Here is a 56,951-nt window from a genome sequence, read left to right on the forward strand (position 1 = left end):
GTTGTCGGATAAACGCGCAAACGAACTAAGGATATCTTCTATGCAGACTGGAACCGTGAAGTGGTTCAACAGCCAAAAAGGCTTCGGCTTCATCCAACCGGATGAAGGCGGCAACGACGTTTTCGTGCACATCAGCGCCGTTGAGCGCGCTGGCATGCGCAGCCTGAACGAGGGCCAGAAGGTCTCGTTCGACATCGTTGCGGATCGCCGTAGCGGCAAGTCCTCGGCTGACAATCTGCGAGCTGCTTAATCTCGCGATTGGATCGAGATGAGCCGGCTCACCGCTGGCTACAGACTGGATCGACGAACCCGCGTCTGCTCCGCCAGCCGCGGGTTTTTGTTTGAGTATCAAATCAAGGAGCGCTCGCATGGCGATGCCCCCAAAAGATCCGTTGACCGCCGCCGGGATCAAACAGCGCCGCGCGCAGGAAGCCTCCCAGGCCATGAAAGATCACGAGAGCGAGCGCCAAGCTGTTCGCGCCAAGACCGAACGCCTCCGCGCTGAGCGTCTCGCGCGCGAAGCCGCCGCTCCGCCCCCGCCGCCGAAAAAGAAGCGTAGCAGCTGAGAGCGATTGATTAGAGCTGACAGTTAGACCTCACCGCTCTTCTTAGGGATGGAGCCGTCCCCGCCCCGCGACACACTTTTCGGCGAAGCTCCGGTCGCGGCTGAACCGTCATTGCCAGAGGCACTCGGCCTGAAAGGACGGCTAAGTCCTTTCGAAATTTGAACCCATATTTTTTTGCATCACCGCTCCAATAAAGGAATCTGAGGCGCGGCGGTTCGCGGCAGCAGGCCAGCGAGGCGTGGATCGTTCTCCACCTCGACCATAAAGGCATAGGGCCGAAAGCCGGACCGCCGATAGAACGCCACCGCATCCGGATGATCAAAGCTGCAGGTGTGCAGCCACAGCCTGCGAATGGGATGCGCCCACGCCGTATCGATTGCGAAATCCATCATGAACCGGCCCGCGCCTTTGCCAATCGCATCTCTGACAACGCCGAACCACGTAATCTCGCACTCCTGATCTTCGCGAAAATCCAATTCGAGCAGACCGATACGCGCGTCGCCGTCGTGCAGGACAAAAAGCTCGATGCCCGGATCGCTGAGGACGGCCGTCAATTCTTCGTCGGTCAGCCCGAGCCGCGAACACCACAACCAATCTTCACCGACGGCCCGGAACAACGCCCGATAATCATCGAGATCAGGGGATCTCCAGCGCGATATCGCAAACGCCGACGTGCCAATCACGGCGCGCGACGTCGCCGGCCGCTCGCACATCTCGACGAACGTCACGGCATTGACGAGCTTCCCCGCCGGTATCGGCGAATAGCCGTCTGGAAGTAGAGGGTTGTCGGTTTTCATCGCAGGAGGGTATGGCGGCACGCGAAGGCGCAGGCAACGCGTCTACCGGTCTCGGCAGGTGGGGGTGCAGGCCATCGAAGTGGTGGCCGGATGAGAGGGGGCGACACACGGATCAAGCGGACGGCGCGGTTCACCCGGCTTCTTTTACGCCGATGCACCGGGTGCGCTTAAATTGGAATTTGTTCAAAGCGCAAAGCAACATAAGACATAATCCATCCTACATAAATCGTCCGTATAGCACGCAATTAACTTTAGTGCGACGATCCCGGTGCGCTACGGTGGCGTACCACGCGGGAAGTCCGACATGCGTACACACATTTATCCCCTCGATGCCGTGCGCTTTTTTTCAGCGCTCTGCGTGATGGTTTTTCATCTCGCATTTTACGATTGGGCCTCGCCGTCATCGACCGTTGGACAGATGCTCGCGCATGCAACATCGTATCCTGAGGCGACTCCCTTTGCCTCGTTCGGATGGATAGGCGTTGAAATCTTCTTCGTGATCTCGGGATTTGTGATCGCGAATTCGGCGAGCGGAGCCTCTCCGATTGCATTTGCGAAAAGCCGTGTTCTTCGTCTCTATCCGGCGGTGTGGATATGCCTGCTCTTCACGCTCTCAGCTTGGTTACTCGCGGGCGGCCAGACCACACGTCATCTCGCGAACGAATTTGCACGAACATTTACGCTCTGGATATCCGGGCCGTGGCTCGACGGCGTATACTGGTCGCTTGCGGTCGAAATCGTGTTTTATGCCATCGTCTTCGTGGTGCTCGTATCAAGCCGCTTCGAGCAGATCAGAAACGCCGCCAGAATATTGAGCCTGATGTCGGCAACCTACCTTTTGCTTCATACTTTCGTGCCGCACATTTTTACGTCGCCCGAGGGACAATGGATCGTCGCTCATGCTGATGTGCTGCAGCTACGTTATGGCTGCTTTTTCGCGCTCGGCATTTGGATGTGGCTTTCTACGATACGTGCGCTGAAAACCATTGATTGGCTCGGCATGTTGATGGCCACGGCGACGTGCATGCTAGAAATCGCGCTACGCGCGCAGGAAATGACAAAATTCGAGGTACCGTCGGGCATTGTCATTCCGATTGTCACGCCGGTTGTTCTGTGGGTCGCCGTCGTCCTGTTCATCTTCATAATTGCGCATGCTCCTGAGAGCTTTGCGCCAACGTCCAAACCAAGCAGGGACGCTATGAAGCACCTGGGACAAATGACCTACCCACTCTATCTGACACACTCGGTCGTCGGTGCATTTCTTATACGCACGCTCGTGAATCACGGTGTCAATCCATGGCCAGCGCTAGCGATGGCAATGTTATCGGCACTGATGCTCAGTCACCTCGTAGCCGGGTATGCCGAACCGGCGGTCCGCCGAAGGCTGCGCAGCCTATGGGAGAGGGCCGAGGCCGGACTTGTCCAAGCGCGGGGACTGGAGTTTCTCTTCAAGCGGCAAGCCGGATAACTGAACCGGGCGACGATCTGGCCCGAACTAGATCGGCGAAGGATGACGCAATCCCCACCACAGTCCCCCACTCCAAACCCCCACCTCTTCCCCGCCGTCATCACCCGCGACAGCCAACTCCACCAACTCCGAATACACCGCCCTCGTACACAGCGCCTCAAGCCTCCCGCGCACGAGAACGTAAGGCTTCAGCCCACCATCCGGCTCGCTCGCCTCGAACCGCAGCGGATGCTCCGCATCGACCGTCACCACATCATCGACGTTCGTGCGAAACGTCAGACGCTGCGCGCGGCCCTCACCCACCACCGCCATTTCGACGGCGAGGAACGGCGCATCCTCGACGCGAACGTCCACCTTCTCCGCTGGCGTCACGAGGTACGTGCGCCCGTCTGCATCCTTCCTGAGGATCGAGGCAAAGAGCTTGACGAGCGCCGCCCGGCCAATCGGACTTCCTTGGTACATCCACGTACCATCGCGCCGGATCTCCATGCCGATGTCGCCACAGTATGGCGGGTCCCACTTTTCCACCGGCCTGAGCGCGGTTCCTCCGGCGTCCGATGCGGCACGCAAAATGCCCTCCAATGACGATGTCCGTGCGTCAGATTTTCCGTTCATTGAAGCAACTTGCCGTTTTTCAATCGTCATTTGTGACGCCGCGTTCAGGGCGTCTCCGGACGCAAAACATCCTAACGTAACATTCACTTGACCCTATGAGGCCCGGGCAGGATCGTCTAGGCTTACCCCAATGCCGGGAATGCCGCTGCTCGGACATTGTTTTGCAAGGCGATTTTCGCCGAGATTTCGAACCACCACGGCTCCGCGCGAGGCCCCCCTTATGAGCACTGTCGTCGAAACCCATACCGATATCGTGCCCCGGCTTGAAGCCGCTGCCGAGCGCGTCCAACGCGCACACAAAGCGGCAGCGAGCGTCATCTTCGGACAGGATCTCGTGATCGAGCGCACCTTGATCACGATTTTATCCGGCGGACACGGATTGCTCATCGGCGTGCCGGGTCTCGCAAAGACATTGCTCGTCGAAACGCTCGGCAAGGTACTGGGCCTTGACGCCAAGCGCATTCAGTTCACGCCTGACTTGATGCCGTCCGACATCATCGGCTCGGAAGTGCTGGAAGACGAACCTGGACGCGGCCGCGCGTTCCGCTTCATCAAAGGCCCGATCTTCACGCAGCTTCTGATGGCCGACGAAATCAACCGTGCGTCGCCCAAGACGCAGTCGGCGCTCTTGCAGGCGATGCAGGAGCATCACGTCACCGTCGCGGGCCAGCGGCACGACACGCCCGCGCCCTTCCACGTGCTGGCCACCCAGAACCCGCTCGAGCAGGAAGGCACGTATCCGCTGCCCGAAGCCCAGCTCGACCGCTTCCTGTTGCAGATCGACGTGACCTATCCCGATCTCATCGCCGAGCGTCGCATGCTCTACGCCACGACGGGAACCGAGACGCCGAAGCTCGATACCGTCATCTCCGCGCAGGAGCTGATGGCGACGCAGCGTCTCGTTCGTCAGATCCCCGTGCCCGACAAAGTTGTCGAGGCGATCCTCAACCTCGTCCGCTCAGCCCGTCCCGGCACCGGCGCCAACGCCGATACCGATAAGTTCGTCGCCTGGGGGCCGGGGCCGCGCGCCAGCCAGGCGCTGATGCTCGCCGTTCGCGCCAAGGCGTTGATCGACGGCCGCCTCGCGCCATCGGTCGATGATGTCGTCGCGCTGGCCGAACCGATCCTGAAACACCGCATGGCGCTCACGTTCGCGGCGCGCGCCGAGGGCGAAGATCTCAATCACATCATCGCGCGTCTCGCGGCGGCCGTGGAGTAGGTGCGGGATGGCAGGCCCTCTCGGGCGGACATCGGCGGCAGGTGAAGGCCGAAGCTCTGAAACGAAGCGCGTTCTGTCATTGGAGCGCGAAGCGATTTCGCTTGTCGACCGCATGCCGGAGCTGCTGATGGAAGCGGCCCGCATCGCCTCGACCGTCGCGCAGGGAATTCACGGTCGCCGCCGCGCCGGTCCGGGCGAAACCTTCTGGCAATTCCGCCAGTACCAGTCGGGCGAAAACGCCGCCCTCGTCGATTGGCGCCGCTCGGCGAGCTCCGATCATCTTTTCGTTCGCGAGCGCGAATGGGAAGCCGCGCACACGCTTTATCTTTGGCCCGATGTTTCCCCGTCGATGGATTTCAAGAGTCATCTGGCTCCGGTGACGAAGCGCGACCGCGCGCTCGTGTTGACGCTTGCAGCTGCCGAGCTTCTTGTTCGCGGTGGCGAGCGCGTTGCCCTGCTCGCGCAGATGCTGCCGACGGCCAACCGCAACGCGGCCACACGCATCGCCGAGACGATCGCCACCAACGCCAATTCCGATCTTGTCCAGAAAAGCCTGCCCCCAAATGCCGGGCTCAATCGGTTTTCCGGACTGATCCTGTTCAGCGACTTCCTTGCCCCCGTGCATGCCATTCGCGAACGCCTCGAAGGCTATGCGGGCGTCGGTGTCGGCGGTCACCTCGTTCAGGTCATCGACCCCGCGGAAGAAACGTTGCCCTATCACGGCCGCACCGAGTTCCTGACGCCGTCGGGAAGCCAACGCTGGGTCGCCGATCGCGTCGAGTCTCTTAGGCCGAAATATCAGGCGCGCTTTGCCGCCCATCGTGCCGAACTCGCCGAGATGGCCAAGCGGCTTGGATGGTCGCTGCTCACGCATCACACCGACCGTCCGGCGTCCGAACCTTTGCTGTCGCTTCTGATGCGCCTGAACGGCTCAGCTCAGGGCTATCGCTGGCTGTCGGCAAGCTCTGATGCCGTTCAATCTGAAGGCAAGGAGCGCGCTCGATGAGCTTCGGCCCGCTCGCCTTTCTAAATCCCTGGCTGCTCGCCGCGTTGGTGACCTTGCCCGTCATCTACTGGCTGCTTCGCGCCGTCCCGCCGCGGCCAACGCAGGTCGAGTTTCCGCCGACGCGCATTCTCGTCGGGATCGAGAACGACGAGAAAACCGCCGAGAAGACGCCCTGGTGGCTGACTCTTCTGCGGCTCATCGCGGCGACCCTCGTAATCCTCGCGCTCGCGGATCCGATCCTGAACCCGTCGAAGGATAAGGGCCTCGCCGGCACGGGACCTGTGGTCATCTTCACGGACAACGGCTGGGCTGCGGCCTCGCGCTGGCCCGAACGCGCGAACATGATCCAACGCATCATCAGCGAGGCTGAAAGCGGCGGCCGCCCGGTCGTCATCGTGCCAACCGCTGCTGCAAGCAAGCTACCGACCGTCAAGATCGAACCGCCCGGCGAAGCGCGCAGCACCGCGGCCGCGCTCAGCCCGCAGCCGTTCGAACCGGATCGCGAAGCGGCGTTCTCAGCGCTTCACACCGCTCTCACGTCCGCCGGCATCAAGAATCTCTCTGTCGTGTGGATTCACGACGGCATCGATCACAAAGGCAAAACGGCTGATGTCGCGACGAAGCTCCAAGACCTTGCCGGTGGCAACCTGGCAGTGATCGATGAGACGCGCGGTCACGAGCCGCTCGGTCTCGTCGCCAACCTCGCCGAACGCGGCAAACTCGAAGCCACCGTTCTCTCGGTAGGTGGCCCGGAACGCGAAGGCACCGTCTTCGCATTTTCAAGCCGTGGCGAACGTCTTGGCGAAGCACACTTCAACTTGGGGGCCGGCGCCTCTTCCGCGAAGACGACGTTCGACATTCCGCTCGAGCTACGCAACCAGGTCGCACGCATCGAAATCGCCGGCGAGCGGTCAGCAGGCGCCGTCAGCCTTATCGATGCGATGACGCAATGGCATCGCGTCGGATTGATCTCCGGCGAGAGCCGCGAGGAAGCGCAGCCTTTGCTCGCGCCGCTCTATTACATCGAAAAGGCGCTGAAGCCCTACGCCGACGTCGTCTCGAGCAAGGATTCCAATCTGGCCCAGGGCCTCGATTCCATCCTGAGGCAAAACGTTTCGGTGCTCATGCTCGCGGATATCGGCACGCTCAGCGGCGCTGCCGCAGAAAAGGTCGATGAATTCGTCAAGCGTGGCGGGTTCCTCGTTCGCTTCGCCGGCCCGCGCCTTGAAAAGGCGGGCGATGATCTCCTCCCCGTCGTTTTGCGCAGCGGCGGCCGTTCGCTCGGCGGCGCGCTCTCGTGGTCATCTCCGCAGACGCTCGCGTCGTTCGATGAGGCAAGCCCGTTCGCCGGCCTTTCGGTTCCCAAGGACGTGACCGTCACGCGCCAAGTGCTCGCCGATCCCGCCGAACTGACGCCCGACGTCGAAATCTGGGCGCGATTGCAGGATGGCACCCCGCTCGTGACGTCGGCAAAACACGGCAATGGCCGCCTCGTCCTATTCCACGTGACGGCAAATTCGGATTGGTCGAACTTGCCGATCTCAGGGCTCTTCGTCGAAATGCTTCGGCGGCTCTCGACCATGGGAGCGATCGGCGCCGCAGGATCAGGTGACGGCCAGACCGAGGCGTCGTCCGGTGACAGCGCATCGAAACCGAACAACGCAAGTGCCGCTGTCTTGCCGCCTTTGAAGACGCTTGCAGGCAACGGCACGCTGGTCTCGCCGCCGCCGACCGCCGAGCCTTTGAAAGCGTCGGATCTGGAAAAGCTTCGCCCCGATATCGAGCATCCTCCAGGCTACTACGGACAGGCAGCTGCACCGCGCGCGCTCAACGTGCTGAATGCAAAGAGCGCGCTTGTTCCCTTCCCTGCCCTCCCTCAGGGCGTGACGCGGCTCAGTTATGAAGACGCGTCGAGCACGGCATTGAAGCCCGCGATGCTGGCACTGGCCCTCGCCCTTCTGCTGATCGACATTCTCGCCGTGACGCTTCTGCAGGCGGGCGGACTAGCCGGTCTCTTTGCGCGCCGTCCAGGTTCACATCGTCGAGCCACCGGCGCTGTGATGATTGCCTTCGGCATTCTCGCGTTCGGCGCGACGGTCGCCGGCACCAAGCCCGCATCAGCTCAGCAGTTGCCGCCCGAATTTCGCGATGCCATTCCGCAATTCGACGGCTTCTCCGGTATGTCGCCGACGCAATCGGGTCCCGATGTCGTTCGCCCGCCAGCCTCGCCCACTGATAATGCCGCGATAAACGCCACGAGCAAAGTCACGCTGGCCTACGTGGTCAGCGGCGACCGCGAAACCGACGAGACGAGTCGTGCCGGCCTTCGCGGGCTGGGGCGCGTGCTGCAGACGCGCACGGCGGTTGAACCAGGCGAGCCCGCCGCCGTCGATATCGCCAAGGACGAAATCGCTTTCTACCCGGTCCTTTACTGGCCGGTCCTTGAATCGGCCAAGCCGCTTCCCGATGCGACGATCGCCAAGATCGACGCCTACATGAAGGAAGGCGGCCTGATCATCTTCGATACGCGCGATTATGGCCAAGGCGGCGCCAACCTTTTGCCTCTCGCCGGCAATGGCGGCACCGCATTGCAGCGCCTCTTGAGCAAGCTTGATGTGCCCCCGCTCGAACCCGTGCCCGAGACGCACGTCGTTACCAAATCGTTCTACCTCCTGCGCTCGTTTCCGGGACGATGGGACGGCGGTCAGCTCTGGGTCGAAGCGACGCCAAAGAACGACAATGACACGCACAAGGCGCGCGTATCCGACGGCGTGACGTCGATCATGATCACATCCAACGATTTCGCGGCGGCTTGGGCGCTCGATGATCGCGGCCGCCCGCTCTACCCGGTCGTGCCGGGTGGCGAGATGCAGCGCGAAATGGCATTCCGCGGCGGCATCAACATCGTGATGCACGCACTCACCGGCAACTACAAAGCCGATCAGGTTCACGTACCCGCTCTCCTCGAGAGATTGGGTCAGTAAGGACGCAGTATTTTGAACTGGTCGATTACGTTTGCGCCTCTTCTGCCGACGCCGATCCTGATCGGATTGTCGGTGGTCGCGCTCGCGCTCGTTCTTTTGCTGCTGTTCCGCCGGTCGCGTGGCGCGCTGATCCGTGCCGCTGCGCTGGCCGCCCTCATCGCCGCGCTCTTCAATCCGATCCTGAAGGAAGAGCAGCGCGAGAACCTCGCCAATGTCGCGATCGTCGTTCTGGACGACAGCCCCAGCCAGAAGCTCGCCGATCGTACCAAGCAAATGGAACAGATCCGCGCCAATCTGGAATCGAAATTCGCGAAGATTCCGAACCTCGATATCAAGTGGGTGACGGGCGGCGTTCCTTCCGATTCCGCCCCGCCGGGAACCAACCTGTTCTCCGACCTCAATGCCGCACTCAACGACACCGCTCCCGACCGCATCGCGGGCGTGCTCTTCGTGACCGACGGCCAGGTGCACGACGTCCCGAAATCGGCAGCGACCCTCGGCTTCGATGCGCCCGTGCACACGCTCCTGACTGGCAAGCGCGATGAATTCGACCGTCGCATCGAAGTTATCGAAGCTCCGCGTTACGGCCTCGTCGGCCAATCGCGCGAGATCGAGGTCGCCGTGCGTGAGACAGGCAGCGCGCCGTCGGCAAATTCCGGCGCGGCGACACTGAAGGTTCGTCGCGAGGGCCAACCGGACGAGACGATCCGGACCGAGATCAACCGCAACGTCAAAATCGACATGCCGATCCCACACACGGGAACGAATATTGTCGAAATCGAGCTGCAGCCCGTCGATGGCGAACTTACAACGGCCAACAATCGGGCCGTCGTCGCCGCTGAAGGCGTTCGCGAGAACTTGCGCGTTTTGCTCGTCTCGGGCGAACCGCATCCCGGTGAGCGCACATGGCGGAACCTTCTGAAGTCCGATGCCGCCGTCGACCTCGTGCATTTCACGATCTTGCGGCCACCGGAGAAGCAGGACGGCACGCCGATCAACCAGCTGTCGCTCATCGCCTTCCCGACACGCGAGCTCTTTTCGGAAAAGATCAACGAGTTCGATCTCATTATCTTTGACCGCTACGAGCATCGCGGCATCCTGCAGCTGCTCTACTACGACAACATCGCCCGTTACGTGAACGAGCATGGCGGTGCGCTGCTTGTGGCAGCGGGCGACGATTACGCGAGCCCCTACAGCGTCTACAAGACGCCGCTTGCGCCGGTCCTCCCGGCTGCGCCTACGGGCCGCGTGCTCGAAATGCCGTTCAAGGCGAAAGTCACGGCTGAAGGACAAAAGCATCCCGTGACGCGCGACCTGCCGGGTTGGAATGGCGCACAGGTGGCCGACAACTCTCCGCAGCCGTCCTGGGGCAAATGGTTCCGCCAGGCCGAGGTGACGCCGCTTCACGGCCGCGTCCTGATGAACGGCGCCGAAGAAAAGCCGCTGCTCATTCTCGACCGCAAGGGCAAAGGCCGCGTCGCGCTCCTGACATCCGACCACGCGTGGCTCTGGGCGCGTGGCTACGACGGCGGCGGCCCGCATACCGACCTGCTCCGTCGCCTGTCGCATTGGCTGATGAAAGAGCCCGACCTTGAAGAGGAACGGCTGACGGCTTCGGCAAAGGGCCTGAAGCTCACCGTCGAGCGCCGCTCCATGGAAGACAAAGTCGGTCCGGTGAAAGTGTTGGGTCCAGGCGGCGACAGCTCTACGATCACGCTCGAGTCGGTGCCGGTCGAATCCGGCGTGTGGCGCGCGGCTGTCGATGTGAAGATCCCCGGACTCTACAAACTCGAAACCGAAGGCCCCGATGGCATGCTCACGGCCGTCGCGAACGCCGGCGTCGAAGATCCGCGAGAGATGAGCGAAGTCACGGCTACAGACCAAAAAATGAAACCCATCGCCGATGCGACGGGAGGCGGCGTCTTCTGGACCAAGCCTTCCGGCCTTCTCGCGTCTGCAACCGAAATCGATGTGCCGCGTATCTCTATGATGTCGGCGGCGAAGGTGATGGCGGGTTCCGATTGGCTCGGTCTGAAGGATCGGCAGGCATATTTGACCCGCGGCGTGAAGCTGACACCGATGTTCACGGGCTTCGCGGCCTTGTCCGCCCTGCTCGCCCTCATTGCCTTGGCTTGGTGGCGCGAGGGACGATAATAACAACAACAAAGGCGCACGAACGAAATGGGCATCTCGGCGAACAATCGGCCCGTCGGAGTCGTGGGCAATGACCGCTTGGGCGTAGCGGTAGCGGAGCGTTTCGCCTCCTGCCATCTACCAACCCGTTACGCAGCGCTACTTGGCTCGCCCGCCGTGGTATTTGGCGGGCATCTCTCTCCGATGGAGTTGTCGTCGAAGGCGGAGCCTGACTGCGCCGTCGTGCTCGCCGCCATCGAGGACACCGAAACGTTTCGAAACTTGCTGCTGGGCACCAACGCGGCCGGCCGCCTGGCTCTCAAAACTGGAAGCGTCATCGTCGATCTGGGTGCGCGAACCCCGCGTGAACTCGACGCGCTGCTCACAATTCTGGAACCGCTCGACGTCGCGTTGGTTGACGCCACCCTGCTTGGCGGAGCCGAATCGACTGCCCAGGGCCATGCCAAAGTGCTGCTCGGCGGCGCGGAGCGCGGCGTCGAAATCGCCGAGAGTGTCCTCTCGCTCCTTGGTCAAGTTGAGCGGACCGGTCCGCTTGGAAGCGCCCATGCCGCGGCTGCCTTGATGGGCTACATCGAAGCCGCCCACGCCGTTGCGCGGGAGGAAGCGGTTGCACTTGGCGCCGCGTGCGGCCTGACCCCGGACATGATCGCGCGTGTATTGTCCGAACGCGTACCCCCGCACGGGCTCAACGTCGTCCAACTCGCCCGTCGTGCCGACCTCGCCCGCCGCATTGCCCGCGACCGTATTGGCGGCGCCGACATCATCGACCTCGCAGCCGAGAAAAACGCGCGGGCTCAACGCGAAAACCGTTGATGACCCGCCGATCCTTCCTTGCACGGATCGAGCCTAGGCCGCGACTCGCGTAAGCATCGGACCACTTTACCGCGATAACCCGCATGACCAGGGGCCGTCCGATGTCGCCGCTCTATCGAATTGTGTATGCCACGCACGCCAACGGCACGCACCACAAGCTCGCGCTGGACGCCCTTGAGGCTATGACGCGGCCTGATAGTGCCGACTGGACACGTCTCTTCCTCAAGCACGTCGAGCGCTATCTGGAGGGCTCCAAAGCCCCTGACGTAACTTTCAAGGACTTCAAGAACCACGTCCTGCACGTGTCCGAAAACTATTGGGGCGGCGCGCCCGAAAAAACCCAGGAATGGTACAACCGCACGGTCTTCGAACTGAAGGCAGGGAACTGGCCGGACGCAGTCTACGCCGCCGGCGTGCTCAGCCATTATTTCACCGATCCGGTGATGCCCTACCACACGGGGCAGACGGAAGCGGAAAATGCCGTCCATCGCGCCACGGAGTGGAGCATCAACCGCTCCTATAACGCCCTGCGCGAGCTTGGGGAGAAACGCTTCGGCCGCTTGAGCATCGCTGTCCCTTCGGGACAGAAGTGGCTCGCGGAGTTCGTGTGCGATGGCGCGGAGTTCTCGCATCGCTACTACGAGAAGCTGATTTCTCATTACGACATTCACAAGGGAGCGACGCGGCCCGAAGAAGGTCTCGACGACATCGCCAAAGGGATCGTCGCCGAACTTCTCATCTACGCCTCAACAAGCTTCGGGAAGGTGCTCGACCGCGCGATCAGTGAAGCGGGCGTTGCAGCGCCGGAGGTGACGCTGACGGCCGAGACGTTCCTGGCGATGACTCAGATTCCCCGCAAGTTCATCGAGAAGCGTCTCTCCAATGAGGCGGACCGCAAGCTCGTCGCCGCCATCTACGATGAATTGAAAACGACGGGACGCGTCGATCGCGCATTGCCGGAAGATGACCGCGTCATCCGCGACCTGCATCAGGCCGAAGTCCTTGCCCCCAAGCTCGCCGAACGCGACGCCGCCCGCGCCGCCCGTATCAGAGGCGCCGACAATACCGCGCTTGAACTCGCTGTTGCGAAGTCGGCCGTCGCCGCGACCGCGATCTCCGAAAAGCCACCTGAAATTCCGCCGGCCAGGATCCCGCCACCCGTGCCTCGCGCTCCCGAAGCCGTCAGCATCGCGTCGCGCATGCTGCCAATCCGTCCCGCGGAGATCCGCCCCGCGCCGCCCCGCCGGATGGAGGAGCCCGCATCAGGCGTTCAGGTCTATCTCCACGAAGGCGACGATCTGGAAGCCGCACCTTCGATCGGACCTAAGATGGCCGATCGCTTCGCCGGCCTCGGCGTCCACACTGTTGCCGACTTCCTGAAACAGAACCCGGAGCAGCTCGCCGAGAAGCTCGCCGATCCGCACTTCGACGCAGAGACCCTGCTCGAATGGCAGGAGCAGGCCATCCTCGTCATGGCCGTCCCGGGACTTCGCGGTACGCACGCGCAATTGCTCGTCGGAGCAGGATTTAAAACGGCGCAGGCCGTCGCAGAAGCCGATCCGCTCGCGCTTTCGGCAAGCGTGCTCAAATTCGCCACGACATCGGCCGGCAAGCGCATCCTGCGAGAAGGCCGTCCGCCCGACATCGAGAAGATCAAAACCTGGGTTGAATTCGCGAAACAAGCTGCTGCGGCTTAGTTTCCTATTTTACCCTGGCCTCATACGAAGGCCAGAAGCGCACGGGACTTTATCCAACGCCGAGCTTGCCATCGGCGGCTATCGGCGCGACAATGCCATCGTTATTCCGAGGGGCGCCGGTTGTCCGGCTGAGATCGCGTAATGAGCGCGAGCACCCTTCGAACCTGATCCGGGTTATGCCGGCGAAGGGACGGATACGTTGTGGATCACGCCACATCCGCACCTTTCCCGGACAACGCTGTCTAGCGCCTTCGCGCGCGTCGTCGTCGCTGTACGCCTTGAAAGGCGGCAGCCGAGAGGAGCCATCGCTATGAACAAGCCCACGCGCGCCGCCGATATTCAAGCACCGAAAGTCACGGTCGGACCTTTGAGCGCGTCGACGAAAGTTTTCTCATCGCCCGAAGGCCACGACGATGTTCGCGTTCCTTTCCGCGAGATCGCCCTCACCGATGTCAACGAACCCGCGTTCCGCGTGTACGACCCTTCCGGCCCCTACACCGATCCGGCCGCCGCGATCGACGTAGCGAAGGGCTTGCCCCGCATCCGTGACACCTGGATCGCCGAACGCGGCGGCACCGAAGCCTACGATGGCCGGGACGTAAAGCCCGAAGACAACGGCAACGTTTCCGGAGCCCACGCCGCGCGCGTCTTCCCGATCGCGCATCAGCCGCTAAGAGCGGTTTCAATGTCGCCGCTGACGCAATTCGAATATGCCCGCGCCGGCGTCATCACCAAGGAAATGGTCTACGTCGCGCATCGCGAAAATCTCGGCCGCGCAGAAGCATTGGCCCGAGCCAAAGATGCATTAGCCGACGGCGAAAGCTTCGGGGCCGAGATCCCCGAACACATCACGCCGGAATTCGTGCGCTCGGAAATCGCGCGCGGTCGCGCCATCATTCCGGCCAACATCAATCACGGCGAATTGGAGCCGATGATCATCGGCCGCAACTTCCTCGTGAAGATCAACGCCAACATCGGCAACTCGGCCGTGACGTCGTCGGTAGAAGAGGAAGTCGAGAAGATGGTGTGGGCGATCCGCTGGGGCGCCGACACCGTGATGGACCTCTCGACCGGCCGCAACATCCACACCACGCGCGAATGGATCATTCGCAATTCGCCCGTGCCGATCGGCACCGTTCCGATCTACCAAGCCCTGGAAAAATGCGGCGGCGATCCGGTCAAACTGACGTGGGAACTTTATCGCGACACGCTGATCGAGCAGTGCGAGCAAGGCGTCGATTACTTCACCATTCACGCCGGTGTGCGCCTGCCGTTCGTGCCGCTCACCGCCAACCGCGTGACGGGCATCGTTTCTCGCGGCGGCTCGATCATGGCGAAGTGGTGCCTGGCGCATCACAAGGAAAGCTTCCTTTATGAGCGCTTCGATGAAATTTGCGATCTGATGCGCAAGTACGACGTGTCGTTCTCGCTCGGCGATGGTCTTCGTCCCGGCTCGATCGCCGACGCCAACGATCGCGCCCAGTTCGCCGAACTCGAAACGCTGGGCGAGTTGACGAAGATCGCCTGGGACAAGGGCTGCCAAGTCATGATCGAAGGCCCCGGCCACGTGCCGATGCACAAGATCAAGGCCAACATGGACAAGCAGCTCAAAGCCTGCGGCGAAGCTCCGTTCTATACCCTTGGACCGCTGACGACGGACATCGCGCCGGGCTACGACCACATTACGTCGGGCATCGGGGCTGCGATGATCGGCTGGTTCGGAACCTCGATGCTTTGCTACGTTACGCCGAAAGAGCACCTCGGGCTTCCCAACCGCGACGACGTGAAGGTTGGCGTCATCACCTACAAGATCGCGGCCCACGCCGCTGACCTGGCGAAGGGGCACCCCGCTGCGCAGCTTCGCGATGACGCTCTCTCACGCGCGCGGTTTGAATTCCGCTGGCAGGACCAGTTCAATCTGTCGCTCGATCCCGACACGGCGATGTCGTTCCACGACGAGACGCTGCCGAAGGACGCCCACAAGGTCGCGCACTTCTGCTCGATGTGCGGCCCGAAATTCTGCTCGATGAAGATCACCCAGGACGTCCGCGACTATGCCGCAACCCTGAACGATCCGGCGTTGCGATCCATTGCTGGCCCCGACATCGCATCGGCAGACGCCGGAATGGCGCAAATGAGCGCCAAATTTCGCGAGATGGGAGGCGCCCTATACATCGATCAGGCCCCTTCTCTGCTTACCAACGATAAAGAAACCGCGCCTAAGTAGCCCGTTTCTTAATATCGCTGGCTTATAGTCGCCCTCGGGATTCGACTGTCTCGGAGGGGCGTCTTTGAATTTTGCGGTTCTTTTGGCGAAGGGCAAGTTCGTCGACGAATTGGCCGGCTTTCGCCGCGAAGATGGCCCACGAAAAGAGTTCGTGGAGATCGCGACGGCGCTGAACGCCGACGTGTCGTCCTATACCTCGGCCGCCGCGCGTCGCGGCAGCTGGTTCACTCGCATTTTTCAAAGCCGTCCGGCCTGGGGATCGGCCGCCGACATGGCGCTGCGCATCGGCCGTTACAAGCGGGTCTACGTCACCGGCGAAGAAGTGGGATTCAGGCTCGCGTTGTTTCTGGCGCTCAGATTTTCCCGCGAGCGCATTGTCTGCGTCGTTCACAACTTCACGCCGATGTGGTCGCGCGTGCTTCGCGTGATGGGCCATCGCCCCTTCGCTGCTCTCATAACGGTGTGCTCGACCCAACGCCAAGCGCTGATCGACGCCGGCATTCCGCCCGATAAAGTGATAAACGTCGCGAACTGGATCGATGACAAATACTTCTCACCCACATTTAGTGCGGATGGAAAATCGTTCGTCGCCTCAGGGGCAGAAAACAGAGACTACGCCACCCTCGAAAAAGCCGCTGCGCAAGTCGAGAGCGACGTCTTCGTCTTCGGTCATGGCTTCCATGTAAGCGGTATCGCGGGCGAAGCTGCCGATCGCAACCGCCCGAAGAACTACCACTTGATGCCTCGCGTGCCGTTCGATGAGCTCCGGCGCTACTATGCCGAGGCGCGCGCGATCGTGGTCCCGGTCAATGATGTTTCGTATGCGGCCGGTGTCACCGGCCTCGTCGAGGCGATGGCCATGGGCAAACCGGTCATCGTCAGCCGCTCACGCGGGATCTCGGACTACCTCGACGGTCCCCTCGGTTACGTCGTCGACGTCGCCGATCCGCAGGGGCTCGCGAAAGCCATGCGCGAAACCGAACAGCGTGCTGACCTCAAGCAAATCGGTGAACGAAATCGCGAATGGGCCGTACAGAACTGCTCTCTCGATGGATATGTAGCGCGAATTGCGGATATCATGCGGAAATAGCACCGCGATAACGGCAGTCGAAAACATGGAATCGCGGGCAATTGAGGGGGATTGCCATGGGATTGAAGATTTATCAGCTCGGCGAATTGTTCGGGATCTTCCTGCTTCTCGGATCGACCGCGATGCAGATGTTCTACCTCGATCCCTTGAAGCGCGAGATCGAATGGCGGCTCGCGGCGTTCAGCACCCAGCAATCGGCCCAAGTCCAGATCAAAGCCATTTACGATAATCGCATCGAGGTGCTGCAAGCCGTCAATGCGCCGCCGGAAAAGATCGCTGGGGCGCAGGCCGCGCGCGACGAGACCCTAAGCCGTTTCAAGACGTCGGACGCAGATATCTCCGACTTCATGATCGCGAAGGAAGGCGTCGAGGACAATCTCCAATACATCGTGCTGGCGTTATTTGCTTTCGGCACATTGCTGGCCGGTTTCGGCCGGGCCATGGAAATGCGTTCGCATCGGAGTTGAGCGACTGGAGCCTCGAGATAATGCTGACGCTATATTCTTATCCGACGCTGTTCGGTGTCGCCGATAACAACGGATACGGCCTCAAGGTCTATGCGTTTCTGAAGCTCGCGGGCGTCGCGTTCCGACAAGAACACATATTCGATGCGTCTTCTGCGCCGCGTGGACAGCTCCCTTATATCGTCGACGGCAGCGATACGGTCGGAGACAGCAGCGCCATCATCGCATTCGTCGAACGCAAGTACGGCGTTGTCTTAGACGCGGCGCTGACGCCGGACCAACGCGACACAGATCTTCTCGTCTCCCGCCTGCTCGACGATCTCTATTGGGTGATGTCTTATTCGCGTTGGAAGGACGGGCGCTACTGGGAGCAATTTCGCGATGCGCTCTTACGCGAACACCCGCAATTGACGGCAGAAGGCCTGATGGCGGCCAAAGAATTCAATGCCAAGCGCTACTATTATCAGGGAATAGGCCGCTATGAACCGGACGATGCCATGGGGCGCGGCCTGGAAGACCTTCAGGTGCTGGCCAATCTGGTCCCCGAGAGCGTATTCGTCCATGGCCCATCGCCGTCCAGCATAGACGCAGCCATCTATGGCTTCGTCGCCAACATTTATTTCTACGATATCGACACCCCGCTGAAAAAATTCGTCGTTGCGCACGAGAACCTCGTTCGTCATTGCCGCGCGATCCACGAGGCCATCAGCCAAGCTTAAGGGCCACAGTCCGACTGTGGTCACAACGACAGGATAGGCCTTCTCGAAAACAGGAAGGTGTTGCATGCGATCGCTGCTGACCCTATTCGCTCTCCTTTGCGCACTGCCCGCACTGGCAAATGCTCAAAATCCTGGACAAGGCGATGCCGCCCCAGCGCCGACCGTCATCTCGCCCATCTTCGGGCAGCTCGTGATGTTTACGCTGCCCTCCGACTTCGTGACCGTCTTCGAGCAGCCCACCGCGGGCAGCTACATTCGCGAAGCCGTCTTGAAAGGTGAGACCGTCGACAAGTGGTCTCAGATGATCACCGTAACTGGCGCGAAAGGTCTCGCGGAAAAGCCGGGCATGGCTGCACAGTATTTCGCGGCTCAGCTAGCAGCCGGCTTCCAGAAGGCCTGCCCTACCACGTTCGCGGTAAAGCCGCTTGGACCAACAAGCATCAGCGGAGAGGACGCGTTCGTAGCGATCGCGAGTTGCGGCAAAGTCGGTGCGAGCGCTGAACAGCACAGCGAGACTGCACTCATCGTTGCCATCAAGGGCAAGACCGACGTCTACACCGTCCAATGGGCGGAACGCACGCCGTCGAACGCGGAGAACCTCACCATCGACGAGAGCAAATGGAAATCGCGCCTCGACCGGCTCGCACCGATACGCCTGTGCCCGATCGTACCAAACGAGAAACCGCCGTATCCAAGTTGCGTCAGCAAATAAGCTGACGCTGGGCTTAACAAATCGTCATGAAACGACGGCTTTTCAAATCGGCCGAACAATGCGAGCCTCTATCTATCTTTCAACAACAGAGAGGAGGTGATCCGATGTCGAGTGGGATCTTGAGGCGGACGATGTCGTGGTCGCTCAGGCTTGCATCCGGAACTCTCCTGGAGTGCGCCTAAGACCTAAGCGGCAGGTTTGCACTCCGCTTTCAGAACGATGATCTCACGGGGCCGCTTTCACGAGCGGCCCTTTCTTTTTTCCGGAGTGCACGTCAATCCACAGCTCAATCATCCGGGGACTGAGTATTCCCTTCGTTGTATCCGGAACGCAACAGGCAGGCGGATTCAACCCGCTTTGATTCGTTTTCGGTGGATCAACTCCGGAAGCTCACATAGCCTCGCGAGCGTGGGCAGTCGATCGGGGGGTCGGCTGAGGGGAACAAGCCCACGTGATGCCGGAAACGCCATGCGCTGATTATCAGCGTCAGCATGTGGCGAGCGCCCAAGAAATGCGTCACTGCGCTGTCATGCGCTCGGACAAAAAACTTGGTTTGCGGCGGGCCCGGGGGGGCCTTACAGGGCGTCCAAAAAGAAATGGGCGGCACTTCAGTGCCGTCCATTTCTTTTTACCAGAATGGCGAAACGTCTATTCGCCGAACCAGAATTTCCAGGTTTCCTTCAGCTTCTCCGAGATCGATTTCGGCGGCTGCGTCGCGTGCGCTGCGCTGGCGACGTCGACGGTGCTCACAGGAGAGCTCGCCGGGGTCTCAGAAATAGTCGCGTGCGACCCACCCACGGTTTTGACCGGTGAATCAACCGCGGCAACGCTGACGACGGGCGATGGCGCAGGCGAAGCTTGAGCCGCCGAAGCAGGAGCCGGTGATGGAACAGGCTTGCTGTCTGCCGATTTACTCGCGGTTATCGTTGCCGGCACGGCCTCGACAGCGGACTGCTTGCCCGGCGTCGCCGGAGCCGCGGAGGGTTCCGAAGATTTCGGCGCAACGGGGAACGAAGGAACGGACGGCACCGGTGGAGCTGCAGATGCCGCATCTGGAGTCGGCGCTGACGGCAATCCTTCCGGCTCTCCTCCCGCAGATGAAGCCTCGCTGGTCGGCGGAGTGCCTCCAACCGTTTTTACGATGCTCGATACCGGGCGCTCGGCGCCGACCTGAGGCAGGCCCTTGGCTTCCTTTTCGATCGCCTGATCGTATTCGGCCAGCGTCGTGACCTGACCTTTGGCCGTCATATGCACGATCTTGTAGCCCTTGGCCTTCAACTCGGCGAGCAGCATCGGGACGGCCTTCGCGGTCGTCTTATGGATGTCGTGCATCAGGATGATGCCCTTGCCTCGCTTGTCGAGCTTTTGCATCACCGACTTCACGAGGTGATCAGCCGTTTGCGGCTTGAAATCGAAGCTGTCGATGTCGGTCGAGAAGATCGCGATGTTGCGTTTTCCCAGATAAGCGACTGCCTCTGGCGTATCGACGAGCGTCGGAAAGCGGAAAAATGGTGCCACGGCGCCGCCGACGGCACGATGCACGCCGCTGACGCCGCGCTCGATCTCGTCCTTGGCATCATCGAACGATTTGAGCTTCGCGAGGGCCTTATGGCTCCAGGTGTGGGTGCCGACCGTATTCCCGGCCTTGGCCACCTCGCGAATGATCTCCGGATAGCCGAGCGCCATCTTGCCGATGGAGAAGAACGTCCCCTTCACACACTCGTCGTTGAGCGCCTTGAGGACGGCTTCAGTGGTGTACTTCTGGGGACCATCATCGAACGTCAGGACCACTTCCTTGTCCTGCAGGAAGTCATAGGCCTTGTAGTGCTCCATTCCGAAGCCGGGGCCGCCGGTCGTATCGATCTCGACCGTCCGCGACACACCGAGCGTTCCGGCGCGCGGGCAAGTCGCGACCTCCTCTGCGAACGCGGGGGGCAACCCGAGAAGCGCTATCCAGCAAATGGCAAGCCCCGCCCGGCGAATGACCATGTCGTCCTCCCGTTTTTTGTTAACTGAAGGTAGCAGACTCCCTCCCGCTCGAAAGCCCAGCGTTGAAAATTCTGGGATCCGTCGCATTACGGCGTCACTGATTGGATCAAAACGAGCATATTAGGCATTGTCCGGGCTTTTGCCGCATGGAACATTGCGAACCAAAAGTGCATTCCGGCGTTTCGACGCCGTAAGAACAGGAACAGGAACCGTATTGTCATGACGGCATTTTCTCGTAGCCTCGCCGCTGCAATTGCAGCCTCTGCAGCTGTCTTCTGCGGTTCGGCCGCAAACGCGTTGCCGGTCGCCAAAGCCGGGATATCCAGCCATCAGTCCGGCGTCATTACGGTCGGCGACCGTTATGATGGACGCTATCACCGGCGCTACTATGGCGGACGCAACGTCGTCCGGGCGCCGTTCACGCGAGTCGAGAGCGGCCGCCGCACGGTGGTCGATGCCCCGTTCGCACACGTCTACAGCGGTCGGCACGGCACGCATGTGGTGGCGCCTTTCGTTGATCTTTGGCGCTAGGCGCCTCAGCCAAACCAAGGAATAACATCGCGGGCTGCCCGACCGGCGGCCCGCTTCTTTATGATGGCATTTCATGACCTGCGTCCGGCAAAATCTCGTTGGCGGAGAGACGAATAGGAGCTGAAACAATCCTGGCCTACCGGCCGACTTGGACATAATGTACCCAAACTCGCGTGATGAGACTGCTTGAGCGGGACGGGCCAAAGCAGTTCTTTTTTTGTTGGGGGTATAGAGATGTTCAACCGCGTAGCGACGCCGGATCCTCGCGTTGCAGAGCCAGCTAAAACTTTGACGCCGCAAGCACCATCGATCCCTACGATGACGCCAATCAAGACGCCGGCTCCGCCGCTTTTCGGTTCGCCCATCCAGCAGCAATCCGCGGCCGCATCTATCGATGCTCCAACCTCTGTCCTCGGTCAGGACATCACGATTTCCGGCCAACAGCTCGTCATCAAGACCAAAGGTTCGCTGTTAATCGCCGGACATATCCAAGGCGACGTTCACGGTGAGACCGTCACGGTCGGCGAGACAGGCAGCGTCGTCGGCACGATCACCGCCCGCACCATCACAGTCCAGGGAGAGGTGAGCGGCGCTCTCAAGGGCACATCGGTGAACCTCAACGCGACATCACGCGTCGACGGCGACATCGTCAAGCAGACGCTGTCGATCGACGAAGGCGCTCAATTCGACGGCAGCGTTCGCCGCGCGAAGGACGTGAGCGAAGTCACCCCAGACCTCGGCTAACATCTAAGCTTTCGGGCATACACGCGGTGATGTTCGCTTTCGGCGATCATCACCATTTCCGCATTGTCCCTGCGCTGTCCTCGCCGGCTTATTAGTAGAAGCCGCGGCCGGGAACAGGCGTGACCTCGCTGCAGGTCTCCTTGATCCGGATGTCCTGACCGACGAACCGGCACAGCCGCTGCTTCACCATAGGGTTGTTCCGAACTTCCGCGGCTGACGCCGAGAACCCGTATTCGCGCGCCACTTGCGCGACGAGCGCATCCTGGCAATAGGGCGTCGACAACCACGAGCCCTGGACGAGCTGAAACCCATTCTTGCACGGAATTTCAGCCTCCGCCGCGGGCGCGAGACTGCCGAGGACTGCGCCAGCCGTCGCTGCGACGATCATCATTCGTGAAGACATGAGAATCGCTCCAATTGGAAAGCCAAGCCGTCATATCGGACTTACGGCCCGTGGACAAACGGACCGAACCCAAACTCGGCTATTTGCTAGAGTTGCCCACGGCCAAACGTCGTGAAAATGCCTTCCGCCTGATGATATCGGACGATCCAGTCCCCACGCATGACGCAATGAGGTTGATCAATGATAACGGTCTATGACGCCGTAGGCAGCAAGCTGATCCAGCGCGGCGATATGGGTGATCTTGCGTCGGCGGTCTGGATTGACCTCGTAAACCCCGGTGACGACGAAGATAAAGTTATCGAGCAGGCGCTCGGCATAGAAATTCCGACCCGGTCCGAGATGCGCGAGATCGAAGCCTCGAACCGCTTCTATACCGAAAACGGCGCCTACTACATGACCAGCATCATTCTGCACCACAACGGCCAGGAAGTGCCGCTGACATCGGTCATCACCTTTATCCTATCCGGCGTCCATCTGATCACTGTGCGGTATGCGGAACCGCGCGCTTTTCCGATTTATGTCGCCCGCGCCGCAAAAGGTGACGTCGATTGCGTGACGGGTGCAGGCGTCATGGTCGGGCTGGTGGAGATGCTTATCGAAAGGGAAGCTGACCTCATCGAGCGCGTGCAGGACGAGGTTGAGCGTATCGCCCCGCTCGTATTTGGCCAAAAGGGTCAGAACTCCCATAACCGCCGTCTCGACGTGTTACTGCGGACAGTGGGAAAGGAGGGCGACATCATCGCCCGAGCCCAGGAAAGTGCCAATTCGCTGCATCGCCTGTCGCTCTACTTCGCCAATGCCGCGCGCGAACGCAAAGACGACCCGCGCGTGGTCGGCCGTATCGAAGCTTCCAACCACGACATCCTGTCATTGATGGAGAGCATGCGGTTCCTGTCTTCGCGCACGAATTTCCTTCTCGATGCGACCCTCGGCATGATCTCCACCGAGCAGAACCAGATCATCAAACTGTTCTCGGTGATGGCGGTGATGCTGATGCCGCCGACGCTTGTCGCATCGATCTACGGCATGAACTTCAAGAACATGCCCGAATTGGATTTTCCCTACGGATATCCAATGGCTCTTGTCCTGATGTTCATTTCAGGCCTGGTGCCCTTCATCTACTTCAAGAGGAAGGGTTGGCTTTAAGCGCGAGCGGAAGCCCACCATCGCCTCTCCACACGCGGACAAGCGGTCGGCTGAAACGCCTTCCCAAAGAACCCATCGTAGTTAATTGTTTGGTAAACGAAATCTGCCGATCGGCAGCGTTATGGTTCTCGTTCCGTCAACATCCGTCGAATTCTGCGACCTGGCGTCGCGCAACCTAAAAGTGCAGTTAAAATTGACGATACTTTTCCGAGAGTTACCAATTATGGTTAAAATGAGATAGCATCCATGGGTTGACCGCAGAGCTCCAGCGGTGCTCGTTGCGCTCTGCCAGGACGGGGGTTAACCCCAGTCAACAGCACGAGCAGCAGTAAGAACTGGGTTCTGGAGTTCAGTTACGGGTCACACTGGGGTTTCCAACTACGGGCTACTTTCTCCCAACTTGAAGAACGGTGCCGCCACCGAGGCGGTTGATCCGTGATCGCCGAAGTCAGCTGATCACGGCGGGGGAAACCGCTCATTCGACCCGAAACCACTGCTGCTCCTAGATGAAGGAGTGCACTATGCGTTCGACGTTTGCCGCAGCGGCAATTGCGTTGGTGGGGATCACGGCTGCTGCCATGCCCGCAGACGCCCATTCCAGGTGCGAAGGATCACGCTACGCGTGCAGCTCGCATCACAAAGCCAAGACGGTGTATCGCCAATCTTCTTACAAGTCGTACCACAAGCACACGAACTCCCGGTACGCCTATAAGACGTCCCGGAAGAACTATGCACAGGGTGCGTCGCGTAAACGCCACTATGCGAGCGGCGGCGGCGGCAGCGCCGGCGGCGGCATGGCATCCTACTACTGGCAGGGCCAGCAGACCGCATCGGGCGCCCGCTTCAATCCCGATGGCCTGACGGCTGCCCATCGTTCTCTGCCGTTCGGCACGCGCGTCCGCGTGACCAACCAGTCGAACGGCCAGTCGGTCGTCGTCGTCATCAACGATCGTGGACCGTTCGTCGGCGGCCGCGTCATCGATCTCTCCCGCGGCGCTGCCCGGGCGATCAGCATGACGGGCGCGGGCGTTGCCCGGGTTTCGCTGCAAGTCCTGAACTAATCAGAGGTTTATGCTCTGAATTCTCCTCGGGAGGCGTTGATAAGCAGCGTCTCCCGACGTTTTTTCGCCATTGGAATCGTCATACTCGCTAAACGTTCGGGGACAGTTCCGGGGGGAATTTGCGTGCGCCGAAGCATTCGCGTTGCTTATATCTTTGCATTGACGACTCCGGCCATTTGCTCCGCAGCGGTTTCGTCTCAGGCCCAATCCCTGTCCGACGCCCAAGCTTCGTTCGCCGGTTTGACGTCTCCACCCGCCCCCGCAGCGCCCGTTGCGGCCGCCGTGGGCACATGGTCGACCGTCACCGCAGCCGACCCGCCCAAGCCCGCAGCGGCATCCCCGCAGTTTGATCATTGGCAGGCCAAGATCACGTTTTTGAAGCCGTCGTTCGCGGCGCAGAAAAAAGCCGCAACGCCTACATCGGTCCCAATTACGCACAGCATGGACGGACTTGCCTCGTATTACGGCAAAGGCAAGCTGACGGCGACGGGCGAGACCTTCAATCCTGCCGACCTGACAGCTGCCCATAGGACCCTGCCGTTCGGCACCCGAGTGCGGGTAACGCGTGTTGATACGGGACAGAGTATCATTGTCCGCATCAACGATCGTGGCCCGTTCAAGCCTGGACGGGTCATCGACCTTTCACAACGTGCTGCCGAGGATTTGCGCATTACCGACAAGGGGCTCGCCGCCGTCAAGCTCGAGGTGGTCGATCGGGACGTTCCGGGAAGTGCCGTACCCGCGCCCGCCCCTGAGCCCCATCTTGTCGAGAACGTCGCTCAGCGCTCGCTGCGCCGGTAAGCCTCCTCAAGGCGGGATTCCAGCACGCTGATCTGGTCAAGATAGGCGCCGCGAATGCATTCGGTGTCACGGCCGCAGCTATCGCGCGCATCGAGGAACTGCCGCTGGTAGGTCTTCAGGTCATTTCGTTGATAACGATTGCCATAGGCAGCTTTCAGATCGGCGTAGAGCGCGTTCATGCGCTCATCAAGCGAAGAGAGGCGATCACTCCCGCAGATCGCCCGCTCGGATGCGTAGCGGGCATCCCGGCAGTCGAACTCCTGCGCACCTGCTGGACGAACACTCGTCGCCATGGCCGCCAGCGCCAACAGCGCCGCCGCCGAAACGCCCGCCGCCAATTTCAAGGTAACCGTATCCGACATGATGCCCCTCTTCGTGTTCGCACTTACTCCAAGTGCGGCATCGCCCCAGCGGCGACGTCAGGAAGAGTGCCCAATTCCGAACCGAAAGATGAGGCCGTTAACCCCTAGCGGGCGGCAATCGGAAGAAGGCGGAAAATGACCTCGGATTCCGATTGCTTCCAATCGGTAAAAATCGGTAATTTCCAGCAACGGCGGCCGCGCCCGCTCCACTCACATCCTTTGGTCATGAAGAAAGCTGCCGTCCCGCTCCCGCCCGCCACCACGCGCTCCGAGGCGCTCGAGCGCGTCAAGACCGCGATGGTCGAGAAGAAGTTGACGCAAGCCGAACTTGCCGATGCCGCCGACTGCCACGAGAAGACGATTCAGAACCTGCTCGGCGGGCGTTCCGTACGCGATCAAACACTCTTCGATGTGTGCATGGTGCTGGGCCTCGACTTTCACGGCCTGCGCGATGCCTGGCATGGCGAAACGGTCGCGGTGGAGAGCGTCAACGGCCCGCTCGAGCTCAAGGGCCATGGCGGCGGCATCGCGCCGATCTATATGGGCGCTTACACTCAGGCGGCCGTCGATCACTACATCGGCAGCTATCTGACGCTTCGCCGGTCCTTCTCCCTGCCCGACACGATCGTGGCTTACCGCACCGACATCAGTTGGGACCCGGAATGGCCGAGCCTTCTGTTCCAGGAACGCGATCGCCCTGACGCATCCTATGCGCACCGCGGCCGGCTTTACATTCCCGCTTCAGCCAGTTTCATCCACCTCGTCTCCCTGACGAAGGGTGCAATGCGCATGGTGGTGGTTTCCCAACTCGATCGCGCCGGCGAGATGCGCGGCATCATCACGACGCTCTATAAGCAGCGCGCCTCATTCATTCCCGTGGCGACGGCTATCCTCTACGCCCAGCGCCAGAACTTCGATGGCTGTCCATTAGGCGAAATCACGCCGAAGGTTTCGGCGTACGAAGAATACAAGCGTCTGCTTGATGAAACGGTCACCGAGGGTTACGCGCACCTCGTCGGCTGACGTTGGCCGGCAAGACCTATGATTTCTGCTCAAAGAAATAATTGTCGAGCAGGTACTTCAAGCTCCGCGACCAGGACTGGTCCGTGTTGCCGCGAATGTCGACGCTCTTGATGTAGACGTACTTATCGCTCGCCACGTCGGCGACGTAGACGTTCATATTGAGGATCAGGTTCGAGACCTTCTGGACCACGATCCACGCCACCCGGTCGGCCTTGAGCGTCCTGCCGTAATCGGCCTCGCATCCGCCGCAATGACCGAGCGGCTGACCCCGATTGACCTTGGACAGCATCTCCTCCGGCACCTGTACGATCTCATAGTGGCCAGAGGCTGCGAGCGTTGATGTGAATTGCTTGCCGATTGCCGCCATTCGGCTTTGCTCGGCATCGGTGGTCGGCTCCAAGCCTTCATTATCGTTCTGCAGCAGAACGCCCAGGAATGCGAGGCGTGTTGGCGTCGGCTCAGCCGATACGGTGGCCGCACTGAGGATCGGCACCAGAAGAGCGACCATTAGGGCAGTGACGATACGCAAGGGTCGGAACATGGAAGGAACCTCGTTCATAAGGTCCCAACGGTTCGACGCGACAATAGTTGCCCTACCTCTTGCATCGAGCTTCGCCGCCAAGCTCTCAGCCGGGCTTGGCGCGCTTTGTCGCCGCCCCGCGCCGCTGTGCCGGCCGCTTCGATGCCGCGACGGATCGGAACCGTATCCCGTCTTCCACTGGTGGACAGAAATAGTTTGCCAGATCGACCGTTTCGAGCCGACCCACGGCCGAACGTGCGACTTCCAGCCACTTTTCAGCGTGATTGCGCCCCGCCCCGTGGAGATAGGTGATCATGTCCCAGTCCGGCTTGAGCGTCGTCTCAGGATTGAGCGTTCCCGTGATTGGTCCACCGTCGATCAGGTGAAATCTATGACGGCAGAGCGGCGCGAGGCGCCCCTTCGCCAGCATCGCCCCCGAAGTTTCGCGCACCGCCGTCACGATCTCGATATCGCGCAGCAACGGAGCATTGAACGTCAGCCGGTTGGCGTGGTTTGAAATATCGCGCGCCGTACGCGGCAGGTGCTCGTTCACCCTGGGCGCGACCATGACCAGGAGCGTGTCGCTGATGGGGCTCTCGCTCGCAAGTGTGACGAGATCGGGATTAGCTGAGAACCCGCCATCCCAGTATGCCTGTCCCTCGATCTCCACCGCATGGTGCATCACCGGCAGACACGCCGAAGCAAGCACCGCATCGATTGAGATTTCGCTGTGTCGAAAGAGGCGTGCCCTGCCCGTCGCCACGTGGGTTGCGGCGATCAGGAGCTCCACGGGCGATTTCGACTGGATGAGATCGAAATCGACATGTTCGGTAATCAGTCGACGGAGCGGATCGAACCCGAGAGGATTGAACTCATACGGCGAGAGCATCGACGCCAAATGCGTCGTCAATTGCGAAGGCCGCACCAAACCATTGAGAAACGGATTGAGGCGCGTGAGGTCCGGCACGCCCGCCTGATGGATCGCATGCCAGATCTTGAACATCTTTTCGCGCGCCTTGGCCCGCGACCCCTCCGCTAAGCCGGCGGCCAGAGCGACGGCGTTCACGGCGCCGGCGCTTGTCGCGCTGATCCAACCGAAATGCAGCGTTTCATCTTCGAGCAGACGATCGAGTACGCCCCAGGTGAAGGCGCCATGCGCTCCGCCGCCCTGAAGGGCAAGATTGATCTCGACAGGTTTAGCCAAATGAAGTGCTCCCCGCAGGCCCCTACGGACGAAAGCCAGCGCGATTCCATATCATTACCGCTCGCGGCGAGCTTGTGTCATTGACGCCGCGGCAGAACGACAGGCTTTCACCCAGGTTATTCACTAGCGTGCGAATGTTACACAGACTCGTCGGCGTTGCGCGTCCATCATCTGGGCGATCTTCACAAACGCTGCTCATCGCATAAGCATACTGGCGGCGACGAAAGTCGAAGACGCGTCACGATGCGGCACGCGCTTGAAGTCACTCGATTGCGTGGCATTTGGCCGCTAGTCATAGCGGATTATGACAAAGCCGATGTGCCGCTCATCGTTTCGGCGCTTCGAGAATTGTCTCGCTGATTTTTCGCACGCAAGAGTCTTCGCCCTCGATGCCGCGCACGATGTGGCGGATTCGAACGCCATTCCCGCTCTTGAAGAACGTGAAAAGATTGTAGCTCGCGGCAGGCTCGTCGCCATGGACGACACCTGCTGATGCCGAACCTATGCCCACAATCGGAATGGCACCCTCACGCGCCGGCAGCCAATCGACACGCGTGCGATGATTATGTCCGTAAAGCACGAGTTCCGCCGTACCCCGCTCCAAGAGATGCACGAGATGAGCTGCATCCGTGAGCCCCCGGCGTGCCGACGCCAAATGCGGCAACGGCGGGTGATGGATCAGCACGACGCGGATCAATCCCTCTTCTCCGAGATCGCGGAGAAGCTCTCCGGCGATCTCCAGCTGATGCCGTCCCAGCTTACCGCTCGCATAGAACGGCGGCGTCTCCACCGCCGAATTCAATCCGACAAGTGCCACCGGCCCGAGACGCCGCACGAACGGAAAGGCCAGCGTCTCGTTCTCGCCTCCCATGTACTCCGCCCACCGCGCAACGCCGGGTTCGCCGTGGAGGCTCGAATAGATATCATGATTGCCGGGGACGACGGTCACGTCCGCGGGCGCGCCGACGGACTTCAGCCAGGTGAGTGCCGATTGATATTCCATCGGCAGGCCAAGATTGATCAGATCCCCTGTGATCGCGATATGATCCGGCCGCAGGGCTTTAGCATCGGCTATCAATGTGTCGGCCACGGCGGCGCGATGCACCCGCTTGCGCTTTCGCAACCAGTTGGCCGAGCCAAGAACCCGCTTCGCATTCCAATAGGACCAAGGTGCCCCGAGGACTGGCGGCAAGTGAACATCGGAAAAATGCGCCAGAGTGAATGCTTCGGTCATTGAGAGATGCTGGGTAATGTTGCAAACGGCGTAGTCAGAACAGCGCCATAAGGCGTCATTGTCCAGCACCGGACGCGCGAATGAAGAGGAAGCCGGTTGAAAGAAGACATACCGCTACTTGGCCGCTTGGTCGTGCGCGCCTTCCAGCGCTATTGGCGTCTCGTTCGCGGCCTGAGCTTATCAGTTGAAGGTTGTGTCGTGGACGAGGCCGGGTGTGTGCTTATGGTTCGGGAGGAAAATGGCGGCAACTGGGAATTGCCCCGGGGAAACGTGCGCGAAAACGAAAATCTCGAGAGCGCATTGCGCCGGGTCCTGCGAGAAGCCGCCGGCATCGAGGTTAACGGCCAGCCGCAGCTTTCATTTTTTCACGCCGCCGGAGCCAACGGACAAACCGGCTCCTACCTGGTGCGAAACTGGCGGCCGATCACGGGTTGGGAAGGCGAACCAAGGCGGTTCTTCCCGGAAAAGGCACTGCCCGGCGATACGGCAGGAGAGCAGGCCGAGCGGATTCGCCGCTTACTTCAGGATCGCACAATTTCGCAGGTGTGATAGAAGCCCCGGCCTGCTTTGTTCTCCATCCCTCGGTACGCGATCCGCCTTCATGTCTCCGCCATTGGTCATCCGCCCCGCGACGCCTGCCGATATCGTCGAGATATCTAAGCTGCACGCACGCGTCTTTGGACCCGGGCGCTTCGCACGGTCGGCTTACCGCGTGCGCGAAGGCAAAGGCCATCTCTCGAGGTTCTGCCTGGTCGCCTGCCTTGGAGAGACAATCATCGCGTCAATCCGGAACACCGAGATAAGCATCGGTGGAAAATCTGGCGCCGTTCTCCTGGGCCCCGTTGCTGTTGATGGCGCTCACCGCAGCCTAGGGCTGGGCAAGACGTTGATCCATGACGCGCTCGCGGCGGCGAAGACGGGAGGCGCCAAGCTCATGGTGCTGGTAGGCGATCAGCCATATTATGGGAGGTTCGGCTTCAAGCCCGTCCCTATGGGCCAGATCGTCTTTCCCGGCCCGGTCAATCCCCAGCGCATCCTCGCCTGCGAGCTGGTTGCCGATGCCCTCTCGAATTACCGCGGCATCATCGCTGCCGAACCCCAGGCCGAGGCTCGCGCACAAATCGCTGCCAAGAGCGTCCGCGCCACACAATCGTAACGCCGTCGTAACCGATTCATCCGACGATTCCGCGCGGCGGTAATGGCCCGGTGAGTTGTATCACGCACGCTTACTTATGCAGGCTCGCGCAAGCTGAGGGTCCGAGAGTTTAAGGATCTCCAAGGCACGCGCAGCGGAAGGCTGATTATGACCTCGACGTATCTCCTCTACAGGACCTACGCTGCGAACCTGCCGCAAACCCTTTCTCGTATCGGCGTACAGACCGACGTCGCCAACGCGGCGACCTACTACCAGAACAACATCGGTAACGTGACGTCTGTCGATGACTTCCTGAACAACACACGCCTCTTCTCGTACGCCATGTCCGCTTATGGCTTGAGCGACATGGCCTACGCGAAAGCCTTCATGAAGAAGGTCCTGACAAGCGATCTCACGGACAAGCACTCGTTCGTCAACAAGCTCACTGACCCACGCTTTTTGGCCTTCGCAAAGGCTTTCCAGTTTTCCACCGACGGAACCGTGGCGCCGCAAGACGTTGTCCCCCAGACCCAAACTGAAGAGGACGACACGATCGGCCTTTACTCGCAGACCCAGGTCAACAAGGGCGCTGCAGCTTCGACTGAGGCCACCTATTATCAGTCGCAAATTGGGAACATCACGTCCGTCGACCAACTGATGTCGAATGCGCGGCTCTTGAAGTATGTGGTCACCGCTTATGGTCTCAATCCCGATCGCGTGTCGAACGCAACCATTAGAGCCGTTCTGACCAGTGATCTGTCCGATCCCAACAGCACGGCAAACACGCTCAATAATTCCGCCTACCAATCGCTTGCCGCGGCATTCAATTTCAATACGGACGGCACCGTGAACGGAACGGCGCAATCGTCGGCCAACATTTCGAAGACCGTCTATCAATACTATAATGCCACCGGGACCAGCGCGACGCCGGCCGCCGCGGCATACAAGACGCAGTACTACAAGGCCGCGATCTCGAGCATCACGTCCGTCGACGATCTACTCAATAACAACGCCCTAAGGGACGTGGCCCTGACGGCATTCGGTCTCAATCCGCTGCTGCAATCGAACACTGCCCTCAGACAGATTTTGACAAGCGATCTTTCCGATCCCAACAGCGTCGCGAACCAGCAAACGAATGCCGCTTACGAGAAGCTCGCAGCGGCCTTCAACTTCAATGCCGATGGAAGCGTGAACGGATCGGCTCAGACGGCGGATCAAACGAATTCCGTGATCGGCCTTTATTCGAATACCTATGATGACGCTCTTCAAGCGGCCAACGACCGCGCGACGACATCCTACAAAAGCGCGCTAGCGGGCGTGAAGACGGTCGATGACCTTCTGAAGTCGACCGCTTACAACTTCATCATGAATGCGTACGGCTTCGACTCTTCGACGATGACAAAGTACACGCTGAAGAAGATCCTCGAGAGCGATCCGAACGATCCAAGCAGCTTTGCGCGCCAATCGCACAACGCCGCCTACATTAAGCTCGCGTCCGATTTCAATTTCGACGCCGATGGCAACTCCAAGACCGCACCGACAGCGCAGACCCAGAACAACATCATCTCAACCGGCGCGCTCTATACCACGCATAACGGCGGCGTGGTTGCCGATGGCGCAACAGCGACCCTGCAACAGACGGCTGCGCAGACCGAAACGACATATTACGCAACGAAGATGGCAAGCATCACGAATGTCGATGACTTCCTGAAGGACAACAGGCTGGTCAAATATGCGCTTGATGCGTACGGGCTAAAGACGGCGAACCTTTCGACCTCGGACCTGCGCAAGATCCTCACCAGCGATCCGCTTGATCCCAAGAGCTTCATCAATCAACCCGAGAACGCTGCCTATCGGGATCTCGCGGTCGCCTATAATTTCGGAACGGATGGCAAAACCCTATCAGTACCGAAGCAGCAGGTGCAGGACCGCAGCCAGAGGGTGGCAACCGCCGACGGTTACCTCGAGCAAACGATGGAAACCCAGGCCGGCGATCAAAGCGATGGCCTCCGCTTGGCGCTTTACTTCTTGAACAAGGCTCCGAACATCACCTCGCCGTACCAGCTTCTCGCCGACAAGGCCCTTCTCCAGTTCACCCAGACGGCGCTCGGTTTATCGACCGCGATGTCGCAAGCCGACATCGACACACAAGCAAAGATGATCACCAAGAAGTTAAACTTGGCCGACCTTCAGGACCCGACCAAGCTCAACAAGCTCATTACTCAATTCTCAGCCATGTACGATATCAACAATTCCAATGTGGCCTCGACCTCCCCCGTGGTTCAGATCCTTCAGGGAAGCTCCACGTCGTTCAATGGCATCATAGACATCGGGGCAATTACGACCCCGATTGCGTCCTTCTAAGTCTTGCCGGACACCGCTTTAACGGTTCCGACGCGATTTGGCGTTAGGCTGCGGCAGATCTATTGCATGTGCCATTAAAGCAGCAGCTCGGAGGATAAGGCCGGACGGCCTTTCCCACGGTGCCAGCTCGCATTAATGTTGCAGCGAAAAGCGATCCTGGATCCGGCGCCTTGGACACTAAAAGGACAGCACGATGAAGCCTCTCGCCCTTGCAGGTGCGGCAGCCCTCCTGGTGGTGTCGCTCGTTCCAGCTGTAGCGCATCCCCGCTCCGGATCTGGTCCTCGCGCGGCGGCCGGTGACGTGCCGTTTGCCCCTGTCGACCGTCGCGGCCCGACCCTGCCTCCCGATACGATGCTGGGACCTGATTCCGGCTGGAACGGCAGCGGCAGCGGCGGAGCGGCGGGCCCTAATTATAATCTCGTCCAACCGCTCTTCGGACCACCGTTGCCGACGCTTCCAAAACCAAGGCGCAAACCCCGCATTATTTTGGGCGAGTGATCTCGTTTCCAGCGATCACCATCCGGAAAATCTGAACCGAGAGGACGTGCTCTCGTCGCGGCTCTTGCCACCGCGGATGCCGCCGTACCATGCCGCACCAAGCCCGATGAGCAGACCGATGCCTGTGAGCAGCCCGGAAAGCTCCGTCGCCTTTTTCGCCTTATCGAGCGCTGCCATTGCGTCGGCATAGGCGGTATCGACTCGGGTTTCGGCATCTGAAACCGGAATGCCGGCCTTTGGTGCAATGATATTGGCGACGAACGTCCGGTCCTTCGGAGCCAAACCGCCGTCACGTCCGAACGATCTCATGAACACGGCTTCGATCGTCCGGGTTTCGTCAGTGGTGAGGATCGGAGCAGCTGTCGCGGTCTTCCCTTCCGCAGGAGCAGCAAGCGTCGAGATCATCCCCGAAAGCGGGCTCGAAGAATTTCGATCGGCGAACTTGGCCACCGCAGACGAGCCCGCGTGGAGCGCAGCTCCGCCAGCGCTGGCCGCAATCATCCCGCCGATCAGTACGCACACCGCCCACGTGACCATGCCTTGGAGACCATCACGGAACTCGACTTCGTTAATCGGCACCTCAGCCACACGCGGACGTACCCGCGCCGCCACGAAACCGGCCACGAGGAAGGATCCGATTGTCGCGATCAATCCCCAGAGCGCGGCAACACTGGCTGCAAGGCCCGAGTACGACTGCCCAGGCCACGGGGACAAAAGCGAAAGTCCGCTCGCCACTCCCAGCGAGATCAAAACGAGCGACACCGCCGATCCGGCGGCTGCCCCGGCGAGAATCCCGCGCCAACTCAAAAACGATTCCGACGGGGTGCCCGCCTCGATCTCAATTACGTCCGCCATAACGTTCCTCCGATCACCTGAAACCAACAAGGCTCAGAAGAAACGAAATGACCACGATTAACCCGATCAGATAGATGATCTCGTGCACTGTACGTCTCCTCGCCACAACTCGCGGTTTCCAACAGAGCGGGGGCAAGGTTAGTTCCTTGCGCCGGCCAGAGAGGCGCTGTGGCGAGAGGATTGTCTGTCCGGCAGACTTGGCGGGACGGCGTCTAGCTCTTCTCTGACGCAGAGGGAAACAATGCCGAGCTTCGCCCGGTAACCCAGTACGCTAGAAGACCCATCCACTCCTTCACCGCCAGATCCGTGCGCTGCAATCCAGCGGCGATGCTGTCAAAGGGCCGCCAAGCGTCCTGGCTACCCCTGGTTCTGAAGTCGACGGGAAAAGGTATCACGTCATAGCCTGCTTCCCGGAACACACCGACCGATCGCGGCATATGATAGGCCGAGGTGACGAGGATCCAGCGAGTCCCTGGCTCTGGGTGCAGCAGCCGTTTTGTCAGCACAGCGTTCTCGTAGGTATTGCGCGCGTCGCTTTCAATGAGAATGCGATTGGGCGCGATACCTGCATCGATGAAAAAATCCCGTACCGCATCGGCAACGCCGCCATGACCGAACAGCGAGCCGCTGCCCCCCGTAAAGATGACTCTTGCATCGGGAAGTTCGCGCGCAAGCCGTAGGGCTTCCGTCAGACGCTCGGCTGCCTCGTTTAACGCGAGCCCTCCACGGGCACGAGTGATCGAAATATCTTCAAAGCCGCCGAGCAGAATGATGCCGCTGACGGTACCCTGCGGGACAGACGGGACGTGCGTTGCAAAGCGTTCTTCGAGCGGGAGCACCAGAATATTGCCGCCGGGAAGAAATCCGAAAAGCAGGATGATCCCAAAGCCCACCCCAAGAAATCGCCGCGCCCACCTCGGGCTGCGTCGCATGAAAAGGCCGCCGAGCAAGAGCGAAAGGAACGCAATGCTCGACGGCTGAACACAGAAGAATATCACTTTGGACGCGACGAAAAACATCGAGCTAGCCCCTCAGCGATATTCCCTCTCAAACGCAGTTGCGCGCAAAACCTGATCGCTATTGCGCGACGAAAGGATCCTTCATCAAAATCGTATCCTCGCGCTCCGGGCTCGTCGACAGCAGCGTGATCGGGCATTCGATCAGCTCCTCGACCCGGCGAACATATTTGATGGCCTGCGCCGGGAGGTCTGCCCACCGTCGCGCGCCATAGGTCGATTGAGACCAGCCCTCGAATTCTTCATAGATCGGCACGATCTCTGCCTGCGCGGTCGCGCTCGCCGGCAGACGGTCGAGCGTTTCGCCGTCGAGTTTGTAGCCAACGCAAATGCGGATCGTGTCGAAGCCGTCCAACACGTCAAGCTTGGTCAGCGCAATGCCGTCAATGCCGGAGACCTTCGCCACCTGACGCACAAGCACAGCATCAAACCAGCCGCAACGACGCTTACGCCCAGTGACGGTGCCGAACTCGCGGCCGCGCTCGCCGATTTTCTCGCCGATTGCATCCGTCAGCTCGGAGGGAAATGGACCAGAGCCCACGCGTGTCGTGTAAGCCTTTGCGATGCCCAGCACGTAGCCCACCTGACGTGGCCCGACTCCCGATCCGGTCGCAGCCTGCGCGGCAACCGTGTTTGACGACGTGACAAATGGGTAGGTGCCGTGATCGACATCGAGCAGAGCGCCTTGAGCGCCTTCGAACAGAATGCGTTTGCCCTGCCGCCACGCCTGGTCGAGATATTCCCATGTTACCGCCCCGAAGGGCAGGACCTTCGGCGCGATCTCAACCAGTTCGGCGATGAGCGTATCCTTATCGACCTCCGGCTGGCCAAGTCCTCTGCGCAACGCGTTGTGATGCGCGAGAAGGCGATCGACCTTCGGACCAAGAGTCGCTGGAGACGCCAAGTCCTGAAAGCGGATCGCGCGCCGGCCGACTTTGTCTTCGTACGCAGGACCGATGCCGCGGCCCGTTGTCCCGATCTTCTCGGTTCCAGCTGCCGCTTCCCGCACGACGTCGAGCTCACGATGCAAAGGCAGAATAAGCGCGGCGTTTTCGGCGATCCGCAGGTTGCCCGGCCCAATGGCAATACCTTGCTCCCTCAGTCGGCCGATTTCTGCAACGAGCGCCCAAGGATCGATGACGACTCCGTTGCCTATCACTGACATCTTGTCGGGTCTCACGACGCCCGACGGGAGCAGCGACAGCTTGAAAGTCTTGTCGCCGATGACGAGCGTGTGCCCGGCGTTGTGGCCGCCTTGGAAACGCACCACGACGTCGGCGCGCTCCGAAAGCCAGTCCACGATCTTGCCTTTGCCCTCGTCGCCCCATTGGGCGCCGACCACGACGACGTTCGCCATTGTAGTTAAACCTTCTCAGCCTTCTCATGATTTGGCCCCGGCGAGAGCCAGGGCCGCGCGGGATACCCGCCATTGATCCAAATTCGGCGCGAGCCGTCAGGGTCCATAGACGACCGACTTCGCCGCCGGCCAAGACACCCGATACCCGTACTCGAGAATCTTCTCCTCATCCGGCTCGAGCCGTGCCTGGAACGCGAGGACGCCACGCTTGTCATCGACATTTTGCGTCGTCGGCGAAACCCGGCCGGTCATCTCAACCTTGATGTCGTCGTTCTGCGAGACGGGAACGCGATCGAGAATGGTGACGTCGATCGGCCGTTCATGCAGGTTTTTCACGTTGACCTGAAAGTTCCGGCTATCGACGTGCGAAGTCGAAATGAGGCCGCTCTCGCCTCGCTTGTCTTCCAGCACCGCATGCTTGACTTTGACCTGATCGTCAACGCCGAAACCAAGATCGTAGGTTTCGCCAGGTTGCAGCAGCGGCAATTCGCCCGTGCCGACAAAGGTTCCGTCGCGGAAAAGGTAGGCAGAGCCGGGCAGCAGCGGCGTGCCCTTGGCGACTTTGATTTTCGCGTACAGGTAGGCGTTCGTATCGAGCTTGGGGACCGAGCGGCAGCCGAGAGCCGGTTCGCTTGTCTCGGAAGAAAGAAGCACGCGCTTGGCTTCACCAGTGCTGGCGACAGTGACGCGACCCGGCACCTGGAACGTGGCGTCAAACGGCGCGACCTTGAGTTGAGCGACGGTTTCTTCCGCCTCCATCGCCCCGTCGGCGCTTTTCGCCCGGTCGAAGCCCAGTTCCATCTGCGGCTCTGCGCGCTTTGCCATCGCCATCGGCGCAGGTGGTGGCGCCGAGGCGGCCACCGGCCTTGCTTCGGGTTCGAAGTCGACGGTTTGCGTATCGATCTCAGGTGCCGACGAGCCATCGGACGGCCGCGAGGTCGACAGCGACATCGCTACGCCATCCCAGTTCTCACCTGTCCGCTGGGTAATGGCGCCGCGACGATCGAGAGCCAGCTTCGGCGGCTCGGTTTTCGATCCCGTTTGAAGCCGCGCGTCATAGAGCGGCGCCCAATGGGCCTCCGGTACTTGGTAGCGAACGCTGAGGTCCACATCCAACGGGCTCTGCGCAATGACGTGAATTCGAACTTCCGTCTGCTCCGTACGCGCGGGAGCCAGCGTGGAGAGCTGGTTGTCGGCGTCTGAGATCTGCCGGTCGATGTCGCGGATCTTCTGCGCCGCGTCGAGCGACAGCTTGCTGGCATCTGTCGTCGCCTGTGCGATCAGCGCCAACACCTTGGGCCAATCGTCAAGCGGCGTTGCAGGTCCCGATTGCGACGGCTGTCGCGTGGGTAGCTGCGCAAGATTGGCAATCAGCTTTTTCTGCGTCTTCGCGGCAAGGGCCTGCCCCTCGACCGTCGATCGCTGATCCTTGAGCGACTGTATGCGCTCTTCAAGCATTCGGCGCTGCGCGTCGGCGGCTTCGCTTTCCGCCCGCTGCAAGAGTTTTCGCGCCGTATCCACCGAGCCGATATCGAGCTTTCCACTTGCTCTGCCCTCGACACGGATCGACCCAGGCACCGCGCTCGCCGGCAAATCGCCGATGACGATCGTGTGCTCACCCTTGTCGAGATGCACCTTCGCAAGTCGCGTCACCTCGGCGCCAGAAAGAAAGACCGTCACCGCATCGACGGTCGACGTCGCGGGCACCTGTGCTGCAAAGGCGTCGGCGGATAACGCAGCCAAACAAACTGCCGCTAGAACTAGGCGCATTCGCTGAGATCTCCGTTGATTGCTTGTGGCACGTGGGGGTGAGTGCTCGGCCCAAGAGGGCGGACCGCATTATGGCCGATGCCCGGCGCAAGAAAAAGGCGTTGACACGCCGGCTTTTAACCAGGTTGCGCGAAGGATTTCATTCATATTTAGCCCAAAACTGCGACACGGGCCTCCGAATACGCCCAATCCAGCCATGGAAGTAGCGCTTCGATATCCGCCCGATCGATCGTCGTGCCGCACCAGATCCGCAAACCCGCCGGCATGCCGCGATAGGCTGCGATATCGAAAGCCGCCGCGTCTTCTTCGAGCAGCCGCACCATTGTCCGCATGAGTTCGACGCGAACGCCTTCCGGCGCCTGCACGAGCGCTGGCTCAGAGAACCGCATGGTCACCGAAGTGCGCGACCGGGCTTCCGGATCGACTGCGAGCGGCGTAACCCACGTGCTTGCCTCGATCCATCCGTAAAGCAGAGAGGCGTTCGCCTGAGCGCGCGCGATCGTTGCATCGATACCGCCGATCTCGGAGGCCCACGCGAGCGCATCGATATAGTCTTCGACGCACAGCATCGACGGGGTGTTCAATGTCACGCCTTCGAACACGTCGCGAAGCACGCCGTCGCCGTTCGTGAGCCGAAAAAGTTTCGGCACCGGCCATGACGGCCGATAAGATTGGAGGCGATCGAGCGCCCGTGGGGACATCACGAGCATGCCGTGCGCGCCCTCCCCGCCCAGCGCCTTCTGCCACGAAAACGTCAGCACATCGATTTTGCGGAGATCGATATCTTCCGCGAACAATGCCGATGTGGCGTCGCAGAAAACGAGGCCTTCGCGATCGTCCGGGATCCAATCTCCGTTCGGCACGCGCACGCCGCATGCCGTGCCGTTCCAGGTGAAGATCACATCTCGCGCGAAATCGACTTTGCCAAGATCGGGCAGAAGACCAGGCTCTGCTTCGAAAGTGCGCAGATCGGCTAGTTTCAATTCCGCGGTGGCATCACGCAGCCAGCTCTTTCCGAACGTGTCCCACGCAAGCACGTCGGTGCCTCGCGCGCCCAGAAGATTCCACATCGCAAGTTCGATTGCGCCGGTGTCGGAGCCTGGAACGATCGCGACTTCGTATCCTTCCGGCAGCCGAAGCACGTCGCGCGTCCGCGTGATCGCAAGCTTCAAACGTTCGCGACCATCGGCTGAACGGTGCGAGCGCCCGACCAGCGCGGTTCCAAGCGCGTCCGGCCGCCACCCCGGCCGTTTGGCACAGGGACCGGAGGAGAAAAACGGCCGTTTCGGCTTCTGAGTAGGCTTCGGAGGTGTGAGCATCGGCGCTCCTTAGCACGGGGTCGTCACAAAGAAAAAGGCGGTCGCGAACGACCGCCTTTTCGGCACCGAAGCAACACTGGGGTGCACGCTTTCTAATCGAATTTCAGCCGGATGCCCGAGCGGAACTGCTGCAGGACAGAGTCTTTATAGGTCAGCTTGTTGCTGCCCGAAATCGAATCTCCGTCGATCGAAATGCTGCCGCTCTCCCACAGCATCTGCCAACCATTGTCCCAGACGATCTGGTCGGTAAGTTCGGTCGAGACGCCCGCCTGAACCGCCGCTGCGACGTTGATCTGGTTCTTGGAGTCCGAACCCGAATGCGTTGCCGAACTGATGGTCGTGCTTCCTCCGCAAGTGATCGTTGGGAAGTTTGTCGGATCGTTACATGTGGCTGATTCCGAATAATTGCGCTGTAGACGCCGCCAAGAAATACCGACACCACCACCGAGATATGGTGTGAAGCGCGTTCCCGTAGGAATATCGTAGAGAAGATTGAACAGCGCCGTAGTTCGCGAGAGCTTGACCGTATCATCACGGAAGACGCCGTATTGCTGTGCGGCGTTCGCCGTTCCCGCCTCGCCGAACGTTATATATTTGGTTCCACCATCAATCAGATTGAAGTTCGGCGTGTAATCGACAGCGACTTCCCACCGCAGCGATGGCGTAATGTAGCGGCCGAATGTCAGCCCGAATGTTTCCGACATCGGGAGATCACCGCTGCCTCTGACTGGCATGTTCGGATCGCTATCCTGGATCGTCGCGCTCGTTGAAAGATTGCCGCCGATCGCGAGGCCGACATACCAATCGCTGTCGGCATCATAGGTCGGCACCGGCGCGGGTGCCGGCACCGGGATCGGAACACCGCCGCCCATATCCTTGACGCCGCCCCAGTCGGCAGCCATCACAGGCGCCACACCGGATGCAATCACCCACACAGCAGCGATTGCCGCTTTCGCGAACTTCATATCCCCCACCCTTCGGTATCGGCGCGAATAAACGCGCGCCACTTACAAGACCCTGCTCAACGCTACGCTGCGCAAACAAAGCCTAAGGGAGGGAAACACGGGTTTCGGCCGGTGTCCTGTGCGCTTCTCTCGCGAGAAGCGCACGACGCACTACGTGGACACGCGAACGCGAAACACCGCAGTACAGACCGCACCTTTTGGCATTTCATACAGGAGCTGACACAATGCTCCTGCGTACTAACAACTCGCGACCTAGTTCAGGTCGTAACGCAAGCCGATACGAAACTGATGTGCCGTGATCTCTTTGAGCTTCTCGGCTGCGACTTGTCCGTTCGCATCGAAAGACGCCGTCTGGGCGTCGCCCAAATAGAGAAAGCGATATCCGAAATCGACATAGAGAGCGTGGCCGGTGTTGACCTCGACCGGCTCGTCATCCTTCGTGCCGCCAGAGACGTACATCGATCGGCCGCCCCACAGCCGCCATGAAACGCCCGCCATCGCGGCCGCCGCGAAATTGTCGGTCGATCGTCCGCTGAACGACGATGCGCCCGTGCCATCGACGACCGTTCCCGAACTCGTCTCGTTGTGCGCGTAACCAATGCCCGCGCCGATGTAGGGCACGAAGCGGCCGCCGCGATTGAATTCGTAATAGAGGTTCGCGAGCACGACGGTGCTGCTGAAATCGAGCCGCGTTGAACCGAAGTCGAAATCGGTCTGGCTCTTGGCGTCGAACATGTGGTCGACGGTGATGTCGCCGCGGAAGCCCCAGGCATAATATTGGCCGATGCCGCCGCCGACGGTCCAACCGCCGCCAGCTTTCGTTTCGTGGTTTTCGAAATTGCTGAAGGTCATGCCTGGCGCCGGATACCACGTGTACCCGCCGTCGGCGCGAACATACCATTTCCAGGTATATCCCGACGGCATCGCCGGCATCGTTGGCGCATCCTTGAGGCTCACGCCGCCGAGATCGGCGGCGGACGCGATCGCGCTCCCGAGAACGAGAGCGGCGCCAATGAGCGGTGCTTTGCGCACGAACAACATGCAGGTTCCCTACGGAGACCGACTCGCGCGACGCGGATCAGCCCAAAATCAGAACCCGAATATTGCCGAGAGTGCTTAAGGCATACTTAATTGCCGTCGGAATGTGGAACGCAGCCCGGCCCCAAATCCTAACGAAGCGTAAATGCGCTCTGACGTTAGTCCGTCGTCACGCCGCCGCCGCCGACTTCACCGCATCGACGATATCGCCCACGATGCTCGACACGATCTTCTCGTCGTCGCCTTCCGCCATGACGCGAATGACAGGCTCCGTCCCGGACGGCCGGATGACCAGCCGGCCGTTTTCCCCGAGCCGCGCCTTCGCACCCTCGATCGCCTTGACCACACGCGTATCCTCCAGCGGCTGACCGCTCGCATACCGCACGTTCTGCAGGATCTGCGGCAGCGGACGAAAGCGATTGCAGACCTCCGAAACAGTTTTCCCCGTAGCCACCACGCACGCGAGGATTTGCAGCGCGGAGACGAGCCCATCGCCTGTCGTCGTGAAGTCGGAGAGCACGATGTGGCCGGATTGCTCGCCGCCGACATTGAAGCCATGCTTGCGCATGTGTTCGGTCACGTACCGATCGCCGACCGGGGTACGGGCGAGTGTCAATCCAATCGAACGAAGATAGCGCTCAAGGCCCAGGTTGCTCATGACGGTCGCGACGATGCCGCCACCGGAGAGCTTGCCCGTCCGGTGCCAACTCTCGGCGATCACCGCCATCAGCTGATCGCCATCGACGATCTCGCCCTTTTCATCGACTATGACGACCCGGTCGGCGTCGCCGTCGAGCGCGATGCCGATGTCGGCGCGAAGCTCCTTGACCTTGTCGACCAGCGCCTGCGGAGAGGTCGAGCCGCAGTTCAGGTTGATGTTGAGACCATTCGGCTCGACACCCATCTTGATGACTTCGGCGCCGAGCTCCCAGAGCGCTTCCGGCGCAACTTTGTAGGCCGCGCCGTGCGCGCAATCGATGACGATCCTCAGGCCCGCAAGCCGGAGCTGCTTAGGCATCGTTCTTTTGGTGAATTCGATATAGCGCTCTTGCGCGCTCTCGACCCGCGTCGCCCGGCCGATGCGATCGGCATCGACCAGCAGCACGCGAGAATCTGCCTCGATCAGGTCTTCAATCTGCTGCTCCATGTCGTCGGAGAGCTTGTATCCGTCGGGGTCGAACAGCTTGATCCCGTTGTCGTGCGAGGGATTGTGCGACGCCGACAGCATCACGCCGAGATCGGCCCTTAGCGAACGGGTGAGCATCGCGACGGCGGGCGTCGGCATCGGTCCGAGCAGGAAGACGTCCATGCCCACCGCGGTGAAGCCCGACATCAGCGCGGCTTCCAGCATATAGCCGGAGAGGCGCGTGTCCTTGCCGATCACGACCCGGTGCCGGTGCGTGCCAGATCGGAAAACGGTGCCTGCAGCCATGCCGACCTTTAGAGCCAGCTCAGACGTCATCGGGTGGCGATTGGCGAGCCCGCGAATGCCGTCCGTGCCGAAATATCGCCGTGCCATGCTATCCTCCCGTCAAACCGGACCGTGCGCCGCGTTGCGCGGCACGCCATTCCGGAAATCGCGATTGGAGCGCTCCGCCCGAGTCGGATGCATCCCCCCATTCCCCTCGGCCATCATAGATGCCCGAGCGCGCGTCTGCATTCCATCCCATTGGTTGAATGAACCGGAATTTTGCACGGAATTCCACTAACGGTTGCAAACAGCGCTAATAAGGCCTCACCGTCCGAGCTTCCGGTGGCGGACTGGTAGACCGACATGGAATCGGCCCATAGCTCGGCTATGGATGGAGCGCGCGGCGCCCCGAGGGCTCGAATTGGCGCGCGCAATCTGAGAGGTAACGCAACATGGCAGTTTTTCTCGCGGTCGCGAACCGGAAGGGTGGCGTCGGCAAATCCACCGTCGCCGTGATGCTCGCCCACGGGCTTGCCGTGTTCGGCGGAAAACGCGTGCTGCTGATCGACCTCGACTCGCAATGCAACGCCTCCCTGATTCTGATGGGCGGACAAGGCTGGAACGAAGCTCGCAAGGCCGGCAAGACAATCGCCGACTACTTCTACGATCTCTTCGATGGCATTCCGGCGAACGCCCGAGACTATGTCGCCAAGAACGTCGGCGACGTCGCCGCTGCCAACGGCAAGCCCGCACCGATTTCACTCGTGCCAGGCTCGCTCCTTCTGGAGGATATCCAGGGCGAGTTGTACCTGAAGCAGGCGAACCAGAGTAACGTGCCCGAGGTTGTCGCAAACCGCGTTCGCGGCCGCATGGAAAGCCTCATACGGCGCTTCGAGGGCGACTATGACGTCGTCATTCTCGATTGTGCGCCTGGCCTCTCGTTCGCGGCCCTCGCGGCACTGAAGACGGCCGACAAGGTCATCGTTCCTTTCCGTCCCGACTATGTCTCGCAGCTCGCTGTCGACCGGGTCGCGATGTTGATCGAGGACATGCGCAATCTCGACGATCTCGCCGAGATGCCACCGGAAGAGCGCCGCTATGTGTGCCTTGCCAACTACGTGCGCAACGACGATCGGGACTACATGATGATCGAGGAAATCAGCCTCGTGCATCCGGTGCTGGAGACGTTCCTGCCGCAGCGGAACGGCATCGCCAATGCTTTCGACTACCTCGGCCAACTCCGCCCGATCGACGCGAAGTATTCGGATGCCGCCGGAGACGTGAAAGAACTTCACCAGGAAATTTCCCGGTTGGTGGATGCCGTCGCCGCGGGTAAGAAAGCCAAAGTTGCAGTTTCTTAACCGCGGAAGGCGAGAAGACGTCGATCATGAGCAAAGGCAAACAGCTCTGGCCCGGCGATGAGATGCTCGCGTTCTTTCGCGCCCACATCCGGCGCGAAACGTCGCTCGATTCCGATACGACGGAGAAACTCGCAGCTGCGTTGACAAGAGCCACGAACCGCATGCTCGTTTGGGAGGTCCCAGTAGAGGTTGAAGAAGCTCCTCCAGCGGCAGTTCCGGCTCAACCTCAGAAATCCGACGAGATCCAGGAGCGCCACGACCGCGCGGAGAATTTCAACCCCTATCTCTTCTCTGCTTTGGTGGCGCTGGCGAAGCACGGCAGCGAAGGCTTGATGCTGCGGCTCAAGGACATCAAGACAGCGGAGAATCTGCGAGCATTCGCTGAAGCGCAGCATGTGCCGGTTGATCCGTCCTTGAAGCGTACCGATGAAATCCGCAAAGCCATCGTCGCTGGTGTCGAGCGCCGGCTCGCCGATCGCAAAGCCGCCGCCAGCTGACCGCGCGGCTTGGTACTCCAACATCCGGCAGCTTGAAACCGCGAAGCGCTGATGCCTTGATGGCATCACAGAAGTCGCATCGGGGACCCGACCGTGAACGATAAACCAAACGGCAATCCCCACCTTCGCCGCTCCATCGGAACGACGCAACTCGCGCTCTACGCCCTTGGAAGCATGATCGGGTCAGGCATATACGGGCTCATCGGCAAAGCGGCCGGGCAAGCCGGATCCGCAGTTTGGCTATCGTTCCTTGTCGCGCTCGTCGCGGCCCTGCTGACGTCGCTCTCGTATGCCTCGCTCGGCTCGCGCTATCCGCGCGCTGGCGGCGCCGCTTACGTCACGGATCGCGCCTTCGGCATTCCCTTGCTGAGCTTCACGGTTGGCCTCGCGCTCGTTGCCTCCGGCCTGACTTCAATCGCGACGCAATCCAAGATCTTCGCGGCGATCATCGCTGACTTTGCGGGCTGGGGAGCCGTTTCGCCAACCGCCATCGCCGTGGGCTTTCTGCTTATCCTGTCCGGCGTGGTTTTCCGCGGCATCCGCGAAAGCATGTGGGTCAACGTCGTCTGCACGATCATGGAGGTCTCGGGCCTGCTCCTGGTGATCGGCTCGGGGCTCTCGTATTGGGGCAGCGTCGACTATTTCGAAATCCCTCCAGACCGAATTGATTCCGGCCTGGCGGTTGTCGTCGTCCAGGCTTCTGTATTGGCCTTCTTCGCGTTCATCGGCTTCGAGGACGCCGTCAACGTCGCGGAGGAATGCCGCGAGCCCGAACGAACGATCCCTCGCGGTCTGATCATCGCGACCGTGTCTGCCGCAGTCCTCTATGTTGCGGTATCGATCACCGCTGTCTCGGTCGTTCCATGGCAGGAACTTGCATCCGCGCCGAGCCCGCTTACAGCTGTGATGGCGAAGAGTGCGCCGAGCCTGCCCGCAGGCCTCATGACTTTCATCGCGCTCTTTTCGGTCGCCAACACGGCCCTCGTGAATTACGTCACCGCCTCGCGCCTGATCTACGGCATGTCGGGCCAGGGACTGCTTCCGAGCCTCCTTGGCCGCGTGCACAGGACACGCCAGACGCCACACATTGCCATCGCGACACTCCTAGGTGTGCTGGTGCTGCTCGCTGTCGCCGGCGAAATCGCCGACCTCGCTGCCGCGACGGTGCTGTTGCTGCTCGTCATCTTCGTCGCCGTGAACGCCTCGCTCGTCGTGTTGAAGCGTCGCGCGGGCGAGCCAGCAGGCCGTTTCGAAATTCCCGTCGCCCTGCCGATGATGGGCATCGCCGTGTGCTGCGGACTTCTGATCACGCGCTTGACGAGTTCCGATTGGCGCGCGCCGCTGCTGGCAGCTCTCCTCCTCGCCGGTATTCTCGGTCTCTACGCCATCTTGCGGATGACCAAAGTGAGCCAGCGCTGATACTGCAGAAGGGGATTATGATGTCAGACGGTCAAACGCTCGTTTCGGGCCTCGCCTACCTCGCGATCGTCGGACTGCTCGTATACCTGCCACTAACGGCCCGGACGTTCGTCTCGGCTTTGATACGCGCCGCCATTCTGGCCGTCCTCGTCATTCCGGTCTCGATTATGCTTTCGCCGGATACTTTGGCGCCGACACATGCGCTTGGCCGATTCCTTGCTTTCTTGCTCGCCGCGTCGTTGACGTACGCCGTCAAGCGCCTGCTCCTCTTCATCGTGCGGAAGCTTTCCGGCCCCCGCACGACGGCACCGTGATCAATGCGCGTCGTTGACGTACGCCGTCAAGCGCCTGCTCCTCTTCATCGTGCGGAAGCTTTCCGGCCCCCGCACGACGGCACCGTGATCAATGCGCGTCGGACTGGCTTGTTGATCTCAAGCGCCCGTTCTCGTCTTCCAACTCTGCGATCCGCGTCTGCAGTCGTCCGATAGCGTCCTTCACATCTTCGAACGGCAGCATTCGCGGGATGTGCTGCGGACAATTGCGATCCCACGCTTCGAGCGTGAAAACGATGGCGCGTTCCGGCCGCGCGCGATAGCTCGGATCACTCAGCTTAGTCATGAGCTCGTCATCGCCTTCAACCACCTTCGCCGTACCCCACAGCTTCACGCGCCGCTGGTGCACGTAGTCCATGATGAAGATGTACGCCTTCGGGTTCTCGGCGAGATTACCGATCGTGATGTACTGCTTATTCCCGCCGTAGTCCGCGAACGCCAAAGTCTTCTCGTCGAGGATCTTAAGAAAGCCAGCGGGTCCACCCCGATGCTGAATGTAAGGCTGTCCATCGGCGCTCGCTGTTGCCATGTAGAACGATCGCGTCTCGGCAATGCGTCCGGCAAGGTCATCATCGATGGTCGTTGGCCAACCGTGCAAGCGCTCCATGCGCTCGTACTGTTGCCGTGATCCACGCCGCGCCTGCTCAGCCTTCACCGCCGGAGTGAAAGCGATGTCTGAAGCTATGCCGGACATGGCACACTTCCCTCGCAGCCTGGCATGCCGATGAAGCGCGGCAGCTGCTTGATACGCTCGACCCAGGACGACACGCCCGGATAGGGTCCGAGCGGCACGCCGCCTTCCCATCCGAGAGCCACGTATGGCATGCACGCGATATCGGCGATCGTTGGCCGATCCAATGCGAGCCAGTCCCGATCTTGAAGGTGGCGCTCCATGAGCTCAAGGATAAGAGCAGCTTTCTCGCGCGCCGCCGCGATGTCGAGCTTCATCCCGAACTTGTCGTGCAGTCGCGCATCACCGGGGCCACGGGGGATCTCGTTTTCGGCCACCATCAGCCATTGCATGACCCGAGCCATCGGCTCAGGGTCAGTTGGCAGCCACGTCTCGCCGCCCCACTTGCGCGCGATATAAACGAGGATCGCCTGGCTATCTCTCAGGATCAGATTGCCGTCTTCGAGAACGGGCACCTGGCCGAAGGGATTGAGATCAATCAACGGGCTTTGCTTGTGCGCACCGCTCATAAAGTCAACGGGAACGAGTTCAACCGGCAGGTCGAGCAGGGCGCATAGAAGCCTGACCTTGTAACAATTACCCGAGACGTCGAGATCATAAAGCTTCATCGCCATGGTCCGCTCCTCTTCGCTCATCAATGTCGATGGCGCCGAGATAATGCATTCCAATGGATGGAGGCAGACGGCTATTCCGACAAGCACCCTTCCGAAATTTGGAAGGCTGAAACCCGAGCCTTAGTTGAGCCCTTTCTCGGTCCCGGCGGCGCAGGCCCGCCAAACCTCGATCGCTTGCTTCGTCTCGGCAACATCGTGCACGCGCACCATTTGTATACCGGCCGCGGCACCCGAGATCGCGCAGGCCAGGGACCCCGGCATGCGATCCTTGGCGCTCTCCACGTTGCAGAGTTGCCCGATCATCTTCTTGCGGCTGGCGCCAAGCAAAAGCGGAACGCCAAGACCGTGATACAGCGGCAGGCCCGCCATCACTGCCACGTTGTGGTGAAGGTGCTTGCCGAACCCGATACCGGGATCAGCGACGATTTTGGCTTTCGGGATGCCAGCGGCAATACAGGCTTGAACCCGGCCCTCGAGATAATCGAAAACATCCAGCACCACATCGTCGTACTGCGGATTGTCGTTCATCGTCTTCGGGTCGCCTTGAGCGTGCATGATGATAATTGGCAATCCGGTTTCGGTCGCGACTTCGAGCGAGTCCGGCTCATGCGTAAACGCCGAGACATCATTGAGGATGTCCGCGCCGGACGCGGCGGCTCGCTTCATCACCTCCGCTTTGCGCGTGTCGATAGAGATCACGGCATCCGTTCTGGCGCGGAGCCCCTCGATCACTGGAATGACGCGACGGATTTCCTCTTCCGCCGAGACGTAATCAGCCTGCGGTCGCGTACTCTCTCCGCCGATGTCGAGGATGTCCGCCCCTTCCTCGATCAGCCGTAGCCCATGGTCGATTGCCTCGCGCGCGGACCCGAATTCGCCGCCGTCCGAAAAGCTGTCCGGCGTCACGTTGATGATGCCCATGATGCGCGGCCGGTCGAGCGAGAGGCCGGCAAGCCTTGCCCGAGGTTCCGAAAGCTCCTGCAGAATGTCGGCGGCGGCGAGCGCCTCTCGCCCCCAGTCGCCGCTGAAGGCATCACCGAGCACCACGGTTCGGCGCTTTGTTTCAGGCGCACCGCGCGTCAGCACGTCGAGCGCCGCGAACGACAATCGGCCACCGGCAAGAGGCAGCCCCTTCCATTGGGGAACGTCGGCCTCGTCGATGGCGCGCCGCTCGCCCCTATCCCAGAAGATGGCGGTAGGTTGCAGGTAGATGGAGCGTTTCATGTGTGGTGAGTGCCCGAGCGATCAACGATGTCACGAAAAAGCGGCCGCGAAACTATCGCGGCCGCTGGAAGATTGATAGCCGACCGTACCAGCCAGCCCTTATTGAGGCTGCGGCTCCGGCCCAATGTCGATGCCGCCCTGCGGCTCACCACGCGGACGCGGGGGCTGGCGGCCAGCAGAAGGAACGGCTGATCCCGCCGGGCCTTTCGAACTGTCGTCATCCGTCGGACGCGAGATCTTCTCTCCACGCATGATCGACTTACACTCTTCGCCCGAGATCGTCTCGTACTCCATGAGCGCCTGCGCCATGGCTTCGAGCTCAGCCTTGTGCTTGGTCAAAACCTCCCAAGCGATCGACTGCCCGGTCGTCACGATGCGACGCGTCTCTTCATCAATGAGCTTGGCGGTTTCCTCGCTCATGTTCTTCTGCTGCGTGATCGAGTGGCCGAGGAACACTTCCTGCTGGTTCTCGGAATAGAGCAACGGTCCGAGTTTCTCGCTCATGCCCCACTCGGTCACCATCCGCTTGGCGATTCCGGTGGCCTGACTGATGTCGCTAGAAGCGCCCGTATTGAGGTGCTCGCGACCATAGATCAGCTGCTCGGCGACGCGGCCGCCGAATGCCATGGCGATTTTGCCCTCGCACCATTGCTTGGAATAGCTGAGGCGATCGCGCTCCGGCAAACTCATCGTGACGCCCAAGGCGCGCCCGCGCGGAATGATCGTCACCTTGTGCAGCGGGTCGTTGCCCGGCACGACGAGGTTGACGATCGCGTGGCCGGCTTCGTGATAAGCCGTAGCCAGCTTCTCTTCTTCCGTCATGGCCATGGTCTTGCGCTCGGCGCCCATCATGACCTTGTCTTTGGAATCCTCGAACTCCGCTTGTGTGACCAGCCGCTTGTTGCGGCGGGCAGCCAGCAGCGCCGCCTCGTTGACGAGGTTCGCGAGATCGGCGCCCGAGAAGCCAGGGGTGCCGCGTGCGATCACTTTCGGATCGACATCGGGCGCCAGCGGCACCTTCTTCATGTGCACACGAAGGATCTTCTCGCGACCGAGGACATCCGGATTGGGAACGACGATTTGACGGTCGAAACGGCCCGGACGCAGAAGGGCAGGATCGAGCACGTCGGGACGGTTCGTCGCCGCAATGATGATGATGCCTTCGTTGGCCTCGAAGCCGTCCATCTCGACGAGCAGCTGGTTAAGCGTCTGCTCGCGCTCGTCGTTGCCACCACCGAGGCCAGCGCCGCGATGCCGCCCGACCGCATCGATTTCGTCGATGAAGATGATGCAGGGTGCATTCTTCTTCGCCTGCTCGAACATGTCGCGCACGCGGCTGGCGCCGACGCCGACGAACATCTCGACGAAGTCGGAGCCCGAGATCGTGAAGAACGGCACGTTCGCTTCGCCCGCGACGGCGCGTGCGATCAGGGTCTTACCGGTGCCCGGAGGACCGACGAGCAAACAGCCACGCGGAATTCGCCCACCGAGCCGCTGAAACTTTTGCGGGTCCCTGAGGAACTCGACGATCTCTTCCAGGTCTGCCTTGGCCTCATCGACGCCGGCGACGTCCTCGAAGGTCACGCGGCCGTGGCGCTCGGTCAAAAGCTTTGCGCGCGACTTTCCAAAGCCCATGGCTCTGCCGGAGCCGGACTGCATCTGGCGCATGAAAAAGATCCATACACCGATGAGCAGCAGCATCGGGAACCAGCTCAGAAGAATGCTTGTGATCGACTGCACTTCATCCTCGGCAGGTCGGGCTTTGAACTTTACACCCTTGTCCCGCAAAAGCTTTACGAGATTTGGGTCTTCCGGGGCGTAGGTCGAAAAGGAAGTATCGCCCGCAGCATCCCTCTTCGTGCCGGTAATTCGATTACCCGCGATCGCGGCTTCCGTCACATTACCCTTCTCGACGGCGTCAAGAAATTCCGAATATTGAATTTCGTTGGCACGGCGAGTGGTGCTCGGATTGCTCACGAGATTGTAGAGGGCCAGCAGCAGCACGAAGAGCGCGGCCCAGATCGCGAGTTTCTGATAATTTGGGTTCATCTCTATCCTTGATGGCACCAAATGGCGCCAAACGGCACGTGCTCGGCGGCACTAGTGCCCCCAAGGTTGGAGACTAACATAGGGGGCTAGGTAGCGCCGCACAAGTTCATGCGTTTACCAACCTTTCGGCACATTGGAATAGCCAGCATTCCTTAATTTTCAGCCGCGTGAAGGGGCAGCGCCGTCATGCCCTCCGCGTCGAGCCGAGGTGCATCCAACCGGGCAAATGGGGCAAGAGCGGGGGCTGCAATGAATTCCTCGCCCGCCCAAAATGACGGCACGGCACGGGCCGCCCTCGCCGGCGGCCTGCGGCCGGGCACAAGGCGGGGTGCGATCATTGCATAACCACGTTCGCCGAGGGGCCGCACTGTCACAAAATCGATGCCTCCAGCCGAGACCGTATCTAGCGAAAAACGTAAGCGAAACCGCCCATCCCACACGCGCGCCTCACCGCGAAAGAGGCGTGTTTCAAGGCCAGTGAGCCGGCCAAGCTCGCGCCAGACGCGGATGAAGCGCGGCCCTGTCGAGATCATTGCCCCGCCCAGTGTTGCCGTTGATGACACATCGCGTTGCATACGCGCCACCAGATCTTCGATCTCGGACAGCTGCGCCGCGGGAGTATCGCCCCCGTATCGCCTGACCAGCCTCTCGATGACGCGCTGCCGCAAGAGCGCAGGACCGCTCTTGAATGCTTGGCGCTCCAAGCACGCGAAAACTTCATGGCCGAAACTCAACCCGAGCGACGAAACGAAGACGTCTTCGGCGTAGGACAGGGCGTCGCGAGCATCACCCAGACGGCGGGCGGAAGCAGCAATTGCTTTCGACGACAGTCCTGCTGCCTCGAGCTTGGCAAGATGCGATCGCAGACGCGCCCGCTCAAAGCGCAGATCGATGTTCGTCGGATCCTGGACGGCATCGACGCCGCGCGCCGCTAACGTCGCGATCAGGCGCGCTTTGGGAAAAGCAAGCAACGGACGTACGAGGGCGATTGGTGAGCCTTCGCTCAACGGGCGCTCAGAAGGCATTCCTGCCAACCCATCGACACCGGCTCCGCGAGCAAGACGCATCGCAAATGTCTCGACCTGATCGTCGCGATGATGCGCTGTGGCGACCGCGATGCGTTCTCCGCGCGAACCAAGCAGAGTTCGCGCGTGCTGTTCGAGGAGCCGATAGCGAGCCTCGCGCGCCGCCGCCGGCACGCCAACCGAGGGCTTCAAGCCAGTCCAGGTCAGGATGACGTGCGGCAAACCAAGTTCGCCCGCCGCGGCAGCCACCATCTCTGCTTCGTGCCGCGAGGTGGGACGGAGCGCGTGGTCGACGCTCGCGACCGAAACGACAGGTCCTCCTGCTCGTCCGGCGCGCCACTGAGCAACAAGCAGCATCAGCGCCATGCTGTCCGGACCGCCCGAAACGGCAAGGATCAGATGATCGAAAGCAGCCAAGCGCTCGAACGCTGCCGCAGCTTCGATAGCGGTGATTTGCTCTGGCAAGTCCTGACGCACGCCACGGTTGGCAAGCTCAAACAGAGCCCGCCGCTCCTGTTACTGACAACCAACCCGCTGGCGCTCATTTTGCGCGCGGGATCTCACGCTCTGCGGTGCCGTTGGGAATTTCGAGGCCAGCTCCGCAAATGACGAACAAGCTGCATCTTTTTGCCCAAGCCTGTCGAGTGACATTGCGAGCTTCAGCAGACTGTCAGCCGCTTTACCGCTCTGCCCGTAATTCTGATAGCCTTTGAGGAAGGCACCGGCTGCTGCCTTGTACTGACCGCGCACGAAATAGGTTTCGCCGAGCCAATACTGTGCATTTCCCGATAGCGAGTCATTGGGGAATTTCTTCAGAAAATCGGTAAATGCCGTCTCGGCCGAGCCGTAGTCGCGCTGGAGGAGGTAACCGTACGCCGTCTCATAGGCTTGCTTGGGATCGCCGCCCGTTTCGGCGCCAGGAGGAAGCGCTGCAGTCGCAACAGGCGCTCCGGGCGCTGCCGCCCCGGCACTTCCGTCATTTGCTGGCTGGCCCTGTTTTGGCTGCCCTTGGCTGTTCAAATAACCGCCGATGGCGTCATTCCCGTTGCTCGCTGAAGAAACGGTCGTCGATCCAAATCCTGGCGCCGACGATTGAGGCGCGCCGGCGCCGCCGTCGGCCGCTGCATCTGTCCCGCCGGAGATTTCGGATTTACGAGACAGGCCGGTGCTACGCAGTTGATCCGATAGCTGCTGCACTTGCGCCGACAAGGCGCGCACCTGCGTCTCGAGACTGTCGATGCGCGCGCCATCCGCGCCCCCAGCAGATGGGAACGGAGCGGCGGCTGCGCCGCCACCACCACCGCCACTTTTCGTTAGAGACTCGAGCGTGCCCACAACGACCTGCATATCGACAAGCTGTTCTTCCAAGGCCTCGACGCGTGCCTTGAGCGCCGCATCTCCGCCACCCGCGGCGGCAGCGGCGGGGCTGGCCTTGCCCGGCCGCGCTTCATTGGACTGTGCAGCGACAGGAATAGGCGCTAGCTGCGTCAGGGCGCACGCTGCAGCCAGCACGAGCGTCGCCGACCACACGCCGTTTTGTTTTTTCTCAGCACGCTTGGCCATGCCCGCCCTGCCCTTCGTATTGGAAACCGCTGAAACGCGAACCTTGGAGGCTTCCACCTCACCTCCGGCACAACCTACCCCAGCCGGCCGCGCGCCTCCACCTACGATGGGTCGCAGTCCCCGTTCAACATCTTGCGCTCTCGCGCTACTGCGAAATCTGGTTTTCTGACCCGATCAACCCGCCGGATCGGTCAGTCGTGGTCTGCTTCGTCAGACTGGGGATCTGCTGACTGGACCGCCATCGAGCATCCGAGTGCCAATAGTTGATCAGCACTTCGACATTGCGATTCTGTGCTTCGCAGAGCGGCCCGTCGCAGAGCGCCACCCGATCCTGGTTGCCCGCAGCCTTAATCTCTATGCGGCCCGGCTGGAGCCCGGCAGCTATCAGTCGATCCCGGACTGTTTGGGCGCGCTGTAATGACAGGTTCCGGACCGCGGCTTCATCGCCCTCGCTGTCCGCTCGTCCGATAACCATGACCGACAGATCAGGGCGTGCATTCAACCAGCGCGCCTGCTGCTCGATCATGCTGCGCGCCCGCCCGCCCAGCGCAGCGCTGTTTTCGGCAAAGAAGACTCGGTCGCCGACATCGAAGAGAAACGCGCGCCTGTACTCAGCCGTACGCTCTGCCTCGTCGGCTTTCAGCCGTGCGCGGGAATCGGGGTCGAGTTCACCGCGATCCAGGGCTGCGAGCGCCCGTTTGGCTTTCAGCGCCTCCGGTGAACCTGGGTAGTCGGAGACGACGCGGTCGAGAAGCCGGCGGCCGGAATCGTCGACATGATCGGACAAAGCATCGAGCCCGTCCTCCAGAAGCTCGGCGGCCGTCTCATCTTCGGAATCACGCTCCTGTGCGCCAAGATGAGGCGCCAACGCTCCCATCACGGTGAGGACGCTACAAATAATGCCGACCGCTACAAATGAAGTCCGCAATTTAAACATCGAGTACGGCGCCGCATGAATTACACAACGCCGTTATGCTCGGCCAATTAGGCCAAACTTTGCTGAATTGAGATTAGGTTAAGGCTTCGCGAACGTGTTGCAAATTTGAGCCAACTTCGCGAGTTGGCTCAAATCTGGCGAAACATTGCGCCCGCCTATCGCTGGCTGACGACGCCGCCGCTGTTGAGCACGGTCTGCGCGCGTCGATTCTGCGACCAGCACGAGATGTCGTTGCAGACAGCCACCGGGCGTTCCTTGCCGTACGAAATCGTCCGAATGCGCGCGCCGTTGATTCCGTGCTGAGACAAGAAATTCCGCACCGTCGTGGCGCGTCGGGCGCCAAGCGCAATGTTGTATTCCCGCGTGCCGCGTTCGTCCGCGTGACCCTCGATCGTAATCGTGTACTGCGGATACTGCTGCAGCCACTGCGATTGCTTCGTGAGCGTCTGTTGCGCTTCCGGCGTGAGGTCCACCGAGTCGGTCGAGAAGTAGACGATGTCGCCGACATTCTGAGTGAAGTCGCGCTGCGAACCCGGTGTCGCGTTGCCGTACTTGCTGCTGAGCGCATCCGGCTGCATGTCCTTGTTTGCGCATGCAGCGAGCGTCACCGCAAGAACCGAAACGGCGGCAAGGCGCAGACCTAAGCTCCGCGCGAACGTGGCCATCATTTCGCTAATCCCTTCGTATCGATCTCGTCTCTTGCACGAGTCGCATCGCGAATCTTCCGCCAAGAGAAACGGTTTGTCCCTTGTGCCGATAACCGAGCGTTCGGCCCAAAATATGGCCGATTCCACGGAGGGAGCCCCATCTCACTCGCGATACGTTCGTACGATCCGGGAACCCCGCAGCACGCCTCTGCCCGAAACTTCTATCATCGGGATTCAAGGTGTGTGTGCGACTAATTTGAATTACGAGCACTTTTCTACGCGGTTTTCCCCGAGTTCCTCGGGCTCACTGAGGATCAACTTGACCCGAAACTCTTAATCATTCGGTAACGCACTCGAAAATCGAATCGATCGTGCGTGTGAGATGCCCCAAAAAAGCTCAAGACCGAGATGATGGCACGAAATGCCAACAACTCGGCCTTGAAGATTGGGATGAAAAACGCAGTACTAAGAAGTCAGGGTGCGCTTAGCGCGCAACCTGCTCCGAAGCGACGGGCCCGCCGAGTTTCAGCGGCGTATGTTCTGCTTCACGACGGCAAGCGCCGAGAGCAACAGCAGCCAAAACGGCAGCGAGTACGATTGCGTTCTTCATTGTAGTCTCCTTTGAGGTCTAGATTACGCGCTAAAATTAGCGAGCAACCGAGTCGCTAGCGGTCGGGCCGCCGAGCTTCAAAGGCGTATGCTCAGCTTCGCGACGGCAAGCGCCGAGAGCGACAGCCGCAACAACTGCTGACAAAAGGATCAGCCCCTTCACACCCTGCATGGTCATATCTCCTGATACGATTCCGGCAAAAGCCGTACTCTGGGGTACCGGGAGGGCGCTCCCCGATCAAGAACGCAGGCGCTAAATCCCAAGTTTTCCAACCCTATAGATGCGAAAATGCAACGGGCGAGAGTGGGCAAAAGTCAACACTTTTTGGCGCTCCGTTAAGAGCGCCAACGCACTGATTTCGCTCGCACTTACGTTTCGAGCCGAAGTCATCGTTAATATCTTGGGCAGCGCGTTCGTGAAGGATTTCTTAATTGAGGAGGGGTGACCAAGCCGGGTCCGATGCGAAGGACGGGGTGTCGACCTTTCGCTCGTTGTAGCCGGTGATGTCGACTGAGAAGATTCGAGCCCCTCCCGCCTCGCCGTTGCTGAGATCACGGAAGAACATGAGCACTCGACCGTTGGGGGCCCAGGTCGGCCCTTCGTTATGGAAGCCCTCGGTCAGCGTCCGCTCGCCGGAGCCGTCCGGTTTCATCACGCCGATGATGAACTGGCCCCCGGCCTGACGGGTAAAGGCGATGTAGTCG

55 protein-coding genes and 1 riboswitch (1 of these 56 cut by a window edge) are annotated in these 56,951 nt (G+C 60.8%); of the genes, 28 read left to right on the forward strand and 27 right to left on the reverse strand.

Features of this window, described 5'->3' with window-relative positions; translation table 11 throughout:
- Window positions 1-40 precede the first annotated feature (40 nt).
- Window positions 41-250 (forward strand): cold-shock protein, encoded by a 210-nt coding sequence (locus EKK30_RS05640; RefSeq protein ID WP_290982500.1) that lies wholly within the window; start codon window positions 41-43, stop codon window positions 248-250.
- Window positions 251-374: 124 nt separating this feature from the next.
- Window positions 375-566: a hypothetical protein gene (locus EKK30_RS05645; protein ID WP_290982503.1), complete on the forward strand. Its 192-nt coding sequence runs from the start codon at window positions 375-377 to the stop codon at window positions 564-566.
- Window positions 567-745: 179 nt separating this feature from the next.
- Here the strand turns inward: EKK30_RS05645 and EKK30_RS05650 are convergent, their stop codons facing one another.
- A complete protein-coding gene (locus tag EKK30_RS05650; protein ID WP_290981525.1) occupies window positions 746-1,363 on the reverse strand; it encodes a GNAT family N-acetyltransferase in 618 nt (205 codons plus the stop codon).
- Between the two features lie 304 nt (window positions 1,364-1,667).
- On the opposite strand from EKK30_RS05650, the gene EKK30_RS05655 reads away from it, so the two are divergent.
- Complete coding sequence (locus EKK30_RS05655; protein WP_290981528.1) at window positions 1,668-2,831, forward strand: acyltransferase; 1,164 nt, start codon at window positions 1,668-1,670, stop codon at window positions 2,829-2,831.
- A 27-nt stretch (window positions 2,832-2,858) separates the two neighbouring features.
- On the opposite strand, the gene EKK30_RS05660 is transcribed toward EKK30_RS05655, so the two are convergent.
- Entirely contained in the window at window positions 2,859-3,476 is a 618-nt protein-coding gene (locus tag EKK30_RS05660; RefSeq protein WP_290981531.1) for a DUF1285 domain-containing protein, read from the reverse strand.
- A 190-nt stretch (window positions 3,477-3,666) separates the two neighbouring features.
- Between EKK30_RS05660 and EKK30_RS05665 the strand changes: the two genes are divergently transcribed.
- The 11 genes from EKK30_RS05665 (at window position 3,667) to EKK30_RS05715 (ending at window position 18,531) form a co-directional block, all read left to right on the forward strand.
- Window positions 3,667-4,665 (forward strand): MoxR family ATPase, encoded by a 999-nt coding sequence (locus tag EKK30_RS05665; protein WP_290981534.1) that lies wholly within the window; start codon window positions 3,667-3,669, stop codon window positions 4,663-4,665.
- 7 nt (window positions 4,666-4,672) lie between these two features.
- Window positions 4,673-5,671: a DUF58 domain-containing protein gene (locus tag EKK30_RS05670; protein ID WP_290981537.1), complete on the forward strand. Its 999-nt coding sequence runs from the start codon at window positions 4,673-4,675 to the stop codon at window positions 5,669-5,671.
- Window positions 5,668-8,655, forward strand: coding sequence for a DUF4159 domain-containing protein (locus EKK30_RS05675; RefSeq protein ID WP_290981540.1), 2,988 nt, complete (start codon window positions 5,668-5,670; stop codon window positions 8,653-8,655). Before EKK30_RS05670 ends, EKK30_RS05675 begins: the two co-directional genes overlap by 4 nt.
- Window positions 8,656-8,667: 12 nt before the next feature.
- The gene (locus tag EKK30_RS05680; RefSeq protein WP_290981542.1) at window positions 8,668-10,809 is read left to right on the forward strand and encodes a hypothetical protein; all 2,142 of its coding nucleotides are present in this window, start codon (window positions 8,668-8,670) and stop codon (window positions 10,807-10,809) included.
- 27 nt (window positions 10,810-10,836) lie between these two features.
- A complete protein-coding gene (locus EKK30_RS05685) occupies window positions 10,837-11,622 on the forward strand; it encodes an NAD(P)-binding domain-containing protein (protein WP_290981545.1) in 786 nt (261 codons plus the stop codon).
- Window positions 11,623-11,705: 83 nt separating this feature from the next.
- Window positions 11,706-13,319: a DUF4332 domain-containing protein gene (locus EKK30_RS05690; protein WP_290981548.1), complete on the forward strand. Its 1,614-nt coding sequence runs from the start codon at window positions 11,706-11,708 to the stop codon at window positions 13,317-13,319.
- Between the two features lie 99 nt (window positions 13,320-13,418).
- Window positions 13,419-13,527: riboswitch (TPP riboswitch) on the forward strand.
- A gap of 102 nt (window positions 13,528-13,629) precedes the next feature.
- Complete coding sequence (gene thiC / locus EKK30_RS05695) at window positions 13,630-15,546, forward strand: phosphomethylpyrimidine synthase ThiC (protein WP_290981550.1); 1,917 nt, start codon at window positions 13,630-13,632, stop codon at window positions 15,544-15,546.
- A gap of 64 nt (window positions 15,547-15,610) precedes the next feature.
- Window positions 15,611-16,636: a glycosyltransferase family 4 protein gene (locus EKK30_RS05700; protein WP_290981553.1), complete on the forward strand. Its 1,026-nt coding sequence runs from the start codon at window positions 15,611-15,613 to the stop codon at window positions 16,634-16,636.
- 56 nt (window positions 16,637-16,692) lie between these two features.
- Complete coding sequence (locus EKK30_RS05705) at window positions 16,693-17,103, forward strand: hypothetical protein (RefSeq protein WP_290981556.1); 411 nt, start codon at window positions 16,693-16,695, stop codon at window positions 17,101-17,103.
- A gap of 20 nt (window positions 17,104-17,123) precedes the next feature.
- Complete coding sequence (locus tag EKK30_RS05710) at window positions 17,124-17,819, forward strand: glutathione S-transferase C-terminal domain-containing protein (protein WP_290981559.1); 696 nt, start codon at window positions 17,124-17,126, stop codon at window positions 17,817-17,819.
- A gap of 64 nt (window positions 17,820-17,883) precedes the next feature.
- Complete coding sequence (locus EKK30_RS05715; protein ID WP_290981562.1) at window positions 17,884-18,531, forward strand: hypothetical protein; 648 nt, start codon at window positions 17,884-17,886, stop codon at window positions 18,529-18,531.
- Between the two features lie 648 nt (window positions 18,532-19,179).
- Here EKK30_RS05715 and EKK30_RS05720 read toward each other — a convergent pair.
- A complete protein-coding gene (locus EKK30_RS05720; RefSeq protein ID WP_290981565.1) occupies window positions 19,180-20,520 on the reverse strand; it encodes a polysaccharide deacetylase family protein in 1,341 nt (446 codons plus the stop codon).
- Between the two features lie 219 nt (window positions 20,521-20,739).
- Here EKK30_RS05720 and EKK30_RS05725 point away from each other — a divergent pair, with 219 nt between their 5' ends.
- Together EKK30_RS05725 and EKK30_RS05730 are read left to right on the forward strand one after the other, a co-directional pair.
- Window positions 20,740-21,051, forward strand: coding sequence for a hypothetical protein (locus EKK30_RS05725; RefSeq protein WP_290981568.1), 312 nt, complete (start codon window positions 20,740-20,742; stop codon window positions 21,049-21,051).
- 234 nt (window positions 21,052-21,285) lie between these two features.
- The gene (locus EKK30_RS05730) at window positions 21,286-21,795 is read left to right on the forward strand and encodes a polymer-forming cytoskeletal protein (protein WP_290981570.1); all 510 of its coding nucleotides are present in this window, start codon (window positions 21,286-21,288) and stop codon (window positions 21,793-21,795) included.
- 91 nt (window positions 21,796-21,886) lie between these two features.
- On the opposite strand, the gene EKK30_RS05735 is transcribed toward EKK30_RS05730, so the two are convergent.
- A complete protein-coding gene (locus tag EKK30_RS05735) occupies window positions 21,887-22,198 on the reverse strand; it encodes a hypothetical protein (RefSeq protein ID WP_290981572.1) in 312 nt (103 codons plus the stop codon).
- 180 nt (window positions 22,199-22,378) lie between these two features.
- Here EKK30_RS05735 and EKK30_RS05740 point away from each other — a divergent pair, with 180 nt between their 5' ends.
- From EKK30_RS05740 to EKK30_RS05750, 3 genes are all read left to right on the forward strand, one after another.
- Entirely contained in the window at window positions 22,379-23,344 is a 966-nt protein-coding gene (locus EKK30_RS05740) for a magnesium transporter CorA family protein (RefSeq protein ID WP_290981575.1), read from the forward strand.
- 521 nt (window positions 23,345-23,865) lie between these two features.
- Window positions 23,866-24,405 carry a septal ring lytic transglycosylase RlpA family protein gene (locus EKK30_RS05745; protein ID WP_290981578.1) on the forward strand — a complete coding sequence of 180 codons (540 nt, stop codon included), beginning with the start codon at window positions 23,866-23,868 and terminating at the stop codon, window positions 24,403-24,405.
- A 123-nt stretch (window positions 24,406-24,528) separates the two neighbouring features.
- Window positions 24,529-25,206 carry a septal ring lytic transglycosylase RlpA family protein gene (locus tag EKK30_RS05750; RefSeq protein ID WP_290981581.1) on the forward strand — a complete coding sequence of 226 codons (678 nt, stop codon included), beginning with the start codon at window positions 24,529-24,531 and terminating at the stop codon, window positions 25,204-25,206.
- Here the strand turns inward: EKK30_RS05750 and EKK30_RS05755 are convergent.
- A complete protein-coding gene (locus EKK30_RS05755) occupies window positions 25,185-25,568 on the reverse strand; it encodes a lysozyme inhibitor LprI family protein (RefSeq protein WP_290981583.1) in 384 nt (127 codons plus the stop codon). The two genes, EKK30_RS05750 and EKK30_RS05755, sit on opposite strands and share 22 nt — an antisense overlap.
- A 135-nt stretch (window positions 25,569-25,703) precedes the next feature.
- Here EKK30_RS05755 and EKK30_RS05760 point away from each other — a divergent pair, with 135 nt between their 5' ends.
- Window positions 25,704-26,591 (forward strand): helix-turn-helix transcriptional regulator, encoded by an 888-nt coding sequence (locus tag EKK30_RS05760; RefSeq protein ID WP_290981586.1) that lies wholly within the window; start codon window positions 25,704-25,706, stop codon window positions 26,589-26,591.
- Window positions 26,592-26,607: 16 nt separating this feature from the next.
- Here EKK30_RS05760 and EKK30_RS05765 read toward each other — a convergent pair whose 3' ends face one another.
- The 3 genes from EKK30_RS05765 to EKK30_RS05775 form a co-directional block, all read right to left on the reverse strand.
- Complete coding sequence (locus tag EKK30_RS05765; RefSeq protein ID WP_290981589.1) at window positions 26,608-27,132, reverse strand: DUF3280 domain-containing protein; 525 nt, start codon at window positions 27,130-27,132, stop codon at window positions 26,608-26,610.
- Window positions 27,133-27,217: 85 nt separating this feature from the next.
- Window positions 27,218-28,315, reverse strand: a complete 1,098-nt coding sequence (locus EKK30_RS05770; RefSeq protein ID WP_290981592.1) for a patatin-like phospholipase family protein — start codon at window positions 28,313-28,315, stop codon at window positions 27,218-27,220.
- A gap of 325 nt (window positions 28,316-28,640) precedes the next feature.
- On the reverse strand, window positions 28,641-29,549 hold the full coding sequence (locus tag EKK30_RS05775; RefSeq protein WP_290981595.1) for a metallophosphoesterase: 909 nt from the start codon (window positions 29,547-29,549) through the stop codon (window positions 28,641-28,643).
- A 132-nt stretch (window positions 29,550-29,681) separates the two neighbouring features.
- Between EKK30_RS05775 and EKK30_RS05780 the strand changes: the two genes are divergently transcribed.
- From EKK30_RS05780 to EKK30_RS05795, 4 genes are all read left to right on the forward strand, one after another.
- Window positions 29,682-30,098, forward strand: coding sequence for an NUDIX domain-containing protein (locus EKK30_RS05780; RefSeq protein ID WP_290981597.1), 417 nt, complete (start codon window positions 29,682-29,684; stop codon window positions 30,096-30,098).
- 52 nt (window positions 30,099-30,150) lie between these two features.
- Window positions 30,151-30,705: a GNAT family N-acetyltransferase gene (locus EKK30_RS05785; protein ID WP_290981600.1), complete on the forward strand. Its 555-nt coding sequence runs from the start codon at window positions 30,151-30,153 to the stop codon at window positions 30,703-30,705.
- 147 nt (window positions 30,706-30,852) lie between these two features.
- Complete coding sequence (locus EKK30_RS05790) at window positions 30,853-33,048, forward strand: DUF1217 domain-containing protein (RefSeq protein WP_290981603.1); 2,196 nt, start codon at window positions 30,853-30,855, stop codon at window positions 33,046-33,048.
- A 193-nt stretch (window positions 33,049-33,241) separates the two neighbouring features.
- Complete coding sequence (locus EKK30_RS05795) at window positions 33,242-33,547, forward strand: hypothetical protein (RefSeq protein ID WP_290981606.1); 306 nt, start codon at window positions 33,242-33,244, stop codon at window positions 33,545-33,547.
- A 15-nt stretch (window positions 33,548-33,562) separates the two neighbouring features.
- Here the strand turns inward: EKK30_RS05795 and EKK30_RS05800 are convergent, their stop codons facing one another.
- From EKK30_RS05800 to glmM, 8 genes are all read right to left on the reverse strand, one after another.
- On the reverse strand, window positions 33,563-34,402 hold the full coding sequence (locus EKK30_RS05800; protein ID WP_290981609.1) for a hypothetical protein: 840 nt from the start codon (window positions 34,400-34,402) through the stop codon (window positions 33,563-33,565).
- 212 nt (window positions 34,403-34,614) lie between these two features.
- Window positions 34,615-35,421, reverse strand: a complete 807-nt coding sequence (locus tag EKK30_RS05805) for a YdcF family protein (protein ID WP_290981612.1) — start codon at window positions 35,419-35,421, stop codon at window positions 34,615-34,617.
- A 58-nt stretch (window positions 35,422-35,479) separates the two neighbouring features.
- Entirely contained in the window at window positions 35,480-36,775 is a 1,296-nt protein-coding gene (locus EKK30_RS05810) for an adenylosuccinate synthase (RefSeq protein WP_290981615.1), read from the reverse strand.
- Window positions 36,776-36,871: 96 nt separating this feature from the next.
- The gene (locus EKK30_RS05815) at window positions 36,872-38,545 is read right to left on the reverse strand and encodes a mucoidy inhibitor MuiA family protein (protein ID WP_290981618.1); all 1,674 of its coding nucleotides are present in this window, start codon (window positions 38,543-38,545) and stop codon (window positions 36,872-36,874) included.
- Window positions 38,546-38,694: 149 nt separating this feature from the next.
- Entirely contained in the window at window positions 38,695-39,864 is a 1,170-nt protein-coding gene (locus tag EKK30_RS05820) for a phosphoserine transaminase (RefSeq protein ID WP_290981621.1), read from the reverse strand.
- 92 nt (window positions 39,865-39,956) lie between these two features.
- The gene (locus tag EKK30_RS05825; RefSeq protein WP_290981624.1) at window positions 39,957-40,829 is read right to left on the reverse strand and encodes an opacity family porin; all 873 of its coding nucleotides are present in this window, start codon (window positions 40,827-40,829) and stop codon (window positions 39,957-39,959) included.
- A gap of 252 nt (window positions 40,830-41,081) precedes the next feature.
- Complete coding sequence (locus tag EKK30_RS05830) at window positions 41,082-41,870, reverse strand: outer membrane beta-barrel protein (RefSeq protein WP_290981627.1); 789 nt, start codon at window positions 41,868-41,870, stop codon at window positions 41,082-41,084.
- A gap of 166 nt (window positions 41,871-42,036) precedes the next feature.
- A complete protein-coding gene (glmM, locus tag EKK30_RS05835) occupies window positions 42,037-43,386 on the reverse strand; it encodes a phosphoglucosamine mutase (protein ID WP_290981630.1) in 1,350 nt (449 codons plus the stop codon).
- Window positions 43,387-43,730: 344 nt separating this feature from the next.
- Between glmM and EKK30_RS05840 the strand changes: the two genes are divergently transcribed.
- The 4 genes from EKK30_RS05840 (at window position 43,731) to EKK30_RS05855 (ending at window position 46,869) form a co-directional block, all read left to right on the forward strand.
- Entirely contained in the window at window positions 43,731-44,639 is a 909-nt protein-coding gene (locus EKK30_RS05840; protein WP_290981633.1) for a ParA family protein, read from the forward strand.
- 26 nt (window positions 44,640-44,665) lie between these two features.
- Window positions 44,666-45,136, forward strand: coding sequence for a hypothetical protein (locus tag EKK30_RS05845; protein ID WP_290981636.1), 471 nt, complete (start codon window positions 44,666-44,668; stop codon window positions 45,134-45,136).
- A gap of 93 nt (window positions 45,137-45,229) precedes the next feature.
- Window positions 45,230-46,555, forward strand: a complete 1,326-nt coding sequence (locus tag EKK30_RS05850; protein ID WP_290981639.1) for an APC family permease — start codon at window positions 45,230-45,232, stop codon at window positions 46,553-46,555.
- 17 nt (window positions 46,556-46,572) lie between these two features.
- Window positions 46,573-46,869: a hypothetical protein gene (locus tag EKK30_RS05855; RefSeq protein WP_290981642.1), complete on the forward strand. Its 297-nt coding sequence runs from the start codon at window positions 46,573-46,575 to the stop codon at window positions 46,867-46,869.
- Window positions 46,870-46,957: 88 nt separating this feature from the next.
- On the opposite strand, the gene EKK30_RS05860 is transcribed toward EKK30_RS05855, so the two are convergent.
- The 11 genes from EKK30_RS05860 to tolB all read right to left on the reverse strand — a co-directional run.
- Window positions 46,958-47,581, reverse strand: coding sequence for a pyridoxamine 5'-phosphate oxidase family protein (locus tag EKK30_RS05860; RefSeq protein ID WP_290981645.1), 624 nt, complete (start codon window positions 47,579-47,581; stop codon window positions 46,958-46,960).
- Window positions 47,569-48,192: a glutathione S-transferase family protein gene (locus EKK30_RS05865; RefSeq protein WP_290981648.1), complete on the reverse strand. Its 624-nt coding sequence runs from the start codon at window positions 48,190-48,192 to the stop codon at window positions 47,569-47,571. Before EKK30_RS05865 ends, EKK30_RS05860 begins: the two co-directional genes overlap by 13 nt.
- 120 nt (window positions 48,193-48,312) lie before the next feature.
- Window positions 48,313-49,416 carry a dihydropteroate synthase gene (gene folP, locus EKK30_RS05870; RefSeq protein ID WP_290981651.1) on the reverse strand — a complete coding sequence of 368 codons (1,104 nt, stop codon included), beginning with the start codon at window positions 49,414-49,416 and terminating at the stop codon, window positions 48,313-48,315.
- A 99-nt stretch (window positions 49,417-49,515) separates the two neighbouring features.
- The gene (ftsH, locus tag EKK30_RS05875; RefSeq protein WP_290981656.1) at window positions 49,516-51,465 is read right to left on the reverse strand and encodes an ATP-dependent zinc metalloprotease FtsH; all 1,950 of its coding nucleotides are present in this window, start codon (window positions 51,463-51,465) and stop codon (window positions 49,516-49,518) included.
- A 152-nt stretch (window positions 51,466-51,617) separates the two neighbouring features.
- A complete protein-coding gene (gene tilS / locus EKK30_RS05880) occupies window positions 51,618-52,955 on the reverse strand; it encodes a tRNA lysidine(34) synthetase TilS (protein WP_290981660.1) in 1,338 nt (445 codons plus the stop codon).
- Window positions 52,956-53,006: 51 nt separating this feature from the next.
- Complete coding sequence (gene ybgF / locus EKK30_RS05885) at window positions 53,007-54,110, reverse strand: tol-pal system protein YbgF (RefSeq protein WP_290981663.1); 1,104 nt, start codon at window positions 54,108-54,110, stop codon at window positions 53,007-53,009.
- Window positions 54,111-54,198: 88 nt separating this feature from the next.
- A complete protein-coding gene (locus EKK30_RS05890) occupies window positions 54,199-54,990 on the reverse strand; it encodes an OmpA family protein (RefSeq protein ID WP_290981666.1) in 792 nt (263 codons plus the stop codon).
- A 155-nt stretch (window positions 54,991-55,145) separates the two neighbouring features.
- The gene (gene pal / locus EKK30_RS05895) at window positions 55,146-55,658 is read right to left on the reverse strand and encodes a peptidoglycan-associated lipoprotein Pal (protein ID WP_290981669.1); all 513 of its coding nucleotides are present in this window, start codon (window positions 55,656-55,658) and stop codon (window positions 55,146-55,148) included.
- Between the two features lie 463 nt (window positions 55,659-56,121).
- Window positions 56,122-56,247 carry a hypothetical protein gene (locus EKK30_RS05900; RefSeq protein WP_290981672.1) on the reverse strand — a complete coding sequence of 42 codons (126 nt, stop codon included), beginning with the start codon at window positions 56,245-56,247 and terminating at the stop codon, window positions 56,122-56,124.
- A 36-nt stretch (window positions 56,248-56,283) separates the two neighbouring features.
- Window positions 56,284-56,418 (reverse strand): hypothetical protein, encoded by a 135-nt coding sequence (locus tag EKK30_RS05905; RefSeq protein WP_290981675.1) that lies wholly within the window; start codon window positions 56,416-56,418, stop codon window positions 56,284-56,286.
- A gap of 256 nt (window positions 56,419-56,674) precedes the next feature.
- Window positions 56,675-56,951: the 3' end of a Tol-Pal system beta propeller repeat protein TolB gene (gene tolB / locus EKK30_RS05910; RefSeq protein ID WP_290981678.1), read on the reverse strand. It continues 1,064 nt past the right edge of the window; only the last 277 of its 1,341 coding nucleotides appear in the window; the start codon falls outside the window, past its right edge — the gene reads right to left on this strand; the stop codon is at window positions 56,675-56,677.

This window comes from Hyphomicrobium sp. (assembly GCF_003987855.1).
Classification (GTDB): domain Bacteria; phylum Pseudomonadota; class Alphaproteobacteria; order Rhizobiales; family Hyphomicrobiaceae; genus Hyphomicrobium_B.

What these genes read in the sequence shown, in the direction of transcription:
- EKK30_RS05640 (WP_290982500.1), top strand. Translation starts at nt 41, where the DNA reads ATGCAGACTGGAACCGTGAAGTGGTTCAACAGCCAAAAAGGCTTCGGC.
- EKK30_RS05645 (WP_290982503.1), top strand. Translation starts at nt 375, where the DNA reads ATGCCCCCAAAAGATCCGTTGACCGCCGCCGGGATCAAACAGCGCCGC.
- EKK30_RS05650 (WP_290981525.1), bottom strand. Translation starts at nt 1,363, where the DNA reads ATGAAAACCGACAACCCTCTACTTCCAGACGGCTATTCGCCGATACCG.
- EKK30_RS05655 (WP_290981528.1), top strand. Translation starts at nt 1,668, where the DNA reads ATGCGTACACACATTTATCCCCTCGATGCCGTGCGCTTTTTTTCAGCG.
- EKK30_RS05660 (WP_290981531.1), bottom strand. Translation starts at nt 3,476, where the DNA reads ATGACGATTGAAAAACGGCAAGTTGCTTCAATGAACGGAAAATCTGAC.
- EKK30_RS05665 (WP_290981534.1), top strand. Translation starts at nt 3,667, where the DNA reads ATGAGCACTGTCGTCGAAACCCATACCGATATCGTGCCCCGGCTTGAA.
- EKK30_RS05670 (WP_290981537.1), top strand. Translation starts at nt 4,673, where the DNA reads ATGGCAGGCCCTCTCGGGCGGACATCGGCGGCAGGTGAAGGCCGAAGC.
- EKK30_RS05675 (WP_290981540.1), top strand. Translation starts at nt 5,668, where the DNA reads ATGAGCTTCGGCCCGCTCGCCTTTCTAAATCCCTGGCTGCTCGCCGCG.
- EKK30_RS05685 (WP_290981545.1), top strand. Translation starts at nt 10,837, where the DNA reads ATGGGCATCTCGGCGAACAATCGGCCCGTCGGAGTCGTGGGCAATGAC.
- EKK30_RS05690 (WP_290981548.1), top strand. Translation starts at nt 11,706, where the DNA reads ATGACCAGGGGCCGTCCGATGTCGCCGCTCTATCGAATTGTGTATGCC.
- thiC (WP_290981550.1), top strand. Translation starts at nt 13,630, where the DNA reads ATGAACAAGCCCACGCGCGCCGCCGATATTCAAGCACCGAAAGTCACG.
- EKK30_RS05705 (WP_290981556.1), top strand. Translation starts at nt 16,693, where the DNA reads ATGGGATTGAAGATTTATCAGCTCGGCGAATTGTTCGGGATCTTCCTG.
- EKK30_RS05710 (WP_290981559.1), top strand. Translation starts at nt 17,124, where the DNA reads ATGCTGACGCTATATTCTTATCCGACGCTGTTCGGTGTCGCCGATAAC.
- EKK30_RS05715 (WP_290981562.1), top strand. Translation starts at nt 17,884, where the DNA reads ATGCGATCGCTGCTGACCCTATTCGCTCTCCTTTGCGCACTGCCCGCA.
- EKK30_RS05720 (WP_290981565.1), bottom strand. Translation starts at nt 20,520, where the DNA reads ATGGTCATTCGCCGGGCGGGGCTTGCCATTTGCTGGATAGCGCTTCTC.
- EKK30_RS05725 (WP_290981568.1), top strand. Translation starts at nt 20,740, where the DNA reads ATGACGGCATTTTCTCGTAGCCTCGCCGCTGCAATTGCAGCCTCTGCA.
- EKK30_RS05730 (WP_290981570.1), top strand. Translation starts at nt 21,286, where the DNA reads ATGTTCAACCGCGTAGCGACGCCGGATCCTCGCGTTGCAGAGCCAGCT.
- EKK30_RS05735 (WP_290981572.1), bottom strand. Translation starts at nt 22,198, where the DNA reads ATGTCTTCACGAATGATGATCGTCGCAGCGACGGCTGGCGCAGTCCTC.
- EKK30_RS05740 (WP_290981575.1), top strand. Translation starts at nt 22,379, where the DNA reads ATGATAACGGTCTATGACGCCGTAGGCAGCAAGCTGATCCAGCGCGGC.
- EKK30_RS05745 (WP_290981578.1), top strand. Translation starts at nt 23,866, where the DNA reads ATGCGTTCGACGTTTGCCGCAGCGGCAATTGCGTTGGTGGGGATCACG.
- EKK30_RS05755 (WP_290981583.1), bottom strand. Translation starts at nt 25,568, where the DNA reads ATGTCGGATACGGTTACCTTGAAATTGGCGGCGGGCGTTTCGGCGGCG.
- EKK30_RS05760 (WP_290981586.1), top strand. Translation starts at nt 25,704, where the DNA reads ATGACCTCGGATTCCGATTGCTTCCAATCGGTAAAAATCGGTAATTTC.
- EKK30_RS05765 (WP_290981589.1), bottom strand. Translation starts at nt 27,132, where the DNA reads ATGTTCCGACCCTTGCGTATCGTCACTGCCCTAATGGTCGCTCTTCTG.
- EKK30_RS05775 (WP_290981595.1), bottom strand. Translation starts at nt 29,549, where the DNA reads ATGACCGAAGCATTCACTCTGGCGCATTTTTCCGATGTTCACTTGCCG.
- EKK30_RS05785 (WP_290981600.1), top strand. Translation starts at nt 30,151, where the DNA reads ATGTCTCCGCCATTGGTCATCCGCCCCGCGACGCCTGCCGATATCGTC.
- EKK30_RS05790 (WP_290981603.1), top strand. Translation starts at nt 30,853, where the DNA reads ATGACCTCGACGTATCTCCTCTACAGGACCTACGCTGCGAACCTGCCG.
- EKK30_RS05795 (WP_290981606.1), top strand. Translation starts at nt 33,242, where the DNA reads ATGAAGCCTCTCGCCCTTGCAGGTGCGGCAGCCCTCCTGGTGGTGTCG.
- EKK30_RS05800 (WP_290981609.1), bottom strand. Translation starts at nt 34,402, where the DNA reads ATGGCGGACGTAATTGAGATCGAGGCGGGCACCCCGTCGGAATCGTTT.
- EKK30_RS05805 (WP_290981612.1), bottom strand. Translation starts at nt 35,421, where the DNA reads ATGTTTTTCGTCGCGTCCAAAGTGATATTCTTCTGTGTTCAGCCGTCG.
- EKK30_RS05810 (WP_290981615.1), bottom strand. Translation starts at nt 36,775, where the DNA reads ATGGCGAACGTCGTCGTGGTCGGCGCCCAATGGGGCGACGAGGGCAAA.
- EKK30_RS05815 (WP_290981618.1), bottom strand. Translation starts at nt 38,545, where the DNA reads ATGCGCCTAGTTCTAGCGGCAGTTTGTTTGGCTGCGTTATCCGCCGAC.
- EKK30_RS05820 (WP_290981621.1), bottom strand. Translation starts at nt 39,864, where the DNA reads ATGCTCACACCTCCGAAGCCTACTCAGAAGCCGAAACGGCCGTTTTTC.
- EKK30_RS05825 (WP_290981624.1), bottom strand. Translation starts at nt 40,829, where the DNA reads ATGAAGTTCGCGAAAGCGGCAATCGCTGCTGTGTGGGTGATTGCATCC.
- EKK30_RS05830 (WP_290981627.1), bottom strand. Translation starts at nt 41,870, where the DNA reads ATGTTGTTCGTGCGCAAAGCACCGCTCATTGGCGCCGCTCTCGTTCTC.
- glmM (WP_290981630.1), bottom strand. Translation starts at nt 43,386, where the DNA reads ATGGCACGGCGATATTTCGGCACGGACGGCATTCGCGGGCTCGCCAAT.
- EKK30_RS05840 (WP_290981633.1), top strand. Translation starts at nt 43,731, where the DNA reads ATGGCAGTTTTTCTCGCGGTCGCGAACCGGAAGGGTGGCGTCGGCAAA.
- EKK30_RS05845 (WP_290981636.1), top strand. Translation starts at nt 44,666, where the DNA reads ATGAGCAAAGGCAAACAGCTCTGGCCCGGCGATGAGATGCTCGCGTTC.
- EKK30_RS05855 (WP_290981642.1), top strand. Translation starts at nt 46,573, where the DNA reads ATGATGTCAGACGGTCAAACGCTCGTTTCGGGCCTCGCCTACCTCGCG.
- EKK30_RS05860 (WP_290981645.1), bottom strand. Translation starts at nt 47,581, where the DNA reads ATGTCCGGCATAGCTTCAGACATCGCTTTCACTCCGGCGGTGAAGGCT.
- EKK30_RS05865 (WP_290981648.1), bottom strand. Translation starts at nt 48,192, where the DNA reads ATGGCGATGAAGCTTTATGATCTCGACGTCTCGGGTAATTGTTACAAG.
- folP (WP_290981651.1), bottom strand. Translation starts at nt 49,416, where the DNA reads ATGAAACGCTCCATCTACCTGCAACCTACCGCCATCTTCTGGGATAGG.
- ftsH (WP_290981656.1), bottom strand. Translation starts at nt 51,465, where the DNA reads ATGAACCCAAATTATCAGAAACTCGCGATCTGGGCCGCGCTCTTCGTG.
- EKK30_RS05890 (WP_290981666.1), bottom strand. Translation starts at nt 54,990, where the DNA reads ATGTTTAAATTGCGGACTTCATTTGTAGCGGTCGGCATTATTTGTAGC.
- pal (WP_290981669.1), bottom strand. Translation starts at nt 55,658, where the DNA reads ATGATGGCCACGTTCGCGCGGAGCTTAGGTCTGCGCCTTGCCGCCGTT.
- EKK30_RS05900 (WP_290981672.1), bottom strand. Translation starts at nt 56,247, where the DNA reads ATGAAGAACGCAATCGTACTCGCTGCCGTTTTGGCTGCTGTTGCTCTC.
- EKK30_RS05905 (WP_290981675.1), bottom strand. Translation starts at nt 56,418, where the DNA reads ATGCAGGGTGTGAAGGGGCTGATCCTTTTGTCAGCAGTTGTTGCGGCT.